We start from the raw sequence: 56,509 nt of genomic DNA, 5'->3' as shown, positions 1-56,509 counted from the left end.
TGTTAAAAAAGTAATTGCTAGAAAATAAATGGCATAGTAGTTGCGTTTTAATAGAACTTTAACCCAAAACATACTATCATGAAAAAAAGAATCACATTATTTACTATTGCTCTTTTAACAACATTTTTTGTTTCAAATGCCCAAAATGATTGGGGTTTAAAAGGAGGTTTAAGTTTTAATACTAATGGAGAGTTGAAAGAGTTTTTAAATGAAACTTCTGATATTGTTAACAAGCAAGATGGCTCAAGTAAAACAGGTTACAACATAGGCCTATATGGTAAATTAGATTTAGGAAGTATCTATTTAAGACCCGAATTATTGTATACAAAAACCAAAAGTGAATACTCAATCAATTCAGGAAGTGAAGATTATGAATTAACTAAAATTGATGTTCCTGTTTTAGTTGGAGTTAAACTTATTGGACCTTTAAATGTATTTGCTGGTCCAGCTTTTCAATATGTTGTTGAGAATGATTTAAAGGGAGTAAATATTAGCGATGTTGAAAAAGATTTTACAGTTGGTGTAAATATAGGTGCTTCAATTGAGTTAGGAAGATTTGGTTTTGATGCTCGTTACGAAAGAGGATTTAGTAAAAATGAAGCAGAATGGACAGATGTTAGTGAATCTTTCACTTTAGACTCTAGACCAGAACAATTAATATTTAGTTTATCGTATAGCTTTTTAGATAACCGAAAATAAAATTATTATTATTTATTATATTTATATTAAAACCAGAGAATTATACTCTGGTTTTTTTATTTCTAGTAATGTAATCTTAAATTAAGTATATAAAAAAAGCCCATCAAATATTTGATGGGCTTTTGGAAAACTTTTAGTATATGTATTAGATTACTCTTACGTTTACTGCGTTTAATCCTTTTTTTCCTTCTTTTAGTTCAAATTCTACTTCATCGCCTTCACGAATTTCGTCTACTAATCCAGAAATGTGTACAAAGTGATCTTTTCCAACTCCTTCTTCTGTGATAAATCCAAATCCTTTAGATTCATTGAAAAATTTTACTGTTCCTTTACTCATTGTAATGTGTTTATATTATTAATACTTTTGATTTTGCAAATATGGTGCCATTTTTTTGATTTACAATATATTAATTGGTTTTTTTTTGTTTTTTTTTAAAACTTTATTCATTATCAATTAAGCAAATAGAACAAAATGAGTACACTGTATTAAAATAAACAAACCTTAAACTTATCTCTATTTAAAATTCAACTATCTATAATTAGTTTGAATAAATTTTAGAAGTTATACTAATTTAAGTAGTGTCTGTTTTGTTAGGATTGGCTATATTTAATCTTATTTTTATATTTAAAAATGTCTACTGGAAAAAAGTTTGGAACATTTGCAGGTGTATTTACACCTTCAATATTAACTATTTTAGGTGTAATAATGTATATGCGTTTAGGCTGGGTAGTTGGAAACGCAGGTTTAATTGGTGCTATTATAATTATTGTTTTAGCTCACGTTATTGCTGTTTCCACTGGTTTAAGTATATCATCTGTTGCAACTGATAAAAAAATTGGTGCTGGAGGAGTTTATTATGTACTTTCTAGAAGTATGGGAGTTCCTATTGGTGGTTCTATTGGAATTGCCTTATATATTGGAACGGCTTTTTCAATTGCATTATATTTAATAGGTTTTGCTGAAAGTTTTAATGGTTATTTTGGATTGGAAATTTCAATAAACGAATTAAGACTTACAGGTTCAATAGCACTAGTAGTGTTAACTTCATTAGCATTAATTAGTACTTCTGTAGCTATTAAAACACAGTTTTTTATTTTAGCAGCCATTGTACTATCTTTAATCTCCGTGTTTTTCGGAAACTCATCTTTTGAACCTGAAACAGTTAAAATGGTTGCTTCAGAAAATGCTATTCCGCTAGAAGTTGTATTTGCTATATTTTTCCCTGCAGTTACAGGTTTTACAGCAGGTATTGCAATGAGTGGTGATTTAGAAGATCCGAAAAACTCAATTCCAAAAGGTACATTATTAGCTATTGGTGTTGGACTAATTATTTATCTTACACTTGCTGTTTTTCTAGCTTACAACGTAAATTCTGAAACTTTAAAAACAGATTATAATATTTTAATGAAAATAGCTCTCTTTGCTCCTGCTGTATTAGCTGGTATTTGGGGAGCAACTTTATCTTCTGCCCTAGGAGGCATATTAGGCGGTCCAAGAATACTACAAGCTATGTCTGTTGATAAAGTAACACCAAAAATATTTAGAAAAGGAAAAGGCGCTAATAATGAACCTGTAAATGCGTTACTTTTAGTTTTTATAATAGCTGAAGCAGGAATATTAATAGGTGAATTAGATGTAATTGCTCGTATAGTTTCTATGTTTTATTTAACAGCATATGGTTTTATAAATATTTCATTTTTTTTAGAAAGTTGGGCTAATCCAGATTTTCAACCAACATTTAAAATAAAAAGCTGGATAGGTTTACTTGGTTTTGCAGCTTGTTTTGCTGTAATGTTTAAGTTAGACATGTTTGCTATGTTGGGAGCATTTGGTATTATAGCTGGATTGTATTTTTGGCTTCAACGTAAAGAAGTTAAATTACAAACAAACGATGTTTGGCAAAGTGTATGGGAAAATGTAGTAAATAAAGGACTTAAAAAAATTGACTCAAATAATGAAGAAAATGTCAGCTGGAACCCAAATATTATTTTGTTTAGTGGTGAAAGTAAACATCAATCATATTTATTACAGCTAGGTAAAACGGTTTCTGGAAGAACAGGAATTGTAACTAACTTTAAACTTATTTTAGACAAAGAAAATAAGAAACCATTAAAAAGAACTGAACAGATAGTTAGAGATGATACCTTTACTGATCTGGGTATTTTTGCAAGACAAATTAAGGTTAATAATATTTACGATGGAATAACAAATATTGCTATGACCTATGGTTTTTCTGGTGTTGAACCTAATACTATTATGATGGGTTGGCCAAAAGGATTGGAAAATTCTACTGAATACTCTAAAATGACAGAAACGTTATTACATTTAGATTACAATCTTTTGTATTTAGATTTTGATAGAAAAAAGAAGTTTGGCAACTATAAAACTGTAGATTTTTGGTGGAGAGAAACCGACAGTAAAAATGCCGAAATGATGCTAAATATTGCGCGCTTTATTATTGCCTCTCCTAGATGGAACAATACTAATATTAGAGTTTTGTTTGTAAATAACAACAATGTAAATAGAGAATTAATACATTCAAAAATTCAAAAACTAGTTGAAGATTTAAGGGTAATTGTTAAAATTGTTATTATTAACAACGCTGTTGAACAAAAACCTTTTTATAATATTATTGAAGAGTATTCTGGAAAAACTGATTTAACTATTGTAGGAATACCAAACTACAAAATAGAAAAACAAGCAGAATTTGTTTTAAAAACAAATAACCTTTTCGAATCTATTGGTTCTACCCTTCTTGTAAAAGCTGCAAATAATTTTAATATTCTTGATTTAGATTTTGTGAAGAATTAACATAGTTAGATTCTAAAACAACAAACAATTTATATTTACAATAATACTATTTTAGCTATAAAAAGAAAACCTCTAGCAGTAAGCTAGAGGTTTTTGTCCCCACAGTCCAATGACTTGTAGATACTAGTCTTTCGGGCTTTGAATTGCAATTTATAGTTAAAAAGCATAACGTTTTGTTACATAAGTCACATTAGCATCTACAAAAAAGCACAACTATTTCTAGTTGTGCTTTTTAACTGTTTAATATTTTATAAATTCAACAAAAAAATGTTGAGTCTAATTTATTTTTGTAATGTTACTTTTACTGCATTCATCCCTTTCATACCTCTTTCTAACTCAAAAGTTACTTTGTCATTTTCAGCAATTTGATCTACCAAACCACTTACATGGCAAAAATATTTTTCGTTATTTTCTGCGTCAATTATAAATCCAAAACCTTTTGAAGTATCAAAAAATGATACTTTTCCTTTTCTTACAGGATCTACTTCTTCTCTATCGCTATCTAATGTTTTTGGTACACCAATAACAATATCTTCAGCTTTAACTTTAACTTTTTTTGTTGGATCTGGTGGTGTATCTGTTAGATTTCCATAATGATCAACATAGGCAAACTCAATTCCTTTCTTTCCATTCTCCTTGGCTTCAGCCTTACGAGCCTCCATTTTTTTTCTCTTTTCTTCTCGCTTTTTTAAGCGTTTTTTTTCTTTTTCAATTTTGTTAAATGTTTGTTGCGATTTAGCCATTCGTTTACTTAAAGTATTTTTATCTGTATAATATTAATAAGTGCAAAGATAACTTTTTGCTTTAAAATATCCTTAAATTTTTTTCTATTTATTTATATAAAAACTTAATTTATCTATAAAATTCTACCTGAAATTTTGTTTATTCAAAATTATTTACAAATTCATCAGATATTTTATAAATAATATAATTACAAATTTTCTACATTAAGAGTTTATATTATGCATTAATTTCTTTAAACGATATACCTAACTCTTTTTGAAGTTCTTTAATTTTAGAAACTTCATTTGGCAAAATTAAAGCAATTGAAACTCCTGTTTTACCAGCTCTAGCTGTTCTTCCACTTCTATGTGTATAATACTCGTTGTTTTCTGGTAATTGATGATGAATTACAAAACTTAAATTATGCACATCAATTCCTCTAGCCGAAACATCTGTAGAAATTAAAACTTGTAAAGATTTATTTTTAAAAGCTCTCATTACTTTATCTCTTTCTTTTTGCTGCATATCACCTTCAAGTGCTTCTGCTGAAAATCCTTCTTCCTTTAATAGTTTTGCTACTTTTTGAGTTCCTGCTTTTGTTCTACAAAATATAATTCCTCGCTCACGTTGTCTATTTTCTAAAAGTTTAATAAGTAAGTTTAACTTTTCAGAAATTGATGTTTTAATATACAAATGTGTAATATTTTCATTTACTAAAGAATTTTTATTTACTTCAATTCTTTTAGCATCAGCAGACATATATGTTTTAATAATCTTCTTTATTTCTTCTGGCATTGTTGCAGAAAAAAGCCAAGTATTTCTTTTTCCGTTAGTATATTTTAAAATTCGATTCAAATCTTGTTTAAATCCCATACTTAACATTTCATCTGCTTCATCTAAAACAAGTGTTTTAATATTTTTTATGTCAATTTCACCACGCTCAATTAAATCTATTAAACGGCCTGGAGTAGCAACCACAACGTGTGTAGTTCTTTTTAAAGCTTTTATTTGTCTGTCTATTTTTTCACCTCCAAATACTGCTTCTACAAAAATTTTATCATCAGAATACTTGGTGAATTTAAATAATTGCTTTTTTATTTGTTGAACTAACTCTCTGGTTGGAGCTAAAATTAATGCTTGAATATTAGAAGAAGATGGATCAATTTTTTGAAGAATAGGCAATCCAAATGCTGCAGTTTTACCTGTTCCTGTTTGTGCTAAACCTACTAAATCTATATCTGAATTTAATAAAACTGGTATAGTTAATTTCTGAATTTCTGTAGGAACCTTAACTCCAATTTCCTTTAACGATTTTACAAAAACGTTTGTTACTCCTAATTCTTTAAAATTTGACATATTTTATTTTTAAACCTTTGAAGGTTATTAATTCTAAATTTTTGCAAATTTATTAAATAAACTATAGCTAATGGTAGTTTTATTGTCTAATATAAAGTTAAAGCTGTTTTAAGTAAGCTATAGACTAATTAAATAAGCAATAGAGACATTTAAAAAACTTGTGTTTTTTAAATCAGTTTCTCCTTCAATAGCATTTGGAAAATTTATATAATATCCTATTTCAACATCAAACGAATTTAAACTAAATTGCACAGGAATATTTAATTGGGTGTTTATTAAATCAAAAACATTATCTGAATAATATGTGGTTAGTGGAAAACCTTCAATACTAGAAACTCTAGATAATTCTATAGTTTGTTTCCCTGCAGTTATTGAAATTTGAGGTTTTAAATTAATAGATAACTTTCTTTTTTCAAGTAACTTTACAGTTGCAAAACTACTTGAGGTAATCTGTATAGCATCCTTACTTCCAAACAGATAACTTAAATAAAGAGAAGTGCCTATTGTTTTTATTTTGTTTTTAGCACTTATACTTACGGAAAGTGAATTGTCTAAAAAATCATCGTTACTATTTGCGTAAAAGTATTTTGAATAATAACCACCATATCTAAAATTTTGATGTTTACCAAAGTTTTTACCATAACCAACAGCAAGAGTTGTAACGTCTAATTTTGGGTTAAATTTTTCATAATAGTTAGCGCTAATACTTCCAAAAATACCTGAAGAGTGCAAATATATTATTTGAGGTATTAAATTATATTGATCCATACCTATATCTCTACCTGCAAAATATGAGTTACTGTTATAATTTAACGAAACATATAACATTTGATATTTACTTAATGCTAACATTAATTCATCTATAGACTGCTCATCTTCAGAGAATAATGCATTAACAACCTTATCTATTTCACCGTTATCTTTAGAAGGTTCCTGGCTATAAGTATTATAAATACAAATTAGATAAAAAAATAAATACAAAATCTTTCTCATAAAAAAAGGTGGTTATTAAACCACCTAAATATACTAAAATTTAATTTTTATTCGCCCGTATTGTTTTGCATATTTTTTCTACGCTCTCTAACTGCTTCTATTAGTTCTTTTCTTTCTTGAAGATTAGTTGTGTTTTTTAGTTGCATTCTTAATTGTTCTCTTTGTTCTAATGTTATAGTTGCAATAAATTGATTTTTTATTTGTTGTACCTGAATTTGTTGTTGTTGTAGTAACTTGCGTTGAGAATTTGATAACATTTTTAACAATACTTTTTGCCTTTCTTTTAAGGTTAATTTAGTGTCTTTTAAAATATTTAACTGTTCTAGTGATAGACTTGCTTTAAATTTTTCTCTATTCGCTTTTATTAGTTCTTTTTGATTTTTAAGCATTTTCACTTGTTCAACTGTTAAGTTTTCAAATAAAGTTGAATTGTTAGTTTCTTGAGCTAATAATTGAAAACTACTTAACCCAAACAGTAACATAATTATAAATACGATGCTTTTATATTTTTTCATTGTGTAATTTTTTTTCATATTAATTATTTGAATTTTAAACTATTAAATAGTTTTAATTTAATTTTAAATTATCTTCTATTAACCCTTCTAAAACATGAGAATCAATAAAATCATCTAATTCTGAATCTTCTACAAAAAGAGATGTTATTGTTATATCATCAGTATTTAGAAGTACTAAATTTTCTTGGTTAAATTCAGCGTTTTTAATATTTTCTAAAGTATCAGAAACAATATTAGTATTATTTGTATTAAATATTGTTTTATTAAAAATAGCTACTGAAAATAAAATTGCAATAGTTGCAGCAACTGAAATCCAAGTATATTTATTTCTTTTTATAGGAATATTAGAAACAGGTGCATCTTTCTTTACGTTATTTAAAATTCTATTTTTTGAATTTTGAAAATAATCAGAAGGTAAAGACATCCCTAACTCTTCGGTATGTTTTTTTCTAATTTGCTTATCCTTTAAACCTTGTAAGCTCTTTACTTTGTTTGTTTCATTTTTCATATCTAATACTTTAGACCTCTTTTTTTAAAAAAGGTTGAATTTTAATTACATTATTTTCAATATATTTTACAGAAGTATAATATAATGATTTTAATGTGCTTTCATTTAACTCTAATATTTCAGCAATTTCTCTAAACTTTAAATCATCAAAATATTTTAGTTGAAATACTATTTTTTGCTTTTCTGGTAACTCATTAATTACCTGATTTAGTTTAAATTGCGCTTCACTCCCATCAAAATACACATCATCTTCTAAACTATTTAAATAATAACTATTTTCTTCATCTAAACTACTGTGTTGTTTCTTTTTTTGCAACTCTAAAAATCGAATAGATTCATTATATGCTATTCTATACATCCATGTATGTAAGGTGCTTTTTTGATGAAAATTTGGTAGACTTTTATAAATTCTTAAAAACGTATTTTGCAATACATCATCTGCATTTTCATGTGTAACAACAATTTTTCGAATATGCCAATATAAACGCTCCTGATAATTATCTAACAGTTTACCAAACGCTCTTTCGCGTTTTTTAGGATTTAATAATTCTTTAATAAAATCAGTTTCGTTACTCAATTTATATGTTATTTACACTTACTTTAAAGATAGTTATTTTAATTAGACCTCTAAAACTGAATATAGTTTATAAAAAAGTTTATTTATTTTAAATAACAAAGCACTAAATTAACCCTATTAATTTCATGCTTTTTTTATGCAGCTAACTTCCCTACTTTTGAAGTATGAAAAATTTACTAATAATTGGATTTGTTTGGCCAGAACCAAATGCTACTGCAGCAGGAAGTAGAATGCTTCAGCTTATACAATTATTTATAAAAAACAACTATCAAATAAGCTTTGCTTCTACCGCTTCTAACAAAAATAAATCAATAAATTTTGAAGAATTAAACATTAACACCTTTTTAATTGAATTAAACAACGCTAGTTTTAATTCTTTATTAAAAGAAATAAATCCTTCAGTAGTTATGTTTGATAGGTTTTTAACTGAAGAGCAATTTGGTTGGAGAGTATCAGAAGTGTGTCCTAATGCAATAAAAATATTAGATACTGAAGACCTACACTTTCTACGAAAAGCTAGACAAAATGCTTTTAAAACAAATACTGAAGTAAATTTAAAGATGCTTCAAAATGAAATTGCTACACGTGAAATAGCGAGTATTTATAGATGTGATTTAACGCTAATTATTTCAAAATATGAAATTGAATTACTTCAAAATAAATTTAATATAGCTAAATCATTATTGGTTTACACTCCTTTTTTATTAAATGCAATTACATCTGAAAGTATAAAAGATTTTCCTTTATTTAATAACCGAAAAGATTTTATTTCAGTTGGAAATTTTTTACATGAACCAAATTGGAACGCCGTTTTAAAATTAAAAAAAGATATTTGGCCAAAAATTAGAAAGCAATTACCTAATACTAACTTAAACATTTATGGCGGCTATTTAACAGAAAAAGCCAAACAATTACATAATAAAAATGAAGGCTTTTTAGTAAAAGGTTGGGTTGAGAACATTAAACTTGAATTTATTAATTCTAAAGTACTACTTGCACCTATACAATTTGGAGCCGGATTAAAAGGAAAACTTATTGATAGTATGGTTTATGGAACTCCAAACGTTACAACAACTATTGGTTCTGAAGGGATGAAACAAAACCTTAACTGGAACGGTTATATTGAGAATAATGACACTAATTTTACTAATAATGCAGTTAAATTATATAACAACGAGCAAGAATGGATTTGTTTTCAGCAAAATGGTATTGAACTAATTAATAAAAATTTTAATAAAAAAGAACACGGTAAAAAGTTAATAAATACAATTCAGTATATTAAAAATAATCTTCAACAACATAGATCAGCTAATTTTATTGGAAAAATATTACAACATCACACTTTGAAAAGTACAAAATATATGAGTAAATGGATTGAAGAAAAAAATAAAACTATTCTAAAATAGCATAAACTTCCTCTGGAATAATACTTGATCTAAAGGTTTTTTTACTCATTAAACACCAAATTGTTTTTACCTTTACAATTAAATCTTCACCTCTATAAATATTAACAAAGCGTTCAGATATTTTCCCTTTAGACAATCCTATCCATGTTTTTACAGTTAATTCTTCATTCAATAAAGCTGAAGAAATATAATCAATTTCATGTCTAGCAACTACCCAAAAGTAATTAGCATCAATTTTTTCAGTAGTTAATGTAGCCCAATGTTTTAAAGCTGCATCTTGCACCCAATTTAAGTATTGTACATTGTTTACATGGTTTAAAACATCAATATGTTCTTTTTTAACTTTAACTGTAAATGAGTAAGGTTTTATTGACATAAATAGTGTTTCTGGTTTCTGTTTTCTTAAAATAAAGAGCAAATTTAACAAAGATATTGTTGAATATTCAATTTCTATTCTAAAAATAATTGGATTTATAAATGGTTTAATTTACATTTACAGTACCTAAAAAAGTTCAAGAACGCATATATCTTATACTTAAACTATAAAAAGTTAGTTAAAGATCAACAGTCGTAATACTTGTGTTAATAAAATTTGATCGTGGGGACGACCGTTTTTTCAAGAATATTGCGGCTGTTTTTATATTAAAAATTTAACAGTTGTAATATCTAAATATACACTACCGTTGTGGGGACGACGCTTTTAAAGGATTATTGCAACTGTTTTTATTTTATTAAAAAACTTTTTACTCTACAATTGTTGAAACAACTTTTATATTTAAATTAAACTTACTTATAATTTTACACAAAAATTATTTCGATTGTGCTTATTAATTATTTCACCATTTAAATTAAAGTTAGGAATTAATGTATTTATATAAATACGCTGTTTACCTTTTAGTTCTTTTTTTAATTTTTCTTGCGGAAATCCATTTATTTCAAATGTCATAACTATATATTTTAACGTTTAATAAATATTTGAGTGAAATAATTTTTACCTGTATTGCTAGCTTCAATAGAAATTCCAAAATGTGTATAGTAAGGATTTTCAATTAAAGCTTTATGAGAAGAGCTACTTAACCAAGCTTCCAACACTTCATTAGCAGTTAAATAGCCAAAAGCTACATTTTCTCCTACTTTTATTGCGTTTGCGTTTTCAACTAATTTTTTTTGTCTTTCAACAAAATTATCATGACTAACCTTTCCAGCATCAATCATATATTCAGTATGAGTTTCAGCTTCTATAGATGCTAAATCATTTGTTTTTAATTGTATTAAACCTAATGAAACTCTATAATCATTAACAGCATTTAAAACTTCATTCTCAAAGCAATTGAGAGATGAACAATTAATTTTTTCAGAAACTTGGTTGTAAATTTCTATTTCTTCAGTTTCAGTTGAACATGAATTTAATACGAGAAGAGTAAGTGCAAAAAGCACTAGTAATTTAGGAGTTTTCATTTTTTGGGGTTTTGTTGATTTCTAAAATACAGCCGCATAAACTATTTTAATAACTACCGTTGTGGGGAGGTGGATTATTGCAAACGAAATGCGGCTGATTTTTTAACTAATACTCATTTTATTTATTGGAAATAAAGTATTTATAAATTTCAAAGCTTCATGAAACTGGGGTTGAATGTTACTTTGAGATAATGCGTTATAGGACATAACGACTTTATATTTTAAATTGTAGAATAGTTGACTTGTATTCATAATTATCTGGGGTTTTGGCTTAATTGGGTTTAGGGTTGTTTGGGTATTTATTTATTCACTTATTTATTTATTTTTAGAAAAGAGGCAGAATCAAAGGTCTTACTAACCATCTAATTAAATCAAAGTATTTTCGGATTACTTTTATTAATATGTGATTCCAGAGAAACTACCTCTAAAATTGTACTACTAATTATTATTTTTCCCAGCAACTTTGAATTTCTATGAGGGGTTTGCATAGAAATTCAAAAAAATATCTGGGGTTGTTCTGGGGTTATTATTATTTTCTAATTTTTTCTAATAACTGATTTAATGCAATAATTTCGTTTTTAGTTAAATTTTTAACTGTATCATTTTCAAATTCTATTTGAATTGCATCAATTTCTTTTAGTAATTGCAAACCTGCATCTGTAATATTTATTTCTACTTTTCTCCTGTTTTCTGGGCTTTGTACTCTTGTAATTAAACCTTTAACACGAAGCTTTTCAACTAAACGTGTTGTGTTACTGTTTTTACTAACCATTAAAACTTGTAAAGTTTGCAAATTTGCAGGTTCACCATTTAAATCTCTCAAAGAACGTAATACTTGATATTGTTGAATTGATAATGCAAACTGTTTTAAATGATCTGTATACATTTCATTCATCCAGTTACCTGTTTTCAATAGGTTATCTATTGTAAGTGCAGGTAAATTAATCGGATTACTTTTACCATCTCTATTCAATTTCGGGGGGACTGTTGTTTTCTACACTACCTTTGTAGATACAACAAATGTATATACAAATATTAATTTGAACAAATAAAAATCAGATTATTTAATCTTTTATCCATAAAAAAAGTGTATTAAAAAGAATTATGAATAATTCAATGGATTTTATAAAGTGTTGTTTACCAATGTTTTTATACTATTTAAATAAACCTAAACATTAACTAAAATATTTTCGTAAAAAAAATTGCTTTTTTCGATAAAAAAAATACGGTATAACAAATTAATGTCTACAAAGAGTAATTTTTAATGCTTATATATGAATTATTATGCTACTTAAATTGCATACCTCCTACTTTAAAAGAGTTATTTTTGTTTTAAATTTTAATAATATTATGGAATTAAATATTGCAATAACTTCGCAAAACAAGAAAACAGTGTTTGAGCATGCTGGAAGATGTACTAGATTTCTTGTATATCATATAAAAGACAATGAATTAGTTAATAAAAGTTTAATAGAAATTACTAAAGAAGAAAGTTTACATAACTTTTTTCATAGCAATTCTACAGATACTATAGTGTTAAACCCATTACAAGGCATAAATATGCTTTTAACTGGCGGAATTGGAGATGGAGCTATAAGAAAATTAGCAAATGTTGGTATTGCTACTCATTTAATTGAAGAAAAAGATCCAGATGTTGCAATTGAAAAGTTACTAAATGGTACTTTGGCTGCAAAAAAATCTGGGAATTGCGGTTGCTCTGGTAATCATGATGACCATAATCATGATCACAAACATGAACATAAACATGGTGAACATGGACATGGAAATGGAAATTGTGGACATCACAACCATTAATTAAAACTTATTGTTTCCACGACCATTTCTCATTCTTTTTCCCCTACTCTTCCCGTTTTGGTGTTCTTCATTAAAATGTTGTTGAAACCAAGACGGTTTGTCTAATTCATTATTATAAATATATTTGGCAATAGTAGTTATCTCTTCCTTTGTATAAGGCAATTTGGGCATTACCTTGTATTGTTGAACAGCACCATACATAATTGCTTCTTGTTCATTTGGATTCAACACCCAATTAGTAACAGCCTCAACAAATTCTTTTTCTGAATAATATGCTCTACTATATCTTCTTTTAACTGCCACCATTGGTGGCGCTATTATTTTATCATGTGATTCTGAAGATGTAGAATGGCAAATATTACATTTTTGCACCATTAATTCTTTACCATTATTTATAAACGTAGTACCTGCTATATCAACCTTTTTGTATTCTTTCTGGTTTTTACAAGATACAAAAACACTTAAAAAAACTACACTTATTATTATTGACTTAATTATTTTCACATTTTTCATTACTGCTATTTATTATTGTATTAAACAAATCAGAACTAATATATTCCGGAGAATAAGTACCATTATTACTAACTAGTTGACTATAATAATTTCTTAAGTGATTTCTAGAACCGCATTTTAAAGATTCGTACACATCTAATAAATCTGTTTTAATGGTTCTTTCTTCATTTAATTCTAAATCGTAAATATCAAGATCTTCAATAGTATTACCTACAACTAGTGCTTCAATTAATGAAATATCACTTTTTTCAACCAATTGATTGTATAATTCTTGAAGTTCTGAATTTTTAAATACACCTACTACATCTTCTGAAATTGGATCTTCTAAATAATACTTATTAAAAAGAGTTAAAACACTATTGATATGAGTTTGCTCACTTTCAGAAATATTTTTAAAAATGTTTACCCCGTATTTATTATATGAATAGATATATACATCACGTGCTAGTTTCTCTTCTTCTCTTAAATACATTAAATCGTTTATTTCTTCTTCAGTTAATAAAGCATTAGTAGGTGTTGCATTATCTTCATTATTGTAGGGCTCAACAGTAGATTCTTGATTAAGAATATTAATATCATCTGTTGATGAACATGAAGAAACAAAGAGTATAATAATTAAAAGGGGTAATACTTTTAGGCATTTCATAATAATAACTTTATTGTTTATAAATAAGTTAGACCTTAATTATAGATAATAGTTTATCTATAATTAAGGTCTAACTGTATATATTTTTGCAACCTTTGTTACTCTATGAAAGCAATTGTTTTATTATCTAAAACTAATTTTACGCATACGTAAACTTTGTGGTGTTACCTCTAAATATTCATCATCTTTAATGTACTCCATACATTCTTCTAAAGAAAAATCAATTTTTGGTGCAATTTTAACACTATCATCAGTTCCTGACTTACGAACATTTGTTAATTTTTTACCTTTAATAAGATTTACAGCTAAATCGTCTTGCTTATTATTTTCTCCAACAACCTGACCTTTATAAATTTCTTGATTAGGTTCTATAAAAAATTTCCCTCTATCTTGTAATTTATCTATTGAATAAGCAGTTGCTTTTCCAGTTTCAGCTGAAATAATAGCTCCATTATTTGAAGTTCCAATTTCTCCTTTATAAGTGTCAAAACCACGTAATCTGTGATTAATAATAGCTTCTCCTGCAGTTGCAGTTAATATTTTATTACGCAATCCAATTAATCCTCTTGAAGGAATATCAAATTCTAAATGTTGTAAATCTCCTTTTGGCTCCATTACTAATAAATCTCCTTTACGTAAAGTTACCAAGTTAATTGCTTTACTTGCCGACTCTTCAGGAACATTAATAACCATTGTTTCATAAGGCTCACATTTAACTCCATCAATTTCTTTAATGATTACTTGAGGTCTACCTACTTGCAATTCGTAGCCTTCTCTTCTCATTGTTTCTATTAGTACTGATAAATGTAAAATTCCTCTACCAAAAACATTAAACTTATCTTCTGTATCTGTTTCTTCAACTCTTAACGCTAAATTCTTTTCAGTTTCTTTAAATAATCTATCACGTAAATGACGAGAAGTAACATATTTACCTTCTTTTCCATAAAAAGGTGAATTGTTAATAGTGAACAACATACTCATTGTTGGCTCATCAACTTTTAACCTTGGTAATGCTTCTGGGTTTTCTAAATCAGCAATTGTATCACCAATGTCAAAACCATCAATTCCAGTAATGGCGCAAATATCTCCACTTCTTACTTTTTCGGTTCTATCTTTACCCATACCTTCAAAAGTATGTAATTCTTTAATACGTACTTTTTGAGTTGAACCGTCAGCTTTGCAAAGCATATAATCTTTTCCTTCAACTAAATCACCTCTAAAAACACGTCCAATAGCAATACGACCTACAAATGAAGTAAAATCTAACGATGTAATTTGCATTTGAGGAGTACCTACTTTATATGGTGCTTCAGGAATGTATTTTATAATTGAATCCAATAAAGGAATAATATTATCTGTTTCATCCTTCCAATCATAATTCATCCAACCGTTTTTAGCAGAACCATAAACAGTTGCAAATTCTAATTGTTCTTCATTTGCATCTAAAGCAAACATTAAATCAAATACTTTTTCATGTACTATATCTGGAGTACAGTTTTCTTTATCAACTTTGTTTACTACTACAATTGGAGTTAATCCAAGTTCTAACGCTTTACCTAATACAAAACGAGTTTGAGGCATAGGACCTTCAAAAGCATCTACTAATAGTAAAACACCATCGGCCATTTTTAATACACGTTCAACTTCTCCACCAAAATCCGCGTGACCAGGAGTATCAATTATATTAATTTTAACACCTTTATAATTAATAGAAACATTTTTAGAAAGAATGGTAATACCACGCTCGCGTTCTAAATCATTATTATCTAATAATAAATCTGTACGTACTTTACGTTCATCTAAAATATGAGCTTGGTCAATAATTTTATCAACTAAAGTTGTTTTTCCGTGATCTACGTGCGCAATAATTGCGATATTTCTTATAGGTTGCATCTTTGATTTTTTAAAGCGGTGCAAAAGTAACTGTTTTATTTGGTTTTGTAACTAAAGTTGAAAAATGATTTCAAAGTAATATGTATTTTTATAGAATAAACAAATTAATTATGATGATTTTTAACAGTATTTGGACTTGGGGAATAGTTGGTTCTATTGTACTTGGATTAGTATTTATTGGGTTAATTGTAGCTTTAATGCTATTTATGAGAGGCGGAAAGAAAAAAAACAGCTAAACCTATTTTAATATTTCAACAAGTAAATAATTAATTATTGTGAGAGCCTAAAATAAGTTTTAGTAACTAGAATTTCACCTTTAAAACTGTATTTTAAATAGTATTTATAAATTTCTACGTTCTCTTTCAGCTCTTAATAACTCTAATTCTCTACTGGTTTGACCTGCAACTGATGTGTTTTCTTCGGCTCTTCTAATTAAGTAAGGCATTACATCTCTAACTGGTCCATAAGGTAAATATTTAGCAACATTGTAATTTTCTTGAGCAAGATTGTAACTAATATGATCACTCATTCCATATAATTGCCCAAACCAAACTCTTTTATCATCTCTATCAACACCAGATTTTGCTAGCAAATCCATTAACAGATACGAACTTTCTTCGTTATGAGTACCTGCAAAAATTGCCATATCATCAATATTTTTGAACATATATTCCATAACATCGTTAAACATTTGATCTGTTGCTGCTTTATCTTTACAAATTGGATCTTTATACCCTTTCTCTTCTGCTCGTTCTCGTTCTTTCTCCATATAAGCTCCACGAACTAACTTCATTCCTACTTTAAACCCTTCTTTTTTAGCTCTATTATGAAGTTCTTTTAGGTAATCCAATCTATCCCATCTGTACAATTGCAATGTGCCAAAAATAATAACCTTTTCTTTATTATATTTACGCATCATTTTTTCAATTAAATCATCGGCAGCAGTTTGCATCCATGTTTCTTCAGCATCAATTAATAAAGGTACATCTCTATCAAAAGCAGCTTTACTAACAATTTCGTAACGTTCACAAACTCTTTTCCATTCAATTTTCTCATAACTATCTAAAGGAGTGCCTTCTGTAATTTTTTGATACAAAGAAAATTTCCCAAATCCTGTAGGTTTAAAAACGGCAAAAGGAATACTATCTTTTTCTTTACCAAATTTTATATTATTCAATGTTTTTTCCATAGCTAAATCAAACTGTTCTTCATCTTCTTTTCCTTCAGCAGAATAATCTAAAACAGAGTGTACGTTTTTAGAGTACATATTTTCAATTACAGGCATACAATCCTCTTCTGTAACTCCTCCACAAAAATGGTCAAAAACTGTAGCTCTAATTAAACCTTCAACAGGCATATGAGTTTTAAGAGCAAATTTTGTAAGAGCAGTACCTATTTTTACTAATGGTTGACGTTTAATCATTTCAAACAAATAGTAAGCTCTATCTAATTGCGCATTTGTTTTTAACCCAAATGCAACCTCTGTGTTATTAAATATTTTTTCCATTTTAAACCTCTTTACACAAATATAGTTCTCAAAATGTTTATTTTTTTGCTTTTTTGTCGTTATTTTGCGGTAAATTTTAACCAAAATGAATCCAATATTATCCAACAATTATTATGTAAACTTTCAGAAGGATGCTTATACAAAGCTGAATGGAATTATTTCTAGTAAAAAACCTTCAAAAATATTTATTTTAGTTGATGAAAATACCAATGAGCACTGCTTACCTATTTTATTATTAAATTTAGAAACAACTTCTAAAATTGAAATAATTGAAGTAGAAGCTGGTGAAGAAAACAAAAATTTGGATACATGTACTGGTGTTTGGGGTGCTTTAACCGATTTAGGTGCAGATAGAAAAAGTTTAATGATTAATCTTGGTGGTGGTGTAATTACAGATTTAGGTGGTTTTGTAGCGTCATGTTTTAAAAGAGGTATCGATTTTATAAATATACCCACAACTTTATTAAGTATGGTTGACGCGTCAGTTGGAGGAAAAACTGGAGTTGATTTAGGTGTTTTAAAAAATCAAATTGGGCTATTTTCAGACCCTGAAATGGTATTGATAGATCCATTGTATTTAGAAACAGTTACTGAAAGAGAATTGCGTTCTGGATTGGCTGAAATTATAAAATACGGACTTACTTACGACATTAAACTATGGGGTGAAGTAATAGAATTTAAAAGCTTATCAATTAAAAACTTAAGTAGTTTAGTTCATAGATCTATTGAGATTAAAAATGAAGTTGTAACTGAAGACCCAAAAGAAAGTGGTTTACGCAAAGTTTTAAACTACGGACATACTTTAGGACATGCAATTGAGTCATATTTTTTAGATACAGAACACAAGAAAAAACTTACACATGGCGAAGCCATTATTGTTGGAATGATAACAGAAACTTACCTTTCTGAAAAATTACTAAACTTCCCTTCTGAAAAAACAAAATTGATTAAAGATGAATTATTAAAAATTTATCCTAAAATAGATTTACAAGAAGAAGATTATCCTGCAATTTTAGAATTATTAATTCATGATAAAAAGAATGTTGGTGGACAAGTAAACTTTGTATTGCTTACTGATTATGAAAAATTTAAATTAGACTGTAAAGTTGAAAAAGAATTGTTAATTGAAGCTTTAGACTATTATTGTTCTTAATTAACCTATTAAATCTACATACACTTTTTTATAATCAGGTAGAATGTTTTTCATGCTAAAACGTTCAGCTTGTTTAAAGGCATTTATTTTAAATTCTTGCAAGCGTTCACTATTTTCTAAAATGTAAATTCCATTTTTAGCCATATCATCAGTATCGCCAACATCACTTAAAAAGCCTGTAACACCTTGAATATTAACTTCTGGTAAACCTCCAGAGTTTGTTGAAATTACTGGTGTTTTAGCCGCCATTGCTTCTAAAGCTGCTAAACCAAAGCTTTCGGTTTCAGATGGTAATAAAAACAAATCAGAATAACACAATAGTTTATTTACTTCGTTGCTATTTCCTAAAAATAAAACTTTATCTAAAATACCAAGCTCTTTTACTTTAAATTCTATCAATTCTCTATCAGGACCTTCTCCAACCAATAATAATTTTGACGGAATTTTTTTCTGAATTTTATAAAAAATATCGATTACATCTGCTGCTCTTTTAACCGGACGCAAATTACTGATATGAGATATAATTCGTTCATTTTCAAAAGCTATATTACTTCTTTGACATTCTTTATCTTTAATTTCAGGATATTTTTCAAAATCTATAAAGTTATTGATAACCTTAATATCTTTTCTAATATTAAACCTGCTTAACGTATCGTTTTTTAAACTTTCAGAAACCGTTGTAACTACATCAGAATTATTAATACTAAACTCAACAGCTGTTTTATAATTTGGATGGCTACCAACTAATGTAATATCAGTTCCGTGTAGTGTTGTAACTACTTTTACATCAATTCCTTTTTCTTTTAACATTTGCTTTGCCATATAAGCTGCATATGCATGTGGAATTGCATAATGTACGTGTAATATTTCTAAATTATACATTTCAACAACTTCAACCATTTTACTTGAAAGCGCTAGCTCATAAGGTTGGAATTGGAATAATGGATACTCTTCTACAAAAACTTCATGAAAATGAATATCATTTGTAATAAAATCCAATCGAACTGGTTGTTTATAGGTAATAAAGTGAACTTGATGGCCTTTTTTTGCTAAAGCCATACCTAATTCTGTTGCTACTACTCCACTTCCTCCAAATGTTGGATAACAAACTATACCTATTTTCATTCCTTATTAAAAATTAAATAATTAAATACTGATTATTAGTTGTAAATATAATGGGTTTCTTACAGTAAGATATTAATTATTTCATAAAAAAAAGTTACAACCAAAATGAAATTATTTAGATTGTAACTTTTAATATTTTAAATATCTGAATATTAGATTTTTCTAATAATCTCCTAAAGTTTCAGGGTTTTGATTTAAAGCATCAGCTAATTGCTCATCACTTGGTGGTTTTCCATGCCAAGTGTGTGTGTACATCATAAAATCAATTCCATTACCCATTTCTGTATGTAATAGAACACAAACTGGTTTTCCGTTACCTGTTAACGATTTTGCTTCTGCCATACCTTTTTGAATACTTTCAATATCGTTTCCTTTTTCAACATCTAATACAATCCAACCAAAAGCTTCAAACTTTGCTTTTAAATCTCCCATTGGCATTACATGGTCTGTAGATCCATCAATTTGCTGACCATTATAATCTATAGCTGCAATATAATTGTCTACATTTTTACCAGCTGCATACATTGCTGCTTCCCAAATTTGACCTTCTTGTAATTCTCCATCTCCGTGTAAAGAATAAACCAATTTAGAATCGTTGTTTAATTTTTTAGCTTGAGCAGCACCAATTGCATTACTCATTCCTTGACCTAAAGATCCAGAAGCCATTCTAATTCCTGGTAAACCCTCGTGTGTTGTTGGATGACCTTGTAATCTTGTGTTTAATTTTCTAAAAGTAGCTAATTCTTCCACAGGAAAAAATCCACTTCTTGCTAAAACACTATAAAATACTGGCGAAATATGTCCGTTTGATAAAAAGAACACATCTTCGTTTGTTCCATTCATATCAAAATCTGTAGAATATTCCATAATATCCTGGTATAGAACTGTTAAAAATTCGTTACACCCTAATGAACCACCTGGATGCCCAGATTTCACAGCATGTACCATTCTAACAATATCTCTTCTAACTTGTTGTGCAAAATCTTGCAATTCTTGTGTAGTTGGCATAGTTAACTCTTATTTTTAAGTTGCAAAAATATCATTTTAAGCTATGTAAACAATATTTTTATTTAGTAAAGTTGTTTGGAATTATTAACAACTAGGTTTTTTGCTTTTTCTTTTTTGCTGCAGGAAATAAAACATTATTTAAAATTAAACGATATCCTGGCGAATTTGGATGTAAATCTAATTCTGTTTTTGGATCTCCTACTCTATGTTGATAATCTTCGGGATCGTGCCCACCATAAAAAGTAAACATTCCTTTCCCTTTCACTCCATGGATATACCTTGCTTCTTGATTGGATTTTATTTCACCCAAAACTAATACATTAGATTTTACAGTTTCTCTATCAAAAGATGTTGTTTGCCCCATAAATCCTTTAATTAACATTGTATGGTTTTGACATAACATTGTTGGTACTGGATCCCATTTTGCTGAATATTCATTTAAAGAAAAATAATCTAATATTCGTTTAATAGTTCTTTTTCTAGTCATATCTATAGAAGAGAACTCATATTCCATAGGGTTTTTTACTAACGAAAAATTTTTGAAAGCAAACGTATTTTTATAATTTATTTTATCTTCATAATTAACATCTGATGGATCACCATCAAACATAGTTTCGCAAATATCAATACCTTCGGCAGACAAAGCTATATCAAAACTATCAGTTGCTGAACACATGGCAAACATAAAACCACCTCCAATTACAAAGTCTCTAATTTTAGTTGCTACAGCTAATTTCTCTTCTGATACTTTATGAAAACCTAATTCTGTAGCTAAATTTTCAGCTGCTTTTTTTTGCTCAATATACCATGGTGCTCTTCTGTAAGAACCATAAAATTTCCCATACTGACCAGTAAAATCTTCATGATGTAAGTGAAGCCATTCGTATAAAAGTAGTTTTTCATCTAATACTTCTTGATCGTAAACAACATCAAACGGAATTTCAGCATATGTTAACACCATAGTTACAGCATCATCCCAAGGCATTTTATCTTTTGGTGAATAAACAGCTATTTTAGGAGCTTTTTCCAATATAACAGCTTCCATATTTTTTGAAGGACTTGCAATTTCTTCTAAAATTTGAGCAGCTTCGGTATCTGATATTACATTATAAGTAACTCCTCTAATTTTACATTCATTTCTAGTAGCTTCATTATCTTCTAATAAAAACGAACCTCCTTCATAATTCAATAACCATTTTACTTTATTTCCTTGGCTTAAAGACCAATAGGTTATTCCGTAGGCTTTTAAATGATTGGTTTGCGTAACTTCATCCATAGGTATTAGTATGAAAGATGCAAACATAGTTTGAATACTAAAAAAAAGCATTAAACTACTGAATAGAAGATTTTTAAAATTTGTTTTAAAATGGAACATCGCTATCATCTGGCTCTAATGAATCGAAAGCTTCACTTGGACTTGCTGTTGGTGTATTCATTTTAGATTGAAACTCGTTACCAAAACCTTCATCTAAATCACTAAACAATGCTAAATGTCCTGTAAATTTCATTCTAATATTATCTAATCCACCGTTACGATGCTTTGCAACAATAAACTCTGCTTGACCTTCACAATTAGACCTATCATCATCATCCCATTCTGTTTGACCATAATATTCTGGACGATAAATAAACGAAACAATATCGGCATCTTGCTCAATTGCTCCAGATTCACGTAAATCAGATAATAAAGGCCTTTTACTTCCTCCACGTGTTTCAACTGCACGTGATAGTTGTGAAAGTGCTATAACTGGAATATTTAATTCTTTTGCTAATGCTTTTAAGTTTCTTGAAATTGTTGATATTTCTTGTTCTCTATTTCCGTTTGAAGAACTTCCAGCCGTCATTAATTGCAAATAATCAATAATAATTATTTTAATTCCGTGTTGAGAAGCTAAACGACGAGCTTTTGCACGCAAATCAAAAATAGAAAGTGATGGTGTATCATCAATAAAAATTGGCGCTTTTGCCAAGTTTTTTACTTTTACGTTTAATTGTTCCCATTCATGTGGTTCCAAATTTCCTTTTCTTAATTTTCCTGAAGGAATTCCTGTTTCACTAGAAATCATACGTGTAATTAACTGAACTGACGACATCTCTAATGAAAATATTGCTGCTGGTGTTCCAAAATCAATGGCCATATTTTTTGCCATAGACATTACAAATGCAGTTTTTCCCATACCTGGACGAGCTGCCAAAATAACTAAATCGGATGGTTGCCAACCAGAAGTTAACTCATCTAACCTAGTAAATCCAGTAGCAACACCACTCATACCAGATTGTTTAGAAATTTCTTCAATTTTAGTAATTGCCTGTCTAACTAAACCTTCAGCATCTTCAGATCCTTTTTTAAGGTTTCCTTGTGTAACTTCAAACAATTTTGTTTCAGCATCATCTAATAAATCAAAAACATCTACAGTTTCATCATACGATTCTTCAATAATTTCAGAAGATATTGAAATTAACCTACGTTGAATGTATTTTTGAAGAATAATACGTGCATGAAATTCTATATGCGCTGAAGAAGATACTTTTTGTGTAAGATTTACCAAATAATAATCACCACCTGCTAATTCTAAATTTCCACTTTTTCGTAATTGATTTGCTACTGAAAGTAAATCTATAGGTTCAGAATTTTGAAATAAAGAATATATGGCATTGTAAATTAATTGATGTGATTCTTTATAAAAAACTTCATCGTGTAAAATATCAATTACATCATCAACACCTTTTTTATCAATCATCATTGCACCTAAAACAGCTTCTTCTAAATCAACTGCTTGAGGTGGAATTTTCCCTTTCTCAAGGTTAATAACCGTGCTTTTTTTAATTCTTTTTGATGAAATTGGTTGTAAATTCTTCACTTAATCGGCTTTAAATCAATTACTAATAGCTATATCTAACTTTAAAATTTTCTTCTCTATGTATAAATAGTTAAGAACTGCAATTTTAATAATTTTGAGGGAGACAAATGTAACCTAACAACAACTATTTTAGCCTAAATTAGCAAATAATTTTTACACAAATAATGTTAACAAGTCTTAATTTTGTTAATAAGTTAATTATTAATGAATTCTGAATTTTAATTTGATATTTTTGAAGTATGAATAATGAAAAGAAATACCAAATCTTATCTGTTTTTTTAGTTTTTCAATGGGCATTTTATCAATTTATTGCACATTACCCTATGGTTATAGAAAAATACTATTCTAACGGATTATATATTTTAATTTCAAAAATATTCAGAGTTGTTTTTGGATGGATTCCTTTTTCAGTTGGTGATTTTATTTATTTTTTTGGAGGTGTATTAATAGTTTATCACTTACGCAAATACATAAAATCAAATTCATTTAAGTTTAAAAACTTAATTTTTAGAATATTAGGAACGCTATCCGTAATTTATTTTTTGTTTAACATTAGTTGGGGATTAAATTATTATAGAATTCCGGTTGAGCATACTTTAAATTTTAAAAACGAAAAATTTTCTACAAAAGATTTAGTGCAATTCACAGAGCAATTAATTTATAAAATAAATAAAGTTCAGGTAGAAATTACTAAAAACGATACACTTATAGTTCAGAACCCTGATAATAAATCTAAAATTTTAAACCAGGCTTTTTTAAGTTATAATTCTTTAGCAAAAGAACATCAACGATTTTCAATTTCAAATAAATCAGTAAAAAAATCACTTTTTAGTTTACCATTAACTTATATGGGTTTTGCAGGGTACTTAAATCCTTTTTCTGGTGAAGCTCAAGTAAATAAATTAATACCTAAAAATAATTTTGCAGCAACTTCTTGTCATGAAATTGCACACCAAACAGGTATTGGATTAGAAAGCGAAGCAAATTTTGTAGGCTATTTAGCAGCAACAAATTACAATAATAATTATTTTAAATACTCGGGGTATTTATTAGCATTACGATATTGTTTAACAGATGTTTATAGATTAGATGAAGCTAAATTTAACGAGTTAAAAGCATTGATAAATAAAGGGATTTTAAAGGATATTAAACAATCTCAAGATTTTTATAAATCTTACCAAAACTGGTCTGAAGAATATTTTAAATTTTTCTATGATTCCTTTTTAAAAGCCAATCAGCAAAAAGATGGTATAAAAAGTTACCATAAAATGGTATCGTTACTTATAAATTATCATAAAACAGTGCCTTTATAGTATTTATCTGTATTTTTGCAGCTATGTTTAAACAGATTTCAAGCACACAAAATACGTATATAAAAGAATTATTTCAATTAAAAGAAAAGTCTCGTTTACGTAAAAAAATAGGACAATTTTTAATTGAAGGATTTCGTGAAATTTCACTTGCTATAAAAGGCAATTATAAAATTTCAACGCTATTGTTTGATGAAACTATTATTTCAAAAGAGAAAATTGAGGTTTTAATTTCAGAAATAAAAACCAATATTGAAGTTATTCAAATTTCAAACGATGTTTATAAAAAATTAGCCTACAGAGCTACAACTGAAGGTGTTATAGCAATTTCAAATGTTAAAAATTTAGAATTAGATACTTTAATTTTACCAGATAATCCGTTAGTTTTAATAGCTGAAGCACCTGAAAAACCGGGAAATATTGGAGCTTTACTTAGAACAGCTGATGCGGCTGGAATTGATGCTGTAATTATTGCAAACCCAAAAACAGATATGTACAACCCAAACATTATTAGATCTAGTGTTGGATGTGTTTTTACAAATCAAATAGCAACAGGAACAACTTCAGAAATTATTTCGTTTTTAAAAGCTAAAAATATTGAAATTTATTGCGCTGCTTTAACCGCTTCAGTAGATTATTCCTCCATAAATTACACAAAAGCTAGTGCTATTGTTGTAGGAACTGAAGCTACTGGATTGAGTAATGAATGGCTTAAAAATTCAACAAAAAATATTATTATTCCAATGCGTGGAAAAATAGATTCTATGAATGTTTCAGTAAGTGCAGCCATTATTACCTTTGAAGCTGTTCGTCAACGAGATACTAACAACTAAAATTACCAAATGAACCCAACAACTATTTTTTATATATTAATAGGTATTATTGTATTTAACTTTATTTTTGATTTAATAATTGACTCATTAAATGCTAAAAATTTTGACCATAAACTTCCTAATGAATTAAACGATATTTATAACGAAGAAGAATATTTAAAATCTCAACGTTATAAAAAAGAAAATCATAAATTTTCATTAATCACAAGTAGTTTTTCTTTACTGCTTACTTTAGTTTTTTTCTTTATAGATGGTTTTGCCTTTGTTGATGGATTAGCAAAAAACATAACTTCAAACAACATTTTAATAACCGTAATATTTTTTGGAATTATACTATTTGCTAGTGATTTATTATCATTGCCTCTATCCTATTACAAAACTTTTGTTATTGAAGAAAAATATGGCTTTAACAAAACAAACCTAAAAACATTTGTATTAGATAAAATTAAAGGTTGGTTAATGACAATTGTAGTTGGAGGCGGAATTTTAGCTTTAATTACTTGGTTTTATAACGAAACAACTTCAAGTTTTTGGATTTATACATGGATTTTAATTACTGTTTTTTCAGTATTTATGAATATGTTTTATTCAAAATTAATTGTTCCTCTATTTAATAAACAAACTCCTTTAGAAGATGGAGAATTAAAATTTGAAATAGAAAAATTTGCTCAAAAAGTGGGCTTTAAATTAGATAATATTTTTGTGATTGATGGATCAAAACGTTCTACCAAAGCAAATGCTTATTTTTCAGGATTTGGTTCACAAAAACGTATTACGTTATACGATACACTAATTAACGATTTAGAAACTGATGAAATTGTAGCTGTGTTAGCTCACGAAGTTGGACATTATAAAAAGAAACATATTATATATAATTTAACTTCATCAATAATAACAATGGGAATAACACTTTATATTCTATCATTATTAGTAGGAAGTGATTTATTATCGCAAGCTTTAGGTGTTGAAAAAGCTAGTTTTCATATTGGATTAATAGCCTTTGGTATTTTATACAGTCCAATTTCTGAAATTACAGGTTTTTTAATGAATATATTATCAAGAAAATTTGAATACGAAGCAGATGATTATGCAAAATATAATTTTAGCGCCCAACCATTAATTTCAGCACTTAAAAAACTGTCTAAAAACAGTTTAAGCAATTTAACTCCACATTGGTTGTATGTAAAAATTCATTATTCACACCCTTCATTGTTGCAACGTATAAAAAATTTAAAAAAATAATTTACATTTAGCTATTCAAAATTAATTAAAATATTAATTTTAATACATGGAATATAATCTAACTGCTGAAGAAGAAAATAAGGAGATAGCTAGACGATATAAGCAGCTTTTGAAAGGTGCTTACCAAACGTTTACACCTGAAGATAAAAAGGAAATTAGAAAAGCCTTTGAACTTGCAGTTGAGGCGCATAGTAGTCAACGCAGAAAAACTGGTGAACCTTATATTTATCATCCTATTGCAGTTGCTAAAATTGTAGCTTATGAAATTGGTTTAGATACAACTTCTATTGTTTCAGCTTTGCTACATGATGTTGTTGAAGATACAGATTATACTTTAGAAGATATTGAACGGTTGTTTGGTGAAAATGTAGCCAGAATTGTAAATGGATTAACTAAAATTTCTCATCTAAAAAAAGATCAAGATGCTTCAATACAAGCAGAGAATTTTAGAAAAATGCTATTAACACTAAACGATGACGTTCGTGTTATTCTTATTAAAATTGCAGATCGTTTGCACAACATGCAAACTATGGATGCGATGCCGCATGATAAACAAGTGAAAATTTCTTCTGAAACACTTTATATTTATGCTCCACTTGCACATAGATTGGGATTGTATAATATTAAAACCGAACTTGAAAATTTAGGTTTAAAATATACTGAACCAGATGTTTATAATGATATATCGAAAAAAATTACACAAAGCACCGATGAGCATCAAAAATATATTGATACATTTTCTAAAATTATAAGTGAAACTTTAGACCAAGAAGGATTCGAATACACCATAAAAGGAAGAAGAAAATCTATCTATTCAATTCGGAAAAAAATGCGTTCTCAAGGTGTTTCTTATGAAGAAATATACGACAAGTTTGCCATTAGAATAATCTATAAATCTACTGTTAAAAAAGAAAAATTTGACGCTTGGAAAATTTATTCCATTGTAACAGATCATTTCGCTCCAAACCCTGTACGAATGCGGGATTGGATAACACAACCTAAATCTACTGGTTATGAGTCACTTCATATAACAGTTATGGGACCACAAGGTAGATGGGTTGAAGTGCAAATTCGTTCTGAAAGAATGGATGAAATTGCTGAAAAAGGTTATGCAGCGCATTACAGATATAAAAATAACGACGAAAAAGAAAGTGGTTTAGATAACTGGTTAAATAAAATTAGAGAAACACTTGAAAATTCTGACACAAATGCTGTTGATTTTGTTGAAGATTTTAAACTAAATTTATACTCAAAAGAAATTTTTGTTTTTACACCTGAAGGAGATTTAAAAGCACTACCAAAAGATGCTACAGCATTAGATTTTGCATTCTCAATCCATACACAAGTTGGAATGACTTGTAGAGGAGCTAAAGTTAATGGAAAATTAAAACCCATAAGCCATGTTCTTATTAGTGGTGATCAAGTAGAAATTATTACATCTAGAGGCCAGAAACCAAATATTGGTTGGTTAGATTTTGTGGTTACTGCAAGAGCAAGAACAAGAATTAAAAACGCCCTAAAAGAAGATCAAAAACGTATAGCCGAAGACGGTAAAGCTATTTTAACTCGAAAACTCCGCCATCTAAAAATTAATTTTGACGAAAAAATTGTTAACGAATTAGTAAATTATTTTAAACTAAAAACAAGTTTAGACCTTTTTTATAGAGTTGGAAGTGGATCTATAGATAATGTTCAATTAAAAGATTTTGTTACAAAACGTAGCAATGCTTTTATGAATTTTTTCAAAAATAGAATTCAAAGGTCAAAAAATAAATCCGAAACAATTGATAAAGATGAAGTAATTGACAAATATGACTTGTTAGTTTTTGGAAAAGAAGAAGAACGACTAGATTATAAAATGTCACAATGCTGTAACCCTATTCCAGGTGACAAAGTATTTGGTTTTATTACAATTAACGATGGAATTAAAGTTCATAAAAAAGATTGCCCAAATGCCATAAGTTTACAAGCAAATTATGCTTATAGAATTATGCCTGCAAAATGGATAGATTCTTCTAACCAAGAATTTAAAGCTATATTAAAAATATACGGTGCTGACCACGTTGGAATGGTAAATGAAATTACTCAAGTTGTATCAAGAAATATGAGTGTAAATATACACAGCATAAACATTTCAGGAAACGATGGAATTTTTGAAGGTAGAATTACTGTAAGTGTAAAAAATAATTCTCAATTAGTACAATTAAGTGAAAGTATTAAAAAGATTGAAGGAATTGACAATGTAGATCGAATTTATAAACATTAATCGTTAATAAGTAACCCAATTCCATATGTATTAATTAAAAAAATAGCATTAAATTTGTTCTTTACTTATAAGAGCTTAAAATAATATTCCTAATGAATAAAGAGAATCAAAAAATTGTTAAAAATGTATTCATTAGCTTTTTAGAGGCTAATAGCCACCGAAAAACACCTGAACGCTTTGCAATTTTACAAGAAATTTACGATTTAGAAGATCATTTTGATATAGAATCGCTTTATATTCAAATGAAAAATAAAAATTACCGAGTAAGTAGAGCTACTTTATACAATACTATTGAACTTTTATTAGAGTGTGGATTGGTTAGAAAACATCAATTTGGCCAAAATCAAGCACATTACGAAAAATCTTACTTTGATAGACAACACGATCATGTTATTTTAACTGATACTGGAGAAGTTATTGAATTTTGCGATCCAAGAGTTCAAACTATAAAAAAAACAATTGAAGATACTTTTGGAATTGAAATACACAAGCATTCGCTTTATTTCTATGGTACTAAAAAGAAACAAAACAACTAACATATACATAAACTAACAAATGGCTGTAAATTTATTATTAGGCTTACAATGGGGTGACGAAGGAAAAGGAAAAATTGTTGACGTTCTTACCTCAAAATACGATATTATTGCTCGTTTTCAAGGAGGTCCAAATGCTGGACATACTTTAATTTTTGACGGACAAAAACACGTTTTACACACAATTCCTTCTGGAATTTTTCATGAAAAAGCAATGAATGTTGTAGGTAATGGCGTAGTTATTGATCCCGTTATCTTCAAAAAAGAATTAGACAATTTATCTAAACACAATATAGATTTTGCTTCTAAATTAGTAATATCTAGAAAAGCACACCTTATATTGCCAACGCACAGGTTATTGGATGCTGCAAGTGAAGCTTCTAAAGGAAAAGCAAAAATTGGTTCTACTTTAAAAGGTATTGGGCCAACTTATATGGATAAAACAGGTAGAAATGGAATTAGAATTGGTGATACTGAATTAGCCGACTTTAAAGAACGTTACCAAGCTTTAGTTACAAAACATATTAGAATGATTGATTACTACGGTATTCAATTAGATTATAATTTAAAAGAACTTGAAGAAGAATTTTTTGCAGCTTTAGAATATTTAAAACAAATTCCTTTTGTTGATAGTGAAGAATATTTACATGCCGCTATGAAATCTGGCAAAACAGTTTTAGCAGAAGGTGCACAAGGCTCTTTATTAGATGTTGATTTTGGAACATATCCTTATGTAACTTCATCTAACACAACTGCTGCTGGTGCTTGTACTGGTTTAGGAGTTGCTCCTAATAAAATTGGAGAAGTGTTTGGAATTTTTAAAGCATATACTACACGTGTAGGTTCTGGGCCTTTTCCTACTGAATTATTTGATGAAGATGGAGCAACAATGTCTAAAGTTGGTGCAGAATTTGGAGCTACAACTGGTCGTCCACGTAGATGTGGTTGGTTAGATTTAGTAGCCTTAAAATATGCTGTACAAGTAAATGGTGTAACTCAATTAATGATGATGAAAGGCGATGTACTTTCAGGATTTAAAACTTTAAAAGTTTGTACATCATACAATTACCAAGGTACTGAAGTAAATCATTTACCATACAATATTGAAGAACATAACGTTACTCCTATTTATACAGAATTAAAAGGTTGGAGTGAAGATTTAACTAAAATGACTTCAATTGAAGAATTACCACAAGAATTAAACGACTACATTAAATTTATTGAAAATTATGTAGAAGTTCCTGTAAAAATTGTTTCAGTTGGACCAGATAGAAAACAAACTATATTAAAATAGTTTGATATAAAATATTACAAAAAACGTATCGTTTAAAATTAAACGATACGTTTTTTTATTTTAGCATTCTTTTATCATTTAAAAATTACAATTTTCATTAGTTTTGCTTTAAAATATATTTCATTGAAAAAAATTATATTATTTATACTATTAGCAGTTTCAATTGTAGGTTATTCTCAAGGAAGAAGAATAAAAATTCTTCAAGCTGATAATACATTTACAGATCCAAAATATCCTGATGCTACAATTACATTAGGTAATGTTTTTGTTGAACATGCTGGTGCAACCATGCGTTGCGATAAAGCATATATTTATCAAGAAAAACAACTAATTAAAGCAATGGGTAATGTTGTTGTTAATCAGGGCGATACCATTCATCAATATAGTAAATACACTGATTACGATGGTAAAACTCAAATTGCTACTTCTTGGGGAAAAGTACTATTGGAAGATGAATTAATGACGTTAGAAACAGATACCTTAAAATTTGATAGAGTTGAACAAAAATTATACTACAATTATAAAGGTACTATTAAAGATACTGCTAATGTTTTAGTGAGTGATAGAGGAAAATATCATTTAAAAACAAATAAATTTGAAGCTTTTGATAATGTTCTTGTTACTAATAGAGATGGAAGCACTTTAGATTCTGACCATTTAGAATATTACACTTCAACAGGCGTTGCTGAATTATTTGGACCTTCTAATATTATAAGTGAAGACAATACAATTTACACCGAAAAAGGTACTTACGATTCTAAAATACATAGAGCTTATTTCACTGAGAATTCCAAAATATTTTATAAAGATGTTGAAATAAAAGGTGATAGTTTATATTACGATAAAACTAAAGGTTTTGCTTCTGCAACAGGTAATTTTAAAATGACCGATACTGTAAACAATTCTATAGTTAAAGGTGGTTATGCTGAAGTTTATAGATTAAAAGATTCTGTATTTGTAACAAAAAGAGCCGTTGCAATTTCAGAATTGGAAGCACAAGATTCTATTTATATTCATGGTCAAAAATTAATGGTTTTAGGAAAAGAAAACGATAGAGTTGTAAAAGCCTTTAATAGAGTTAAATTTTTTAAATCGGATTTACAAGGTAAATGTGATTCTTTAGTAAGTAATGAGCGTACTGGTTTAACTGAACTTTTTACAAAACCTGTTATTTGGGCTCAAGGAAACCAAATTACTGGAGACACTATACATCTAATTTCTAATCCAAAAACAGAACAATTAGATTCATTAAAAATTATTAGTAATGGATTTATGATAAAAAAAGACTCTGCTGGTTTTAGCCAACTTAAAGGTAGAGTTATGTATGGGAAGTTTTTAGAAAACAAACTTCGTTCACTAAATATTATTGGGAATAGTGAATCTATAATTTATATTAGAGATGAAAAAGATGAGTTATTTGGAATTGATAAAAAGCAAAGTAGTAATAATATTTTTATCGAAATAGAAGACAATAAAATATCTGCGGTTTCTTATTTTAAAGCTATAACTGCAAAAACCTATCCTCCTTCTCTATTTCCAGAAGAAGAGAAAAAATTTAAAGGTTTTATTTGGAGAGAAGAAGAACAACCTTTAACTAAAGATGATATTTTTAAACATGATAGTATTGATGATGTAATAATTGAAGAAGATAAGGAAAAACCTAAACCAAAGAAAAAAACACTTGAAGATATAATACCTAAAAAGAAAGAGTTTAATAAAACAGATACACCAAAGGAAAAACCTTCACTTAACACTTTTAAAAGAAATTGAAAAAAGAGTTTATAAAATATCAGGCGCAAACATCTCCTTATCCATTAGCTATTGAAATTTCACATGCAAAAGGAAGTTTTGTTTATGACACTTCAAATAAAGAATATCTAGATTTTATTGCCGGTGTTTCTGCAAATACGTTAGGTCACAATCACCCAAAAATTTCTGAAGCAATTAAAAATCAGGTTGATAATTACACACATGTTATGGTGTATGGAGAATTTATTCAAAAACCACAACTTAATGTTTGCAAGCAATTAGTAACACATTTACCAAAACCTTTAGAATCTGTTTACTTAACAAATTCTGGTACAGAAGCTACTGAAGGTGCTTTGAAACTAGCTAAAAGAGTTACAGGACGAAGTGAATTAATAGCTGCTAAAAACGGCTATCATGGTAACACACAAGGTTCTATGAGTGTATGTGGTGCTGAAGAACAAAATAGTGCTTTTAGACCGTTACTACCAGGAATAAAATTTATTGAATTTAATAATAAAGTTGATTTAGAAAAAATTACTACTAAAACTGCGGGTGTAATTTTAGAAACTATACAAGGTGGTGCAGGATTTATAGAGCCTAAAAATAATTATCTAAAAAAAGTAAAGGAAAAATGTGAAGCTGTTGGTGCTCTATTAATTTTAGATGAAATTCAGTCTGGAGTTGGAAGAACTGGTAAGTTTTATGGATTTGAAAATTACAATGTAGTTCCTGACATTATTGTTACGGGAAAAGGTTTAGGTGGAGGAATGCCAATTGGAGCGTTTATAGCTTCTAGTAAACACATGAATTTACTAAAACAAAACCCTAAATTAGGTCATATTACTACTTTTGGTGGACATCCAGTTATTGCAGCAGCAGCTGAAGCAACTTTAACTGAACTATTTTCATCGAACTTGATAGTTGAAACTCTTCAAAAGGAAAAATTGATTAGAAAATTATTAGTTCATCCTTTAATTACAGAAATTAGAGGAAAAGGATTAATGTTAGCCGCAATGGTTGAAACTTCTGAAATTGCTTCAAAGGTAATTTTAAAATGTATGGATAAAGGCTTATTACTTTTTTGGTTATTGTTTGAAGGTAAAGCCATTAGAATTACGCCTCCTTTAACTATTTCAGAAGATGAAATTTATAAAGGCTGTAATTTAATTATAGAAGTTTTAAACGATATTCTTATTGATATTCAGTAATTAACTAAATTATTGTTGAATTAACTCATCAATAAATTTTCTAATTTTTGTACTATTCCAATCTGCAGCTCCTACTTTTTTAATTCTTACATTTCCTTCACTATCTATTAAATAACTTGCAGGAATTGAATTGGTTTCTAAAAACAGTTTAGGAGGCATAGATTTTGAATTATAAGCAGGTAAATTGTAACCCGTTTTTGAAAAATACGCATTAACAACTTCCTTATTTTCATTAGTTACAAATAAAAAAGTAACCTTATCTTTATAATCGTTATACAATTTTTGAAACATAGGTTTTTCGGCTCCACAACTTGGACACCAAGTAGCCCAAAAATTGACAATAACTACTTCGCCTTTTAAACCATTAAAATCTATAAATTTTTCAGCTTCAGAATTTACACCTTTTAATTGCCAATTATAAGTATCTATTTTTTCACTATTTTCTACTTTTTCAACTGAAGGAGCAAAAGCTATTTGACGTAATATCCATGTTCTAGTTGGTGTATAAATAAGTAATATTATTGCCAATATAAAAATTACATTGGAAAGATTTTTTTTTGAAAATATTTTGTTCATAAAGCTTCTGTCGAAAAACATTTAATTAATTACAACAAATGTAAAAAAAAAGCGACATTACATTGTAATATCGCTTTTAATATAAGAACAGTATAGAATTATCTAGAAACTGTTCCGGTTGGGAAATTTAAATTTTGTCCCATATCATATGTTACGTGATCTACTGCTGCTGCAGAAATATCACCAACTAAAGGTTTTAATAAAAAAGGACTTGTACTATTATCTGGATATGGTTCAATAGAAATTACTGCAGTACCTCCAGCTAAATCGGTTGGAAAAGTTAAACCGCTTGGTGCATTCATTATAAAATCTTCTCCTGGAAATGCTGGGCCATCGTTCATAGTACTACTAAATCCATCAAAGTCATCAACTGTATTTAAAGCTGTAAAAGTTCCTGTAGTAACAGGTGTTCCATCTATAACTGCCCAACCTTCATACTTCCATCCATCTGGTAATGTTGGTAAAGTTAAACCTTGAGCTGGAGAACCCGATGCTAAATCTAAAAACCAAATACCACTATTTTCATTATTATCAGCTCCATCTGTAGGTGTTGCCAAAATATATTTTCCAGCTGCTGAAGCAAAATTGTTACCTAAAGCTGCCGCATGTGAAATAGTTAAACTTCCTGAATCTCCGCTAAAATCTCCTGCTAATATATGCACATCACTTGGAGCAGGATCATCACCAACTACTGGTTCAATTGTTAATACAAAGGTAGATGCCATTGCTAAATCGCTATAATCTATAGAAAATGAATTTTGTGATAAATCTCCTGATGCATTCACTGAAAATTTTCCTGTTGTTATTGGAGAACCATTTACAATAATCCAACCTTCGTATTCATAATCATCTCCTAAATCTTCTAAACCTGAAATATTTAGAGTTAAATCATTAAACTTTGGGGTGTCGTCATTATCATCACATGATGCAAAAGCTAATCCCAACATTAGTAAACTGAATAATACTTTAATTTTTGCCATAATTTTTGTTTTTTAGTTATGAGACAAATTTATAATGTAGAAAATTTATAAAATGTTAGGTAGCTAACATTAAGCCGATTTTTTTAATAAAAGGATCTCTTTTCTATTAAAATCTATAACTCCTTCTTCTTTTAAATCATTCATCATTAGATTTAGTGTTGGTCTAGAAGTACCAATTAAACTTGCTATATCTTTTTGAGTGTATGGATGTGTAATTTTCATTCCACCAGTTTCTTCACAACAAATTCCGTAATCTTCACATAAATCATTTAAAAATTCTAATAAACGAGTTTTAGCATCCTTAAACATTAGTAACTGTAATCTACGCTCTAATTTTTTTATTCTGAAACTTATAAACTTATAAACTTTTAGTGTAAAAGTTTGATTGTCTCTCATTAATTCGTGAAGGGTTGGAACTGCTATTGGACAAATTGACGTGTTATTCTCTAAACATTGGGCAAATTCGTTTCTTTTTTCTTCGCCTAAAATAGCTTTTTCACCAAATAATTCACCTTTACCTAATATGGATTTTACAACTTCATCACCTTCTTCTGTGTAATACCCTATTTTTATTTTGCCTTTTTCAATTAAAAATACTTTTGAAGAAGTTTCTTCTTCAAAATAGACATAATCACTTTTTGAGTAACTATCAAAGTTGTGACAATTTTTATAATCAGCAAATTTATGCGGACAAAGAATTTTAAATAGATTTACATTTTCTAAAAACCAAAGTTTACTCATAGTGAATTGAATTTTTAGATTATGGTCGTTATTATAAAAGACACCTTACAAAAAAGGCTTCATTTTAAAATGAAGCCTTTTTATTTTATTTAGAAATTATATAAAGTTCTCTAAACTCTTTTGGTACAATAAAAGTTACATCGCCATTAAGTTTAGAAATATCTATTTTTTCGTTATCTACTTCTACGCTTTTAATTTTAAATGGTAAACCATGAATATTTATTTTAAAAGTTTCATAAGAGGTAACATATTTCCCTGATTTAAACTGTTGTATAGTTAAAGAGTTCATTTTACCTACTTGGTTAAAGTTTCTTAAACTATATCTTCCTTTTTTATAATCGTATCCATCATGAGCATCTTCATATACTTCTGAAGATTCTTTACCAATTTTAAAATATACATCTAGTTCTAATTGCTCAATTTCCTTTTCTCCAACATATTGTTGTATTGGGTATTTTGGAATTATAGCACCTTCTTTTACAAAAATTGGCATACTATCTATATCTGCATCTACCCATACTTCTTCACCTCCAATAACAATGGAATTGTCCCAGAAATTGTACCATCTACCTTTAGGGAAATACATTCTTCTTCCTTTAGAATTAGCTTCTAAAATTGGACAAATTAATATTTTTTCACCAAAAATAAATTCATCATTTCTGTAATGTGTATGTGGATCTTTTTGATCAAATAACACTAAAGATTTTAAAATTGGAATACCTTCACCTGCATATCTCCAAAAAGTTGTGTATAAATATGGTAATAGCTGATATCTAATTTCAATAAATTTTCTAACAATATCTGTAATTGTTTTACCAAATACCCAAGGTTCTTGATCTCCATGATCTCCTGATGAATGTACTCTACAAAATGGGTGAAAAACTCCTAATTGAATCCAACGAGCAAATAATTCGCCAGTTGGTTGTTCAGCAAAACCACCTATATCTGAACCTGCAAAAGAAAAACCAGACATACACATACGTTGCGCTTGTTGATTTGCAATAGCTAAATGGTCCCAAGTTGCTACATTATCACCTGTCCAAGTTGACGTATAACGCTGTGTACCAGAATAAGCAGCTCTAGTAATTACAAATGGACGTTTTGGATAGCTAAATTTCTTTAATCCATGGTAAGTTGCTCTTGCCATTTGCATTCCATATACATTATGTGCTTTTCTATGACTACAAGGGTTTCCATCATAATCATGTCTAACATCATCTGGAAAAGATTTACCTGGTACGTCCATAACGGCAGGTTCGTTCATATCATTCCAAACTCCATTTACGCCAATATCTTCAATTAACTCTTGAAATAAATTAGACCACCATTCACGTACTTCGGCTTTTGTATAATCCGGAAAATAACATTCACCAGGCCAAACTTTTCCTTTCATATAAGGTCCATCAGCTCTTCTGCAAAAATAATCCTTATCTAAACCTTCTTTAAAAACTTCATATTCATCATCAATTTTAATTCCTGGATCAATAATAGCAATAGTTTTAAATCCATCATCTGCTAATTCTTTCACCATTCTTTTTGGATCAGGAAAATATTCCTTATTCCATGTAAAACATCTAAAACCATCCATATAATCTATATCCAAATAAATGGCATCACATGGTATTTTTAATTCTCTAAATTTAGATGTTATTTCTTTCACATTAGATTCTGGGTAATAACTCCATTTACATTGATGAAAACCTAATGCCCATAGTGGTGGAATATGTTGTGGTCTTCCTGTTAAGTCTGTATAGTTAGACACAACATCCGTCATTTCAGGACCATACATAAAGTAATAATTCATTTCTCCACCTTCAGCCCAAAAACTTGTAATATTTCTTCTTTCATGACAAAAGTCAAAAAATGTTTTAAATGTATTGTCAAAAAATATACCATACGCCTTTTCATGATGTATGGCTGTGTAAAAAGGTATTGCTTTATAAATTGGATCAGTACCTCTAACATAAGCAAAAGAGTCAGTTACCCAATTATGAAACCTTTTACCTTTTAAATTATTATCAACTGGCTTATCTCCTAAACCATAGTAATTTTCAGCTTGTTGAGATTGTAAAGACATTTTTACAATATCACCACCTATTTGGTAACTATCTTCCCAATGAAAACCAATTTCATCTTCTAATATTAATGAATTATCTTTCACGTCATAGATAGATTTTCTCATATCTACTTTTGAAATATTACATATTAATTTTGAAGTTGTAATTATATACTTTTCATCATCTTCTTCAATTTCTAAATGGTTATAACCTTTACTTGCGTATATTGTAATACCATACGAAAAATCTTTTTCAAAACGCCCAGTAGTGGAATATCTAAATCGTAAAACACTATCTCTTTCAACTGTTAGCTGAAGTACTACATTATTTGCAGCTGTAAATACTAGTGTATTTACATTTTTTTCAAATGAAACTATATTTGTAGGAAACTGATTTCCTTTTTGTTCTAATTCAGTATTTAAAATCATAAAAATCTATTGCATTTTATCAAGTTAGCAAACTTACTAAATTTTATTAATCTGTTTACATTATAAATACACAAAAAAAAACCCTCAATTTTATAAAATATTTAAAATTGAGGGAGTAATATTTAGTTAGCAATAATTAGCTACTTTTTTATTTTAAAAATACTAATTCCTAATGGAGATAATTTAATATCAGCTGAATACTCTTTTCCATTCCAAGGATTCTTTTTTATAGTTATTTGTCTAGAATTCACATTTCCACTTCCTCCAAATTTTTCAGAATCACTATTAAAAATTTCTTTTAATTTTCCTGAAGTGTTCACTCCTACTTTGTAAGGTACAATAGTGTTTGGTGTGAAATTACAAACTACTAATACATTTTCATCTGGATTTTTTCCTTTTCTTAAATATGAAATTACAGAATTTTTACTGTCGTCTAAACTTATCCACTCAAAACCTTCTGAACTAAAACCATTTTCATAAAGTGCAGGTGTAGATTTATAAATAGTATTTAAAGCTGCAAAATAATTTTTCATATTTTTATGAGGCTCAAATTCTAATAAATTCCAATCTAAACTTTCTTGAAAATTCCATTCGTTATATTGTCCAAATTCACTTCCCATAAACAATAATTTTGTTCCTGGGTGTGTGTACATATATCCATACATTAATCGAAGGTTTGCAAAGCGTTGCCATTCATCGCCTGGCATTTTACCTAAAATAGAATTTTTACCATACACTACTTCGTCATGTGAAAGTGGCAACATAAAATTTTCTGTAAATGCATAAGCTAAACTAAACGTAATTTCGTTTTGATGGTATTCTCTATAAATTGGGTCTTTAGAGAAATAATCTAGTGTATCGTGCATCCAACCCATCATCCATTTCATTCCAAAACCTAAACCTCCCATTGATGTTGGTTTAGAAACCATTGGAAATGCTGTTGATTCTTCAGCTATTGTTTGAACATCAGGAAATGATCTATAAACTTCTTCGTTTAATTGTTTTAAAAATGAAATTGCAGCTAAATTCTCTCTTCCACCAAATTCGTTAGGTTCCCATTCTCCATCTTCACGTGAATAATCTAAAAATAACATGGATGCAACAGCGTCAACTCTTAAACCATCTGCATGGTATTGTTCTAGCCAAAATATTGCATTACTTATTAAAAAGGAACGAACTTCGTTTCTTTCATAGTTAAAAATTAAACTTTTCCAATCTTGATGATACCCTTTTTTTCTATCAGGATGTTCGTATAAATGTGAACCATCAAAAAATCCTAATCCATGATCGTCACTAGGAAAATGTGAAGGCACCCAATCTAAAATAATTCCAATTCCTGCTTGGTGTAATTTATCTACTAACACCTTAAATTCATCTGGATATCCAAAACGCGAAGTTGGTGCAAAATAACCTGTTAATTGATATCCCCAAGATGGATCGTAAGGAAATTCCATAATTGGCATTAATTCTACATGTGTAAAATTCATTTCTTTTACATAATCCACCAATTCATCTGCTAATTCTATGTACGATAAAAATCTATTTTCTTCCGCTTTTCTTCTCCAAGAACCTAAATGAACTTCGTATACAGAATAAGGAGCATCTAATGCGTTGTGTTCCTTTCTGGTTTTCATCCAATTTTTATCTTTCCACTTATAATCATCACTCCAAACTTGTGAAGCTGTTTTTGGTGGATGCTCGTTTCTGCGCGCATACGGATCGGCCTTTTCGGTAATTATTCCACTATTATTTGAATGTATTTTATATTTATATAAATTTCCTTTTCCAACATTAGGAATAAAACCTTCCCAAATACCCGAAGAATCCCAACGAACGTTTAGTTTGTGTTTTCCATCTTTCCAAAAATTGAAATCTCCAATTACTGAAACTTGATTTGCACTTGGTGCCCATACTGAAAAATAAGTTCCTTCTACTCCATCAACGGTACAAATGTGAGATCCAAATTTCTCATAAAGTCGAAAGTGTTTTCCTCCTTTAAAAAGATAGATGTCAAATTCGGTAAATAAACTGTGAGGTATTACTTTTGCCATAAAATTATTTATTAATAAGATTTGAAATTCCTTTTAAAGGAATTATTGCCCATGAAGGGCGTGAGTTTAATTCGTAACCTAACTCATATATTGATTTTTCAAGTAAACAATATTCTAATATAAAATTTTGCTCTTGACGGTAACCAATATTTAAGTTTGCCTTTTGTACAGTATCTACATAAGTGTCTAAAAATACACCTGTAAAATAACCATACAGTACTTCTGCAGCTTTAAAAAGCTGTTCTTGGGTTTGTTTATATTTATTTTTATTATTGAATATTGTAGCATAAATTGCATAATGAAATGATCTAAATAAACCTGCTACATCTTTAATTGGTGGTTGTTTTACTTGCCTATCTCTAATAGTACTTTCGGGTTCTCCTTCAAAATCTAAAATGTAAAAATCATCATCTTGTACTAAAATTTGTCCTAAATGAAAATCTCCATGAACTCTTATACGTTCACCTTTAAGTTTTGTCCAATCAAATTTTAAAAACTTGCTTCTAATTAAGTTTTTTTTACTTAATAAGTCTTTAGCTAGCTCTAAAGCATAACCTTCTAGTTTATCTAAATTATTTTCAACTATGTTTATTCTATTTTGAAATTGGTAAATCATTCTATTTTTTAACCAAACTGAATAATCACCATTAAAATGTGTAGGTGTAAAAGCTGTATCTTCAAATTCTGAACCTAAATTAATATGCATTTCTGCAGTTCTTTTTGCTAATACTTGTGTTTTTAAAAATAAACTTAAACCTACCCAATCTATAATTCTATGTGGTATATCATGAATTCTTAAACGTTGATATAATTCTTTCTCTGGTAAGTTTTCAATATCAATATTTTTAAATTCTAATGTCTCAAATACTTTATCAATCTCGTTTAAATACACTTCCCAAGCATCACCATTATTTGGAATCAGCTCTTGCATTACGGCAATGGTAACTAGCTCGTTCTCTTGTCCAATAAAGTTAATACTTCCAAAATATCTAGGTGTGTTTTTAAAATTCTTTTTATCAGTTAAAAATCGATTCATTTCATAATCTGGATTTTTATTTGAAAAAATTCTTCTAAAAAATTTCAAAACATACTTATCATTAAACACTAATGAAGTGTTACTTTGCTCTAATCCCAATAATTTTGAGGAATTATAACTAATATTTGAAAATATTTCACTTTTATGATATTGTACTTTTGTAGTATCAATTAATGGTGCTGTAGCAATTCTTTCAAAAACTAATTTTCTAAAAGCTTCAAGGTTAATAGCATCAATAATAAAACCTTCCTGATTTTTAATACTTATAGGTAATATTCTATCTTTTTGAGCAAAATTTTCATCTGAAACAAATGCTATTGGTATAAAATAATGGTGATAAAAAGCTTCAACAAAATCTACTTCAAGTATTAATCCAAAATAAACTTCGTTATTTTGTTGAATTCTAAAATATTCAGACAATTCAATATATTTTATTTGACTTGCCTTGCCTCCATACCAACGTTGTTTTACAATATACTTTTCAAGAACTTCTGATAAAAAAACTTTTTGAAAATCTTTGTTTTCTAAAAGTTCTTCCCATGGAACATCAAAATTATATTTTGTTGTAGTCACAGACTCTTTATGTTCTTTAAACATTGTTTTTATTTGTTTATTGTAAAAATGTGAAATGACATTGCTGCATGTAGTTCAACAAAATTATATTCATCGTGCCAATCGTAAGTTGATTGTGTAATTAGATCCGTTAATTTTATATGATGACCTTTCCAAACACCTAATTCATACAACGGTAATTGAAGCCAACCTTGTTGTGTATAGTGATCGTCTAAACTTATTACAACTAAAACTTCACTAGATTTATCATCGTTCCATTTATAAAATGCTATTATTTTATCATTATCTATATTGCAAAACTTAATATTGTTTGTTTGCTGTAAAGCTTCATGTTTTCTACGAATATTGTTTATAAGTGATATAAAATAAGATACTTTGTTTTGTTTAGACCAATCGTAATTACATATTTGAAACTTTTCAGAATTCATATATTCTTCTCTACCTGGTAAACCTTCACTTAACATTTGTTCAAACACAGGCCCATAAATTCCAGTATTAGAGCTTAAAGTTGCTGCCAAGACGTAACGTTGTATATGTTTAGATGCATTAGAACCTTGAAGATCAAAAGGGTTAATATCTGGCGTATTAGGCCAAAAATTTGGACGCATAATATCTTTTTGCCCTGTTTGGGTTAACTCTTCAACATATTCAGTAAGTTCGTGTTTATTATTTCTCCAAGCAAAATAGGTGTACGATTGTGTAAAACCGTGCTTACCTAACTCGTGCATTACTTTAGGTTTTGTAAATGCTTCTGCTAAAAATAGTACATCAGGGTATTTACTTTTAATATTTGTTATTATCCAATTCCAAAAATAAAAAGGTTTGGTATGTGGATTATCTACTCTAAATACATTAATACCGCATTCAATCCAATAAATTAAATCATGTAAACATTGATCCCATAAGGCTTCATATTCTTCTGTTTCAAAATAAATTGGTAGAATATCCTGATATTTTTTAGGTGGATTTTCTGCATATTGAACTGTTCCATCAGGTCTCCATTTAAACCATTTTGGATGTTCTTTTACCCATGGATGATCTGGTGCAACTTGTAAAGCATAGTCCATTGCAACCTCTATTCCCATTTTATTAGCCTTCGATATTAACGATTTAAAATCATCTAAAGAGCCTAATTGTGGGTGAATTGAAGTATGGCCTCCATCTTTTGAACCTATTCCCCAACAAGAACCAACATCACCTTCGTATGCTGTTGTTGTATTATTTTTACCTTTTCTATTTACTTCACCTATTGGATGAATTGGAGGGAAATACAAGGTGTCAAATCCCATTTGAGCAACTCTTGGAAGTAATATTTCACAATCTTTAAAAGTGCCATGAACTCCTTCGTATTGAGATGCTGAACGTGGGAAAAACTCATACCACGTACTAAATCTAGCCTTTAATCTATCAACATATACTGTTAATTCTGCAGATGTATTTGCTAGTTTTTTTTCTGGATATTTATAAAATAAATTATATAATTCAACATTTTTTACTTCTTGTATAGCTTCATTATAACATTCTGTATTTTTAAAAATATATTGAAGTTTTAAAATGTATTCTTTTTCTGATTTACTTTTTGCAGTTTTTAATATTCTATTTAAATATTCTGCACCTTCTAACAGTTCTGAATCAACATGCTGATGGTCATCAATTTTTCGAATAGTTCCATGCATCCAATTAAGTGCATAATCTACCCAACCTTCAATTTTATATTCATAAAAACCTTGTTTTTCTACTATAAATGAGGCACTCCAATTATCATCTCCAATTTCATTTAATCTAGATTCGCTCCATTTTTTTTCTTTTTCGTGTTTGTAAAGTATTGAAGCTGCTATCTCATCGTGTCCATCAACTAAAATAGTTGCATTTACGTTAACAATTTCTCCAACAACTCTTTTAATTGAAAACTCTCCTCCATCTACTTGAGGTGAAACATTTTCTATAACTACTCTTCTCTGATTCTTCATTCAAATATATTTAATAAACTATTGAAGTGTAAATCCCTTTGGAATTACAGCTCCCTTTTTAATAACCACAATTCCTTCTTTTATAGCATAAGATTCATTTTCAAAGTTTTCCAAATGCTTACCTCCGTTAATTCTAACATCGTCAGCAATACTACAATTTTTATCTAAAATTGCATTTTTAATAAAACAGCGTTTACCAATTCCCATAGATACAATATTAGGGTTTAAAATATCTTCTAATGGTTGATAGAAATCATTTCCCATCATGTATGTATTAATAACTGTTGATTCTGCATCTATTTTAGATCGAATACCAATTACTGAATTTTCAATTTTAGCTGCATTAATAATTCCACCTTCAGCAAGAACTGTTTTAACTAAAGTAGTTCCAGAAACTTTGGTAGTTGGTAACATTCGTGCTCTTGTATAAATACGTTTTTGTCTGCTATACAAATCAAATTTAGGAAATTCAGCTGCTAATCCTAGGTTAGCTTCAAAAAACGAATCTATATTACCTATATCTGTCCAATAACCTTCATATTGATGACTTACAACTTTAACATTTTCAATACTTTGAGGGATAATTTCTTTTCCAAAATCATTTGTACTTGGATCATCCATTAGTTTTTCTAATAATTTTCTATTAAAAACATAAATACCCATTGAAGCTAAATAATTTCTACCTTCTGAAGCCATTTCATTACTAACTCCTGAAGTCCAATCTGGCAATAATTCTGCAGCTGGTTTTTCTATAAAAGAAGTAATTACATTTTTATTATCAGTTTTTAAAATTCCAAACTCGGTAGCATCTTTTGCATTTACAGGTATGGTTGCAATTGATATAGAAGCTTTTGATTTTATATGAGCATCAATCATTTCTTGATAATCCATTTGATATAATTGATCACCTGATAATATTAGCATATAGTCATAATCTAATCTTTTAAAATGGTGCATACTTTGTCTAACGGCATCTGCCGTTCCTTGAAACCAACCTTTATTGCCTGGAGTTTGTTCAGCAGCTAATACATCAACAAATGCAGAACTAAAAAAACTAAAGTGATATGTGTTTTTTATATGTCTATTTAATGAAGCTGAATTAAATTGAGTTAAAACAAATATTCTTTTAATATTTGAATTAATACAATTTGAAATTGGAATATCTACTAATCTATACTTACCTGCAATAGGTACAGCAGGTTTTGATCTTGTTTCTGTTAATGGATGTAATCTAGATCCTTGTCCTCCTCCTAATACTATCGCTAAAACTTTATTATTTATCATAACCTACTTTTTTATAATTTGTAAATATGTGCTGTTTATTTTTATATTTTTAAATTAAAGATTTATATAAATCTTTAGTTTGTTTTGCAATTGCTACCCAATCAAAATGTTCTTCAACTCTAGCTCTTCCTTTTATCTCCATAGATTCTCTTAACTCTTTGTTGTTAATTAATTTATTTACACCGTTAGCTAAATCTTTTGCAAATTTATCAGGATTTATTGGTTCAAAAGGAGCTTTAGTTTGCTGTTCTAAAGGAATTAACAATCCTGTTTCGCCATCAACAACTACTTCTTTTATTCCTCCAACAGCACTCGCTACCACAGCTGTATTACATGCCATTGCTTCTACATTTATAATACCAAAAGGTTCATAAATTGAAGGGCAACAAAAAACAGTTGCATGCGAATAAAGTTGAATAATTTCCTTTTTAGGGAGCATCTCGTCAATCCAAATTACATTATTTCTAGTTTTTTTAACTTCATCAACGCTATCCTTCATTTCTTTTGCTATTTCTGGTGTATCTGGTGCACCAGCACATAACACAATTTGGGTTTCTGGATCTATATATTTAATAGCATTTACTAAATGAATAATTCCTTTTTGACGTGTTATTCTACCCACAAAAAGAACAAATGGTTTTTCCTTATCAATATTAAACTTATCTAAAGTTGTTGTTTCTTCTGTTACAACATATTCATCTAACTTAATACCATTATAAATAACTTTTACTTTATCTTTATCAACATTAAAATTATTGATAACATCAACTTTTGTTTCTTCCGAAACTGCAATTAGTGCATCTGCCATTTCCAAAGCAGTTTTTTCAATCCAAGACGAGGCATCATAACCTCTTCCTAATTGTTCTCTTTTCCAAGGTCTTAAAGGCTCCAAAGAATGAGTAGTAATTACTAATGGTTTTCCGTAACAAAGTTTAGCAACAATTCCTGCAAAATGAGCATACCAAGTATGACAATGAACTATATCTGCATCAATAGTTTCTGCATTCATTTGAAGGCATGTATTTAAACTATTAAATACTGCTTTTAATTTGGTGTCTGATTGCTCAAATTTTGGATCATTATATGGAAAACCTTTTACTGACATATTTCCAGAAGATGAATTTTGATCTCCAAAACACTTAATATCAATTTCCATCAGCTTTTCTAATTCATCTGCTAAATACTCAACAACAACTCCTGCTCCACCATATACGTAAGGAGGGAATTCTTTAGTGTAAAAAAGTGCCTTCATATAAAATTTTATATTAATTTATAACTTAATAAAATTACTCTACTTTATTATATTAAAAAAAACTCAAAAAATTGATCAATAAAGTTTATTTATCTACTAATTATTAAGTTTCTCTAACCTATTAAAATTAGAATAAAAAGTTACGAAATTTTATGAAATTACTCTAATATTTTTCTAAAACGTTATTAAATTACCACATTTATATAGTATAACAACCTATCTATCTTAATTAAAGTATTTTATTTATTAATTCTGAATAGAAAAACAAAAAAAAGAGTCGTAAAATCGACTCTTTTTTAACATAATATCTATTGAAATAATAGTAATTTTTTATTTATTCTGCTTTTTAATTAAATTTAAAGCTGAACCTTCATTAAACCAATCTATTTGACTTTGATTATATGTATGATTTAATTTAATAATATCTTTAGAATTATCTGCATGCACTACTTCTATAGTTAATTGTTTTTCTGGTGTAAATTCATTCAAATCTATAAAATTAAAAGTATCGTCTTCTTGTATTAAATCATAATCTGCTTCATTAACAAAAGTTAAACCTAACATACCTTGTTTTTTTAAGTTTGTTTCATGAATTCTAGCAAAAGATTTCACAATTACAGCTACTACACCTAAATGTCTCGGTTCCATAGCTGCATGTTCTCGGGATGAACCTTCACCATAATTATGATCACCTACAACTATTGAATAAACTCCAGCAGCTTTATAAGCTCTTGCAGTATCAGGTACAGTTCCAAATTTACCAGTTAATTGATTTTTAACTTTATTTGTTGCTTTACCAAAAGCATTTACTGCTCCTATTAAACAGTTGTTAGAAATATTATCTAAATGCCCACGAAAACGCAACCAAGGCCCAGCCATTGATATATGATCTGTTGTACATTTTCCAAAAGCTTTAATTAATAATTTTGCTCCATTAATTTTGTTTCCAATAGGCTTAAATGGAGTCAATAACTGCAATCTTTCAGATTCAGGTTTTACAACTACTTCAATTCCTGAACCATCAGACATTGGAGCTACATAACCTGCATCTTCAACCTCAAAACCTTTTGGAGGAAGCTCAAAACCTGTTGGTTCTTCAAACTGAACTTCTTCCCCATTTTGATTTATTAATTTATCTGTTAATGGGTTAAAGTCTAACTTTCCTGAAATTGCAATAGCCGCAACCATTTCTGGTGAAGCTACAAACGCATGTGTGTTTGGATTTCCATCTGCACGTTTTGAAAAGTTTCTGTTAAACGAATGAATAATAGTGTTTTTTTCTTGCTTATCGGCACCTTCTCTAGCCCATTGACCAATACAAGGACCACAAGCATTTGTAAATATTTTAGCGTCTAAATCTTCAAAAATTTGTAATAATCCATCGCGTTCTGCAGTATAACGAACCTGTTCAGAACCTGGATTAATACCAAATTCAGCTTTTGTAACTAATTTTTTGTCTACTGCTTGTTTTGCTACTGAAGCTGCTCTTGACAAATCTTCATAAGAAGAATTAGTACAAGAACCTATCAATCCCCAATCTACTTTTAATGGCCAACCATTAGCTACTGCTTTATCGTGCATTTCACCAACTGGAGTTGCTAAATCTGGAGTAAAAGGACCATTTATATGAGGTTTTAATTCATCTAAATTAATTTCAATTACTTGATCAAAATATTGCTCTGGATTAGCATAAACTTCATCATCTCCCGTTAAGTAAGCTGCAATTTTATTTGCTTCATCAGCTACTTCACCTCTATCTGTGGCTCTTAAATAACGTTCCATAGAAGCATCGTAACCAAAAGTAGATGTTGTTGCTCCAATTTCGGCTCCCATATTACAAATTGTTCCTTTTCCTGTTGCCGACATAGATTTTGCGCCTTCACCAAAATATTCTACAATTGCTCCTGTACCTCCTTTAACAGTTAAAATTCCTGCAACTTTTAAAATTACATCTTTTGGGGCTGTCCAACCAGAAAGTTTTCCCGTTAATTTAACACCAATAAGTTTTGGAAATTTTAATTCCCAAGGCATTCCTGCCATAACATCTACAGCATCGGCTCCTCCAACACCTATAGCAACCATACCTAAACCACCTGCATTTACAGTATGTGAGTCTGTTCCAATCATCATTCCTCCAGGAAATGCATAATTTTCTAATACTACTTGATGAATAATTCCTGCTCCAGGTTTCCAAAAACCAATTCCATATTTATTTGAAACTGAAGCTAAAAAATTAAATACTTCACTACTATTATTTAATGCATTTTGTAAATCTTTATCTGCTCCTATTTTAGCTTGAATTAAGTGATCACAATGAACTGTAGTAGGAACTGCAACTTTACTTTTTCCTGCTTGCATAAATTGTAAAAGTGCCATTTGTGCTGTAGCATCTTGACAAGCAATTCTATCTGGGGCAAAATCTACATAATCTTTACCTCTTATAAATGTTTTTTTTGCATTACCATCCCAAAGATGGTTGTATAATATTTTTTCTGCTAAAGTTAATGGTTTACCAACTACCTCTTTAGCAGCGTTTACTCTTTTAGTCATTCGAGAATAAACTTCTTTAATCATTTCAATATCAAAAGCCATAAGATTTATATATTATTAATTTAGAAAACAAGATACAAAAAATATAATTGCATTAAAAAAGTATTTCATCACAAATATGTATGAGAGTATAAACTAAATTAATACCAAAAAAAAAGCTTGAATTTAAAATTCAAGCTTTTTTTAATTATATATTGTAATAATTATTTAACTAACAATTTATGTGATGGTTTAAATTTTGTTAAGTTAATTCCTTTTACTGCTGCTTCGTATTCCTCTATATTAGGTGTTCTTCCTAAAATTGTTGAAATAACAACTACTGGAGTTGATGAAAGTAATGATTCTCCTTTTTTCTCGCCTGAATCTTTAACAACTCTACCTTGAAATAAACGTGTAGAAGTTGCCATTACAGTATCTCCTGGTTCAGCTTTTTCTTGGTTACCCATACAAAGGTTACAACCTGGACGTTCTAAATACAACATGTTTTCGTATTTAGTACGAGCTACATCTTTAGGATCATTATCATCAAATTCAAAACCTGAATATTTTTGTAATACTTCCCAATCACCTTCAACTTTTAATTCATCAACAATATTATACGTAGGTGGTGCAACAACTAATGGCGCTTTAAATTTAACTTCACCTTGTTGTTGTTCAATATTTTTTAACATCTGTGCAAGAATTTTCATGTCTCCCTTATGAACCATACACGAGCCTATAAATCCTAAATCAACTTTTTTATTTCCACCGTAGTATGATAATGGTCTAATGGTATCGTGTGTATACCTTTTAGATTCATCTTCATTATAAACATCTGGATCAGCAATCATTGGTTCGTTTATTTTATCTAGATCAACAACAACTTCCGCAGAATATTTTGCATTTGCGTCTGGTATTAATGCTGGCTTTGCACCTGATTTAATCTCTTCTATTCTAGTATTTGCTTTATGTATTAGACCTTTAAGTACTTGTTTTTCGTTATCCATTCCTTTATCAATCATAATCTGGATACGCCCTTTTGCAATTTCTAAAGATTCCACTAAAGTATCATCTTCTGAAATACAAATAGAAGCTTTTGCTTTCATTTCAGCAGTCCAATCTGTAAAAGTAAAGGCTTGATCTGCTGTTAATGTTCCTATATGCACTTCAATTACACGTCCTTGGAAAACATTTTCTCCACCAAATTGTTTTAACATTTGTTGTTGAGTAGCGTGTACTACATCACGAAAATCCATATACGATTTCATTTCTCCTTTAAAGGTTACTTTAACCGATTCTGGTATTGGCATAGAAGCCTCACCTGTAGCTAGTGCTAAAGCAACTGTACCTGAATCTGCACCAAAAGCAACACCTTTAGACATACGTGTATGTGAATCTCCACCAATAATTATGTCCCAATCACCTACTGTAATATCATTAAGTACTTTATGAATAACATCTGTCATTGGAAAATATTTTCCTTTAGGATCTCTACCTGTAATTAAACCAAAGTCGTTCATAAAACTCATTAACCTTGGAATGTTTGCTTTAGATTTACTATCCCAAACTGATGCTGTATGACAACCTGATTGGTATGCACCATCAACAATAGGAGAGATAACTGTAGCAGCCATCATTTCTAATTCTTGAGAAGTCATTAAACCTGTTGTATCTTGAGAACCTACAATATTTACTTCTGCACGAACATATGATCCTGCATGTAATATAGCTCCTGAAGTACCTACTGCATTTTTATTGAATATTTTTTCTACCGCAGTTAAACCTTGTCCCTCTATAGAAACTTCTTTTGAAGGTGCGTAAACTTGAGGTACTTCAATACCTAAAACTTTACATGCAAAGGTTTGTAATTTTTTCCCGAAAACAACCGCGTAAGAACCACCTGCTTTCATAAACTCCATTTTTTGAGGCGTAAATGCAGCTGAAATATCTTTTAACTCAACATTTCCATGGTATAATTTTTTCTCTTTTGTATTAATTGTTAAAACAGTACCTGTTTCTACAGAATACATTTGTTTTAAAACTGGTTCTCCATCTTCATCAACAATGGTATTACCATCTGCATCTTTCTGCTTTACCCAATTTTTAATATCTAACCCAATACCACCAGTTACGCCAACAGTTGTTAAAAAAATTGGAGCTATGCCATTAGTACCAGCAATTACTGGAGCAATATTGATAAAAGGAACATAAGGACTAGAAGGAATACCTGTCCATAATGCAACGTTGTTAACACCAGACATTCTAGAAGATCCAACTCCCATGGTACCTTTTTCTGCAATTAGCATTACACGCTTATCAGGGTGTTTTTCTTTTAACGCTAACAATTCATTTTGCATCTCTTTATTATGCTCAAACATACACTGACCATGTAACTCACGGTCTGAACGAGAATGAGCATCACCACCTGGAGATAATAAATCTGTAGAAATATCGCCAACTCCAGCTATGTATGTAACAACTTCTATTTTTTCAGCAATATCTGGAAGTTTTGTAAAAAATTCAGCCTTTGCATAACTTTCAATAATTTCCTTTGCAATTTCATTACCTTCCTTAAAAGCTTTTTCTAAACGTGTAGTATCTGCTTCATAAAGAAAAACTTGAGTTTTTAAAATATCAGCAGCTTGTTTTGCTAAAGCTTTATCAACTCCTAAAGCTAAATCCAAAAGCACTTCAACTGAAGGTCCACCCTTCATATGTGATAATTGTTCTAAAGCAAATGAAGGGGTAATTTCTTTAACCAAAGATTTACCTAAAATAATTTCCTTTAAAAATTTCGCTTTTACACTAGCAGCACTTGTGGTTCCTGGTAAAACATTATAAATAAAGAAATTAAGAGAATCTTCTCTATTTTTATTATTTACATCTTTTATTTGTTCAATAATTTCGCTTAATAATTCTGCTCCATCAATTGGCTGTGGCTGAAGCCCTTGCACTTTTCTTTCTTCAATCTGCTTAATGTAATCTTTATAACTCTTCATAATTATTCTGAAAATTTAACTTTTAATTTTTACTAAATCAAAAGTACTATTTTGTAGTTTTATTTTAATTTATTTGTAATTGAGCGAATTTACAAAAAAGGATGTTTTATTTAAACAAAACCTTTAAAAGTGAAGTATTTTTACTGAAAAATATTTATAGAGCATAATTTTTTTTCAAAAACTCAATAAACAGGCTCGAAAACGTTTTAAATATGAATTTTTCAAAAAAATTAAGTAGGTCTATAAGCCGGATTTTGTACTTAAAAGCTCTTATCATTTATCTATATTGCTAATTACTTAACAATTAAAGCTGCCTACCCCTTGAAATAAGACGAGTAGCCTTAAAATTTCAATATACGTGGCATTGCACCGCATAGAGTTTACCTGGTTTCACTACAGCCGAACTGTACTTGCTTTCTGTTGCACTTGTCCTCAACTCACGTTGGACGGATGTTATCCGCTATGCTACTCTATGGTGTCCGGACTTTCCTCTCAATTAATTGAGCGATAAGACGACCTACTTAATGCGGCAAAAGTACGCTAAATTATTGCATAAAAAAACCCACTCAATACTATGAGTGGGAAAATTGCTATGAAAAAGAAAAAGTGTTATTAGAAATACATCTAATAACACTACAAATATATAAATTTTATGTTTTTATATAATAATTATTACTAATTATTTACGAAAACATGTCTTTTACTTTTTCAAAAAAAGATTTATCATTTAGTGAAGGTGAAGGCGTAAAATTTTCATCTTCTAACATAGACTCAAAAAACTTTTTTTGTTCTTTATTTAAATTTTGAGGAGTCCAAACATTGGTGTGAATTAATAAATCACCATTTCCATAATGATCAATACTAGGTAAACCTTTTCCTCGTAATCTTAATATTTTTCCTGATTGTGTTCCTGGCTCAATTTTAATTTTTACTTTTCCAGTTACGGTATCTATATTTTTACTAACTCCTAATACTGCTTCAGAATAATTAATATATAAATCAAAATGAAGATTTGTACCTTCTCGTTTTAAAGTTGGATGTGCTTCTTCTTGAATTACTACTAATAAATCTCCATCTAAAGAGCTATTACCTGGTGCTGCATTTCCTTTTCCATTTACTTTTAACTGAACACCTTCAGTAACACCTGCTGGTATTTTTATTGAAACTGTTTCTTCATCTAAAATTAATCCACTAGCATCAGAACCTTTTGGTCTATTATTTATAACCTCTCCTGCTCCTTGACATGTAGGACATGTGGAAGCTGATTGCATTCTACCTAAAATTGTATTAGTTACACGCATAACTTGACCTGTTCCATTACAATTTGAACACGTTTTATATGTAACCCCTGCAGCTTTAATTTTACGTTTAACTTTTACTTTTTTCTCAACTCCATTTGCAATTTCTTCTAGTGTAAGCTTTACTCGAATTCTTAAGTTACTTCCTTTAACCATAGCTCTTCCACGACCGCCGCCGCCAAAACCGCCAAAGCCACCGCCACCACCAAAAGCACCGCCAAAAATATCACCAAACTGACTAAATATGTCATCCATATTCATTCCGCCACCGCCAAAACCACCTTGACCACCTTCAAAGGCTGCGTGTCCATATTGATCGTAACGTGCTTTTTTATTTTCGTCGCTTAAAATTTCATACGCTTCTGCAGCTTGTTTAAACTTTTCTTCAGCAGATTTATCATCCGGATTTTTATCTGGATGATATTTAATTGCCATTTTACGGTAAGCTTTTTTTATTTCTGGTGCTGAAGCACTTTTAGAAATTCCTAATATTTCGTAGTAATCTTGTTTCATTTTTATATTTTATTGTCCAACAACAACTTTTGGATATCTAATTACTTTATCTCCAAGTTTATATCCTCTTTCAATTACATCAATTATTTTTCCTTTTAACTTATCGGAAGGTGCTGGAATTTGTGTAATAGCTTCATGAAGTTCAACATCAAAAACATCTCCTTGCTTTACTTCAATAGTGCTTAAACCTTTTTGTGTTAAAGAGTTTGAAAGTTTATTTTTAATTAACTCCATACCTTTTAACAATTCTTTGTCTTTAGCTTTTTTAATTTCGCTTAAACCTCTGTCGAAATCGTCCAATATTGGCAATAAAACTGTCATTAAATCTTCATTGGCAGTTTTAAATAGCTCTACACGTTCTTTTGCAGTTCTTCGCTTGTAATTTTCAAATTCAGCAAATAACCTTAAAAATTTATCTTTTTCTTGAGCTAGATCTTTTTCTAATTGCTCTTCTTTACTCACCTCTGGTGTATCATTTAGAGTTTCTTCCTGGTTTATATCTTGCTCTTGCACTTCATCTTGTGCAGGTTTAGTATTTTCTTTTTTGCTCATAATTGCTTCTTAAAAAAATTTCAAAAATTTGATTGCAAAAGTATTGCCATTTTTTGAGATATGCCAATATGACATTGATATTTAAAAAATTATTTATAAATAGGACGTAATTGCAATTAAAACGCATTAAAGTATAGCAATTTTAAAAATGGAAATGAGCTAATTATTTCTATTTTTTCAAAAGATTATGATAGTGGAAAAGTGTGTTTGTTAAATCTAGTCGGCTCTAGTTATTCTTGCTCCAATAGCTTTAAGGCGTTCGTCAATATTTTGATAACCTCTATCTATTTGCTCTATATTATGAATTGTGGATGTACCTTTAGCTGAAAGTGCAGCAATTAATAACGAAATACCAGCTCTAATATCTGGGGAAGTCATTGTGGTACCTTTTAAACTTGATTTATGATCCATACCAATAACAGTTGCTCTATGTGGATCACATAAAATAACCTTTGCTCCCATATCTATTAACTTATCTACAAAGAATAAACGACTTTCGAACATTTTTTGATGTATTAGTACACTTCCTTTTGCTTGCGTAGCAACTACCAAAATAATGCTTAATAAATCTGGTGTAAATCCTGGCCAAGGTGCATCTGAAATGGTTAAAATAGAACCATCGATAAAACTTTGGACTTCGTAACTTTTTTGTTCTGGAATAAAAATATCATCTCCTTTACGTTCTAAATTAATTCCCATTTTTTTAAAAACTCTTGGAATTAAACCTAAATCGTCCCAACTAACATCTTTAATTGTTAATGAAGATTTAGTCATAGCAGCCATACCAATCCAGCTACCAATTTCAATCATATCTGGTAAAATTCTGTGTTTACATCCACCTAACTTTTCAACACCTTCAATAGTTAGTAAGTTGGATCCAACACCTGATATTTTAGCACCCATTTTATTCAACATTTTACACAACTGTTGAAGATAAGGTTCACAAGCTGCGTTGTAAATAGTTGTGATTCCTTTAGCTAAAACTGCAGCCATTACAATATTAGCTGTACCAGTTACTGAAGCCTCGTCTAAAAGCATGTCTGTACCTTTAAGTTCATCTGCTTCTACACCATAAAACTTTTCATCTTTATTGTAACGAAACTTTGCGCCTAACTTTATAAAGCCTTCAAAATGAGTATCTAAACGTCTTCTTCCTATTTTATCTCCTCCTGGACGTGGAATATATCCTTTTCCAAAACGAGCTAATAATGGACCAACAATCATTATGGATCCACGTAAAGAGCTTCCATCCTTTTTAAATTTATCTGATTCTAAATAGAATAAATCTAAATCATCAGCTTTAAAACTATAGGTTTCTTTGGCTACTTTTTTGGTTTTAACACCTAATTCACCTAAAATAAAAATTAACTTATTTACATCTATTATGTCTGGAATGTTACTAATAGTAACTTCTTCTTTAGTTAAAAGTACAGCGCAAATAACTTGAAGCGCTTCATTTTTTGCACCTTGAGGAGTAATGCTTCCGCTTAATTTATGTCCTCCTTCAATAATAAATGTAGACATTTGGTTTAGTTTTTAGGTTATTTCTTTTTTTTATAATGACCTTGGTTGTGTTGACGACCTTTTTGCTGTGTATTTTTACGCTGTTTTCTATTAATATCTTTAAATTCAGATAAAACTTCTTCTGATTTTGTTAAATCTATTTT

At 29.1% G+C, this 56,509-nt stretch carries 48 protein-coding genes and 1 other RNA gene (1 of these 49 running past the window's edge); 14 read left to right on the top strand and 35 right to left on the bottom strand.

All coding sequences use genetic code 11. The annotated features are described in order from the left end of the window. Positions 1–78 precede the first annotated feature (78 nt). Complete coding sequence (locus tag R3X25_RS09910; RefSeq protein WP_317674323.1) at positions 79–699, top strand: porin family protein; 621 nt, start codon at positions 79–81, stop codon at positions 697–699. Between the two features lie 145 nt (positions 700–844). Here R3X25_RS09910 and R3X25_RS09905 read toward each other — a convergent pair whose 3' ends face one another. After that, a complete protein-coding gene (locus tag R3X25_RS09905; protein ID WP_317674321.1) occupies positions 845–1,036 on the bottom strand; it encodes a cold shock domain-containing protein in 192 nt (63 codons plus the stop codon). Between the two features lie 294 nt (positions 1,037–1,330). On the opposite strand from R3X25_RS09905, the gene R3X25_RS09900 reads away from it, so the two are divergent. Continuing rightward, a complete protein-coding gene (locus R3X25_RS09900) occupies positions 1,331–3,511 on the top strand; it encodes an amino acid permease (RefSeq protein ID WP_317674319.1) in 2,181 nt (726 codons plus the stop codon). Between the two features lie 281 nt (positions 3,512–3,792). Here the strand turns inward: R3X25_RS09900 and R3X25_RS09895 are convergent, their stop codons facing one another. The 6 genes from R3X25_RS09895 to R3X25_RS09870 all read right to left on the bottom strand — a co-directional run bounded on the left by R3X25_RS09895 (position 3,793) and on the right by R3X25_RS09870 (position 8,183). Next, positions 3,793–4,254 carry a cold shock domain-containing protein gene (locus tag R3X25_RS09895; protein WP_317674317.1) on the bottom strand — a complete coding sequence of 154 codons (462 nt, stop codon included), beginning with the start codon at positions 4,252–4,254 and terminating at the stop codon, positions 3,793–3,795. A gap of 217 nt (positions 4,255–4,471) precedes the next feature. Continuing rightward, positions 4,472–5,590, bottom strand: a complete 1,119-nt coding sequence (locus R3X25_RS09890) for a DEAD/DEAH box helicase (RefSeq protein WP_317674315.1) — start codon at positions 5,588–5,590, stop codon at positions 4,472–4,474. 117 nt (positions 5,591–5,707) lie between these two features. Beyond that, on the bottom strand, positions 5,708–6,583 hold the full coding sequence (locus R3X25_RS09885) for a hypothetical protein (protein ID WP_317674313.1): 876 nt from the start codon (positions 6,581–6,583) through the stop codon (positions 5,708–5,710). Positions 6,584–6,630: 47 nt separating this feature from the next. After that, entirely contained in the window at positions 6,631–7,098 is a 468-nt protein-coding gene (locus tag R3X25_RS09880) for a hypothetical protein (RefSeq protein ID WP_317674311.1), read from the bottom strand. Between the two features lie 52 nt (positions 7,099–7,150). After that, positions 7,151–7,606: a hypothetical protein gene (locus tag R3X25_RS09875; RefSeq protein WP_317674310.1), complete on the bottom strand. Its 456-nt coding sequence runs from the start codon at positions 7,604–7,606 to the stop codon at positions 7,151–7,153. 10 nt (positions 7,607–7,616) lie between these two features. Beyond that, positions 7,617–8,183: an RNA polymerase sigma factor gene (locus R3X25_RS09870; protein ID WP_317674309.1), complete on the bottom strand. Its 567-nt coding sequence runs from the start codon at positions 8,181–8,183 to the stop codon at positions 7,617–7,619. A 164-nt stretch (positions 8,184–8,347) separates the two neighbouring features. On the opposite strand from R3X25_RS09870, the gene R3X25_RS09865 reads away from it, so the two are divergent. Continuing rightward, positions 8,348–9,589, top strand: a complete 1,242-nt coding sequence (locus tag R3X25_RS09865) for a glycosyltransferase family 4 protein (protein WP_317674308.1) — start codon at positions 8,348–8,350, stop codon at positions 9,587–9,589. On the opposite strand, the gene R3X25_RS09860 is transcribed toward R3X25_RS09865, so the two are convergent. The 4 genes from R3X25_RS09860 to R3X25_RS09845 form a co-directional block, all read right to left on the bottom strand. Continuing rightward, on the bottom strand, positions 9,576–9,965 hold the full coding sequence (locus R3X25_RS09860) for a thioesterase family protein (protein WP_317674306.1): 390 nt from the start codon (positions 9,963–9,965) through the stop codon (positions 9,576–9,578). The genes R3X25_RS09865 and R3X25_RS09860 overlap by 14 nt on opposite strands. A 414-nt stretch (positions 9,966–10,379) precedes the next feature. Beyond that, positions 10,380–10,535 carry a hypothetical protein gene (locus R3X25_RS09855; RefSeq protein ID WP_317674305.1) on the bottom strand — a complete coding sequence of 52 codons (156 nt, stop codon included), beginning with the start codon at positions 10,533–10,535 and terminating at the stop codon, positions 10,380–10,382. Positions 10,536–10,546: 11 nt separating this feature from the next. Next, positions 10,547–11,047, bottom strand: coding sequence for a CAP domain-containing protein (locus R3X25_RS09850; protein ID WP_317674304.1), 501 nt, complete (start codon positions 11,045–11,047; stop codon positions 10,547–10,549). A gap of 529 nt (positions 11,048–11,576) precedes the next feature. Beyond that, positions 11,577–12,020, bottom strand: coding sequence for a MarR family winged helix-turn-helix transcriptional regulator (locus tag R3X25_RS09845; RefSeq protein ID WP_317674303.1), 444 nt, complete (start codon positions 12,018–12,020; stop codon positions 11,577–11,579). A 377-nt stretch (positions 12,021–12,397) separates the two neighbouring features. On the opposite strand from R3X25_RS09845, the gene R3X25_RS09840 reads away from it, so the two are divergent. Beyond that, a complete protein-coding gene (locus R3X25_RS09840) occupies positions 12,398–12,862 on the top strand; it encodes a NifB/NifX family molybdenum-iron cluster-binding protein (protein ID WP_317674301.1) in 465 nt (154 codons plus the stop codon). Here the strand turns inward: R3X25_RS09840 and R3X25_RS09835 are convergent, their stop codons facing one another. From R3X25_RS09835 to typA, 3 genes are all read right to left on the bottom strand, one after another. Further along, positions 12,863–13,375 carry a c-type cytochrome gene (locus tag R3X25_RS09835; RefSeq protein WP_317674300.1) on the bottom strand — a complete coding sequence of 171 codons (513 nt, stop codon included), beginning with the start codon at positions 13,373–13,375 and terminating at the stop codon, positions 12,863–12,865. Beyond that, positions 13,353–14,021: a DUF2202 domain-containing protein gene (locus R3X25_RS09830; protein ID WP_317674299.1), complete on the bottom strand. Its 669-nt coding sequence runs from the start codon at positions 14,019–14,021 to the stop codon at positions 13,353–13,355. The genes R3X25_RS09835 and R3X25_RS09830 overlap by 23 nt, the downstream gene beginning before the upstream one ends. 123 nt (positions 14,022–14,144) lie before the next feature. Then, positions 14,145–15,914, bottom strand: a complete 1,770-nt coding sequence (gene typA / locus R3X25_RS09825) for a translational GTPase TypA (RefSeq protein WP_317674298.1) — start codon at positions 15,912–15,914, stop codon at positions 14,145–14,147. 110 nt (positions 15,915–16,024) lie between these two features. Between typA and R3X25_RS09820 the strand changes: the two genes are divergently transcribed. Beyond that, entirely contained in the window at positions 16,025–16,150 is a 126-nt protein-coding gene (locus R3X25_RS09820; RefSeq protein WP_317674297.1) for a hypothetical protein, read from the top strand. 104 nt (positions 16,151–16,254) lie between these two features. Here the strand turns inward: R3X25_RS09820 and R3X25_RS09815 are convergent, their stop codons facing one another. Continuing rightward, positions 16,255–17,421 (bottom strand): proline dehydrogenase family protein, encoded by a 1,167-nt coding sequence (locus R3X25_RS09815; RefSeq protein ID WP_317674296.1) that lies wholly within the window; start codon positions 17,419–17,421, stop codon positions 16,255–16,257. Positions 17,422–17,506: 85 nt separating this feature from the next. Here R3X25_RS09815 and aroB point away from each other — a divergent pair, with 85 nt between their 5' ends. Then, positions 17,507–18,574 carry a 3-dehydroquinate synthase gene (aroB, locus tag R3X25_RS09810; protein ID WP_317674295.1) on the top strand — a complete coding sequence of 356 codons (1,068 nt, stop codon included), beginning with the start codon at positions 17,507–17,509 and terminating at the stop codon, positions 18,572–18,574. Here the strand turns inward: aroB and bshA are convergent, their stop codons facing one another. The 4 genes from bshA to dnaB form a co-directional block, all read right to left on the bottom strand. Continuing rightward, a complete protein-coding gene (gene bshA / locus R3X25_RS09805; RefSeq protein ID WP_317674294.1) occupies positions 18,575–19,699 on the bottom strand; it encodes an N-acetyl-alpha-D-glucosaminyl L-malate synthase BshA in 1,125 nt (374 codons plus the stop codon). 162 nt (positions 19,700–19,861) lie between these two features. Further along, positions 19,862–20,707, bottom strand: coding sequence for a transketolase (locus R3X25_RS09800; RefSeq protein WP_317674292.1), 846 nt, complete (start codon positions 20,705–20,707; stop codon positions 19,862–19,864). Positions 20,708–20,798: 91 nt separating this feature from the next. After that, the gene (locus R3X25_RS09795) at positions 20,799–22,010 is read right to left on the bottom strand and encodes an asparagine synthetase B (RefSeq protein WP_411556575.1); all 1,212 of its coding nucleotides are present in this window, start codon (positions 22,008–22,010) and stop codon (positions 20,799–20,801) included. Between the two features lie 58 nt (positions 22,011–22,068). After that, on the bottom strand, positions 22,069–23,568 hold the full coding sequence (dnaB, locus tag R3X25_RS09790) for a replicative DNA helicase (protein WP_317674290.1): 1,500 nt from the start codon (positions 23,566–23,568) through the stop codon (positions 22,069–22,071). A 239-nt stretch (positions 23,569–23,807) separates the two neighbouring features. Between dnaB and R3X25_RS09785 the strand changes: the two genes are divergently transcribed. The 8 genes from R3X25_RS09785 (at position 23,808) to R3X25_RS09750 (ending at position 34,003) form a co-directional block, all read left to right on the top strand. Continuing rightward, positions 23,808–24,881 carry a DUF3810 domain-containing protein gene (locus R3X25_RS09785; RefSeq protein ID WP_317674289.1) on the top strand — a complete coding sequence of 358 codons (1,074 nt, stop codon included), beginning with the start codon at positions 23,808–23,810 and terminating at the stop codon, positions 24,879–24,881. 23 nt (positions 24,882–24,904) lie between these two features. Continuing rightward, on the top strand, positions 24,905–25,711 hold the full coding sequence (locus R3X25_RS09780; protein ID WP_317674288.1) for an RNA methyltransferase: 807 nt from the start codon (positions 24,905–24,907) through the stop codon (positions 25,709–25,711). 9 nt (positions 25,712–25,720) lie between these two features. Continuing rightward, complete coding sequence (locus R3X25_RS09775) at positions 25,721–26,953, top strand: M48 family metallopeptidase (protein WP_317674287.1); 1,233 nt, start codon at positions 25,721–25,723, stop codon at positions 26,951–26,953. A 46-nt stretch (positions 26,954–26,999) separates the two neighbouring features. Then, a complete protein-coding gene (locus tag R3X25_RS09770) occupies positions 27,000–29,219 on the top strand; it encodes a RelA/SpoT family protein (protein ID WP_317674286.1) in 2,220 nt (739 codons plus the stop codon). Positions 29,220–29,311: 92 nt separating this feature from the next. Continuing rightward, complete coding sequence (locus R3X25_RS09765) at positions 29,312–29,755, top strand: transcriptional repressor (RefSeq protein ID WP_317674285.1); 444 nt, start codon at positions 29,312–29,314, stop codon at positions 29,753–29,755. A gap of 19 nt (positions 29,756–29,774) precedes the next feature. After that, positions 29,775–31,046: an adenylosuccinate synthase gene (locus tag R3X25_RS09760; RefSeq protein ID WP_317674284.1), complete on the top strand. Its 1,272-nt coding sequence runs from the start codon at positions 29,775–29,777 to the stop codon at positions 31,044–31,046. 123 nt (positions 31,047–31,169) lie between these two features. After that, positions 31,170–32,816, top strand: a complete 1,647-nt coding sequence (locus R3X25_RS09755; protein WP_317674282.1) for an OstA-like protein — start codon at positions 31,170–31,172, stop codon at positions 32,814–32,816. Further along, complete coding sequence (locus tag R3X25_RS09750) at positions 32,813–34,003, top strand: aspartate aminotransferase family protein (protein WP_317674280.1); 1,191 nt, start codon at positions 32,813–32,815, stop codon at positions 34,001–34,003. Before R3X25_RS09755 ends, R3X25_RS09750 begins: the two co-directional genes overlap by 4 nt. A gap of 9 nt (positions 34,004–34,012) precedes the next feature. Here R3X25_RS09750 and R3X25_RS09745 read toward each other — a convergent pair whose 3' ends face one another. From R3X25_RS09745 to R3X25_RS09670, 16 genes are all read right to left on the bottom strand, one after another. Further along, on the bottom strand, positions 34,013–34,579 hold the full coding sequence (locus tag R3X25_RS09745; RefSeq protein WP_317674278.1) for a TlpA disulfide reductase family protein: 567 nt from the start codon (positions 34,577–34,579) through the stop codon (positions 34,013–34,015). Positions 34,580–34,677: 98 nt separating this feature from the next. After that, complete coding sequence (locus R3X25_RS09740; RefSeq protein WP_317674277.1) at positions 34,678–35,559, bottom strand: hypothetical protein; 882 nt, start codon at positions 35,557–35,559, stop codon at positions 34,678–34,680. A gap of 69 nt (positions 35,560–35,628) precedes the next feature. Beyond that, positions 35,629–36,300, bottom strand: coding sequence for a Crp/Fnr family transcriptional regulator (locus R3X25_RS09735; RefSeq protein WP_317674275.1), 672 nt, complete (start codon positions 36,298–36,300; stop codon positions 35,629–35,631). Between the two features lie 85 nt (positions 36,301–36,385). Beyond that, entirely contained in the window at positions 36,386–38,785 is a 2,400-nt protein-coding gene (locus tag R3X25_RS09730; RefSeq protein WP_317674273.1) for a glycoside hydrolase family 31 protein, read from the bottom strand. A 140-nt stretch (positions 38,786–38,925) separates the two neighbouring features. After that, entirely contained in the window at positions 38,926–40,836 is a 1,911-nt protein-coding gene (glgB, locus tag R3X25_RS09725) for a 1,4-alpha-glucan branching protein GlgB (protein ID WP_317674271.1), read from the bottom strand. Positions 40,837–40,840: 4 nt separating this feature from the next. Then, entirely contained in the window at positions 40,841–42,469 is a 1,629-nt protein-coding gene (locus tag R3X25_RS09720) for a trehalose synthase (RefSeq protein WP_317674269.1), read from the bottom strand. A 5-nt stretch (positions 42,470–42,474) separates the two neighbouring features. After that, complete coding sequence (locus R3X25_RS09715; protein ID WP_317674267.1) at positions 42,475–44,415, bottom strand: alpha-1,4-glucan--maltose-1-phosphate maltosyltransferase; 1,941 nt, start codon at positions 44,413–44,415, stop codon at positions 42,475–42,477. Between the two features lie 18 nt (positions 44,416–44,433). Beyond that, on the bottom strand, positions 44,434–45,699 hold the full coding sequence (locus R3X25_RS09710; RefSeq protein WP_317674265.1) for a glucose-1-phosphate adenylyltransferase: 1,266 nt from the start codon (positions 45,697–45,699) through the stop codon (positions 44,434–44,436). Between the two features lie 49 nt (positions 45,700–45,748). Next, positions 45,749–46,951 (bottom strand): glycogen synthase, encoded by a 1,203-nt coding sequence (gene glgA / locus R3X25_RS09705; RefSeq protein WP_317674263.1) that lies wholly within the window; start codon positions 46,949–46,951, stop codon positions 45,749–45,751. A 330-nt stretch (positions 46,952–47,281) separates the two neighbouring features. After that, positions 47,282–49,543 carry an aconitate hydratase gene (locus R3X25_RS09700; RefSeq protein ID WP_317674262.1) on the bottom strand — a complete coding sequence of 754 codons (2,262 nt, stop codon included), beginning with the start codon at positions 49,541–49,543 and terminating at the stop codon, positions 47,282–47,284. Between the two features lie 161 nt (positions 49,544–49,704). Further along, a complete protein-coding gene (locus tag R3X25_RS09695; RefSeq protein WP_317674261.1) occupies positions 49,705–52,479 on the bottom strand; it encodes a bifunctional aconitate hydratase 2/2-methylisocitrate dehydratase in 2,775 nt (924 codons plus the stop codon). Between the two features lie 227 nt (positions 52,480–52,706). Beyond that, positions 52,707–53,003: RNase P RNA component class A (gene rnpB / locus R3X25_RS09690), an RNA gene on the bottom strand. Positions 53,004–53,162: 159 nt separating this feature from the next. Beyond that, positions 53,163–54,290 (bottom strand): molecular chaperone DnaJ, encoded by a 1,128-nt coding sequence (gene dnaJ, locus R3X25_RS09685; RefSeq protein ID WP_317674260.1) that lies wholly within the window; start codon positions 54,288–54,290, stop codon positions 53,163–53,165. Positions 54,291–54,299: 9 nt separating this feature from the next. Continuing rightward, a complete protein-coding gene (locus tag R3X25_RS09680) occupies positions 54,300–54,842 on the bottom strand; it encodes a nucleotide exchange factor GrpE (protein ID WP_317674259.1) in 543 nt (180 codons plus the stop codon). 216 nt (positions 54,843–55,058) lie between these two features. After that, the gene (murA, locus tag R3X25_RS09675; protein ID WP_317674258.1) at positions 55,059–56,366 is read right to left on the bottom strand and encodes a UDP-N-acetylglucosamine 1-carboxyvinyltransferase; all 1,308 of its coding nucleotides are present in this window, start codon (positions 56,364–56,366) and stop codon (positions 55,059–55,061) included. Between the two features lie 17 nt (positions 56,367–56,383). Then, a protein-coding gene (locus R3X25_RS09670) for a DUF4290 domain-containing protein (protein ID WP_317674257.1) crosses the window boundary here: on the bottom strand, positions 56,384–56,509 show its 3' portion. It continues 510 nt past the right edge of the window; the window shows 126 of its 636 coding nt (coding positions 511–636); the start codon falls outside the window, past its right edge; it ends in the stop codon at positions 56,384–56,386.

The organism is Lutibacter sp. TH_r2 (assembly GCF_033101135.1).
Lineage (GTDB): Bacteria > Bacteroidota > Bacteroidia > Flavobacteriales > Flavobacteriaceae > Lutibacter.
The sequence above is the reverse complement of the archived record's forward strand: the minus strand, read 5'-3'. Positions and strand labels throughout refer to the sequence as shown.

What these genes read in the sequence shown, in the direction of transcription:
- murA (WP_317674258.1), bottom strand. Translation starts at nt 56,366, where the DNA reads ATGTCTACATTTATTATTGAAGGAGGACATAAATTAAGCGGAAGCATT.
- dnaJ (WP_317674260.1), bottom strand. Translation starts at nt 54,290, where the DNA reads ATGAAACAAGATTACTACGAAATATTAGGAATTTCTAAAAGTGCTTCA.
- R3X25_RS09855 (WP_317674305.1), bottom strand. Translation starts at nt 10,535, where the DNA reads ATGACATTTGAAATAAATGGATTTCCGCAAGAAAAATTAAAAAAAGAA.
- R3X25_RS09775 (WP_317674287.1), top strand. Translation starts at nt 25,721, where the DNA reads ATGAACCCAACAACTATTTTTTATATATTAATAGGTATTATTGTATTT.
- R3X25_RS09715 (WP_317674267.1), bottom strand. Translation starts at nt 44,415, where the DNA reads ATGAAGAATCAGAGAAGAGTAGTTATAGAAAATGTTTCACCTCAAGTA.
- R3X25_RS09910 (WP_317674323.1), top strand. Translation starts at nt 79, where the DNA reads ATGAAAAAAAGAATCACATTATTTACTATTGCTCTTTTAACAACATTT.
- R3X25_RS09680 (WP_317674259.1), bottom strand. Translation starts at nt 54,842, where the DNA reads ATGAGCAAAAAAGAAAATACTAAACCTGCACAAGATGAAGTGCAAGAG.
- glgA (WP_317674263.1), bottom strand. Translation starts at nt 46,951, where the DNA reads ATGAAGGCACTTTTTTACACTAAAGAATTCCCTCCTTACGTATATGGT.
- R3X25_RS09875 (WP_317674310.1), bottom strand. Translation starts at nt 7,606, where the DNA reads ATGAAAAATGAAACAAACAAAGTAAAGAGCTTACAAGGTTTAAAGGAT.
- R3X25_RS09885 (WP_317674313.1), bottom strand. Translation starts at nt 6,583, where the DNA reads ATGAGAAAGATTTTGTATTTATTTTTTTATCTAATTTGTATTTATAAT.
- R3X25_RS09800 (WP_317674292.1), bottom strand. Translation starts at nt 20,707, where the DNA reads ATGCCAACTACACAAGAATTGCAAGATTTTGCACAACAAGTTAGAAGA.
- R3X25_RS09815 (WP_317674296.1), bottom strand. Translation starts at nt 17,421, where the DNA reads ATGGAAAAAATATTTAATAACACAGAGGTTGCATTTGGGTTAAAAACA.
- typA (WP_317674298.1), bottom strand. Translation starts at nt 15,914, where the DNA reads ATGCAACCTATAAGAAATATCGCAATTATTGCGCACGTAGATCACGGA.
- R3X25_RS09695 (WP_317674261.1), bottom strand. Translation starts at nt 52,479, where the DNA reads ATGAAGAGTTATAAAGATTACATTAAGCAGATTGAAGAAAGAAAAGTG.
- R3X25_RS09740 (WP_317674277.1), bottom strand. Translation starts at nt 35,559, where the DNA reads ATGGCAAAAATTAAAGTATTATTCAGTTTACTAATGTTGGGATTAGCT.
- R3X25_RS09830 (WP_317674299.1), bottom strand. Translation starts at nt 14,021, where the DNA reads ATGAAATGCCTAAAAGTATTACCCCTTTTAATTATTATACTCTTTGTT.
- R3X25_RS09835 (WP_317674300.1), bottom strand. Translation starts at nt 13,375, where the DNA reads ATGAAAAATGTGAAAATAATTAAGTCAATAATAATAAGTGTAGTTTTT.
- R3X25_RS09760 (WP_317674284.1), top strand. Translation starts at nt 29,775, where the DNA reads ATGGCTGTAAATTTATTATTAGGCTTACAATGGGGTGACGAAGGAAAA.
- R3X25_RS09780 (WP_317674288.1), top strand. Translation starts at nt 24,905, where the DNA reads ATGTTTAAACAGATTTCAAGCACACAAAATACGTATATAAAAGAATTA.
- R3X25_RS09795 (WP_411556575.1), bottom strand. Translation starts at nt 22,010, where the DNA reads ATGTTTGCATCTTTCATACTAATACCTATGGATGAAGTTACGCAAACC.
- R3X25_RS09840 (WP_317674301.1), top strand. Translation starts at nt 12,398, where the DNA reads ATGGAATTAAATATTGCAATAACTTCGCAAAACAAGAAAACAGTGTTT.
- R3X25_RS09730 (WP_317674273.1), bottom strand. Translation starts at nt 38,785, where the DNA reads ATGATTTTAAATACTGAATTAGAACAAAAAGGAAATCAGTTTCCTACA.
- R3X25_RS09880 (WP_317674311.1), bottom strand. Translation starts at nt 7,098, where the DNA reads ATGAAAAAATATAAAAGCATCGTATTTATAATTATGTTACTGTTTGGG.
- R3X25_RS09710 (WP_317674265.1), bottom strand. Translation starts at nt 45,699, where the DNA reads ATGATAAATAATAAAGTTTTAGCGATAGTATTAGGAGGAGGACAAGGA.
- R3X25_RS09785 (WP_317674289.1), top strand. Translation starts at nt 23,808, where the DNA reads ATGAATAATGAAAAGAAATACCAAATCTTATCTGTTTTTTTAGTTTTT.
- R3X25_RS09900 (WP_317674319.1), top strand. Translation starts at nt 1,331, where the DNA reads ATGTCTACTGGAAAAAAGTTTGGAACATTTGCAGGTGTATTTACACCT.
- R3X25_RS09865 (WP_317674308.1), top strand. Translation starts at nt 8,348, where the DNA reads ATGAAAAATTTACTAATAATTGGATTTGTTTGGCCAGAACCAAATGCT.
- glgB (WP_317674271.1), bottom strand. Translation starts at nt 40,836, where the DNA reads ATGGCAAAAGTAATACCTCACAGTTTATTTACCGAATTTGACATCTAT.
- aroB (WP_317674295.1), top strand. Translation starts at nt 17,507, where the DNA reads ATGAATCCAATATTATCCAACAATTATTATGTAAACTTTCAGAAGGAT.
- R3X25_RS09890 (WP_317674315.1), bottom strand. Translation starts at nt 5,590, where the DNA reads ATGTCAAATTTTAAAGAATTAGGAGTAACAAACGTTTTTGTAAAATCG.
- R3X25_RS09850 (WP_317674304.1), bottom strand. Translation starts at nt 11,047, where the DNA reads ATGAAAACTCCTAAATTACTAGTGCTTTTTGCACTTACTCTTCTCGTA.
- R3X25_RS09700 (WP_317674262.1), bottom strand. Translation starts at nt 49,543, where the DNA reads ATGGCTTTTGATATTGAAATGATTAAAGAAGTTTATTCTCGAATGACT.
- R3X25_RS09745 (WP_317674278.1), bottom strand. Translation starts at nt 34,579, where the DNA reads ATGAACAAAATATTTTCAAAAAAAAATCTTTCCAATGTAATTTTTATA.
- bshA (WP_317674294.1), bottom strand. Translation starts at nt 19,699, where the DNA reads ATGAAAATAGGTATAGTTTGTTATCCAACATTTGGAGGAAGTGGAGTA.
- R3X25_RS09860 (WP_317674306.1), bottom strand. Translation starts at nt 9,965, where the DNA reads ATGTCAATAAAACCTTACTCATTTACAGTTAAAGTTAAAAAAGAACAT.
- R3X25_RS09770 (WP_317674286.1), top strand. Translation starts at nt 27,000, where the DNA reads ATGGAATATAATCTAACTGCTGAAGAAGAAAATAAGGAGATAGCTAGA.
- R3X25_RS09720 (WP_317674269.1), bottom strand. Translation starts at nt 42,469, where the DNA reads ATGTTTAAAGAACATAAAGAGTCTGTGACTACAACAAAATATAATTTT.
- R3X25_RS09735 (WP_317674275.1), bottom strand. Translation starts at nt 36,300, where the DNA reads ATGAGTAAACTTTGGTTTTTAGAAAATGTAAATCTATTTAAAATTCTT.
- R3X25_RS09820 (WP_317674297.1), top strand. Translation starts at nt 16,025, where the DNA reads ATGATGATTTTTAACAGTATTTGGACTTGGGGAATAGTTGGTTCTATT.
- R3X25_RS09905 (WP_317674321.1), bottom strand. Translation starts at nt 1,036, where the DNA reads ATGAGTAAAGGAACAGTAAAATTTTTCAATGAATCTAAAGGATTTGGA.
- R3X25_RS09895 (WP_317674317.1), bottom strand. Translation starts at nt 4,254, where the DNA reads ATGGCTAAATCGCAACAAACATTTAACAAAATTGAAAAAGAAAAAAAA.
- R3X25_RS09765 (WP_317674285.1), top strand. Translation starts at nt 29,312, where the DNA reads ATGAATAAAGAGAATCAAAAAATTGTTAAAAATGTATTCATTAGCTTT.